We start from the raw sequence: 57671 nt of genomic DNA on the forward strand, positions 1-57671 counted from the left end.
CTGCATCCTGCACCCGATAGTGGGGGTCGCCGGCACGCCGGTATTGGTCGAGCATGTCGATGGCAGCCGAGAAAACACGCATTTTCCCGATCTCATCGAACCCTGGCAGCCCTTCAAGGATATGCGGGCGATTACGCATGGCGTGATGGCGAACGTAACAGCCGAATGCCGCATGGAAGGCGACACCTTCGAGATGGAAGACCAGCGCAACTGGTCCGATGCCTCCTACAAGACCTATGTTCGCCCGCTTGCCCTGCCCTGGCCCTATCGCATACCGGCCGGCGAGCCGATGCGACAACGCATCGTTCTCACGATCGGGGATAAGCGCCGTTCGCCACCCTCTTTTTCCCATACTTCGGATGCAACGATCACCCTATGTCCGGGAACAAAATCCGGTGCCATGCCGTCCATCGGTCTTGTCGTTACACCCGAGGAAGTGGACGCAACTCTGGCTGCGCGCGACCGGCTGGCTGAAATCAGACCGCAAGAACTGTTGTTTCACTTCGATCCGAATGCCGGCCATGGCGCTGATGCCTTCAAACGCTTCGCGGCCGTCACCGCACTCCATGCCGGCAAGTCGACGCTGGAAATCGCATTGCCCTGCCACCAGCCACCTCTTGTCGAAGCACAGCAAATAGCGGGCTGGATGCGAGCGGCCGGCTTCAAGCCCGATGCAATCGTGATCTCGCCTTCCGTGGACCGGCAATCGACGCCGCCGGGCAGCAAATGGCCCGAATGCCCGCCTCTTGAGGAAGTCTATGCCGCCGCGCACGCCGCCTTTCCCGATGTGCGTATCGGCGGCGGCATGCTGAGCTATTTCACCGAACTCAATCGTAAACGAGTGCCTGCCGGCACTCTCGATTTCATTACACATTGCAGCAATCCCATCGTGCATGCAGCCGACGATCTCAGCGTCATGCAGACACTGGAAGCACTGCCCTTCATCACGCGTTCCGTACGCGCCATCTATGGCGACAAGCCTTACCGTATCGGCCCATCGACCATACCGATGCGGCAGAACCCCTATGGCAGCCGGACAATGGACAATCCTCACGGCGGCCGCATCGCAATGGCCAACACCGATCCGCGGCACAATGCCCGTTTTGGGGAAGCCTTTGCGCTGGGCTACGCTACCCGCGTCCTCGATGCCGGATTGGAGTGCCTGACGCTTTCGGCACTCACAGGATCTTTCGGCCTGATCGTTGGAGAGAATGAGCCTTCGGCGGCAGGCACCAAACGACCGCTGTTCAATACGGTCGCGACGCTGTCCCGCCTCGCCGGCCAGCCATGGCACGAGTGCCTGTCGTCCGATCCGAGCGCGGTACTCAGCTTCATCACTGTACAATCCGACGGATCACGGTCGCTCCATCTGGTCAATATCACACCCATTCCGCAACGGGTGGAGCTGGAGACATTCCAGCTGAAGGAACAGACTGAAAGCAAGAGGCTCTTGCTTGATGCCTATGGCACTGTTTCGACAGCCTTGGTGGATTGACCTTCAATTGCAGACGCGCATGTTAGTCCCAACGATCGCAATGATTTGGAGGACTGCGTGAAGACGAAGAAGCTGATCAACGAAGGCGCGGCCGCCGTGGATGAAATGCTGGCCGGGATACTGGCAGCCCATCCGCGCCATCTCCGCGCCGTTGAAGGATCGCCGCGCTCGATCGTGGCAAACCATGGGCCACGAGCCGGCAAGGTCGGTCTGGTCATCGGCGGCGGATCCGGACACGAGCCGACATTTCTCGGCTTCGTCGGCAAAGGGCTGGCTGATGCCGCCGCCATCGGGAATGTCTTTGCCTCACCGCCGCCCGACCCGATCATCGAATGCGCCAAGGCCGTCGACGGCGGTGCTGGCGTGCTGTTCATGTATGGCAATTACGCAGGCGATGTCATGAATTTCGACATGGCGGCGGAAATGCTCGCCATGGACGATATCGAGGTGCGTACCGTGCTGACAACCGATGATATCGCGTCTGCGCCGGTGGATCAGAAGGAGCGCCGTCGCGGGGTTGCGGGCAACGTTTTCATCTTCAAGGCCGCTGGTGCCGCATGCGACCTGATGTACGGTTTCAACGATGTGGAACGGGTGGCGCGCTGGGCGAATGAGCGCACCTATACGATGGGTGTGGCGCTTTCGCCCTGTTCGCTACCGCAGACACGCAAGCCGAATTTCGAGATCGGCGCCGACGAGATGGAAATCGGCATGGGCATCCATGGCGAGCCCGGCGTTGCTCGCGGACCGATGCGATCAGCGGACGAGGTGACGAGCGAACTCGTCGGCAAAATTCTCGATGAGATGAAACCCGCGCCAGGTGATCGGGTCGCCGTGCTCGTCAATTCACTAGGCTCGACGCCGTTGATGGAGCTCTACATCATGATGCGCAAGCTGAAGGCGATGCTCGACGACGCAGGCGTCGTCATTCACCTGTCGCTCGTCGGCAATTACTGCACGTCGCTGGAAATGGCCGGCGCTTCCATCACCCTCATGCATCTCGATGAAGAATTGCAGCGGCTTATCGATCACCCCTGTGATTGCGCCATGTTCCGCTCCGGCGAGGTTTTGTAATGACGACGGTTACAACAGAGGACCTGAAGGCGCTTTTCGTGCGGATCGCAGACGCAATGGCACGCGAGAAGGACCGCCTCTGCGAGCTGGATGGCGTGATAGGCGATGCTGACCATGGCATCGCCATGGAGCTTGGCTTTGCTGCGGCAGCCAAAGCGGTGTCGGAGCTGGATTCATCGACATCCGAGCCAACGCTGGTCTTCAACACGGCGGCAAAGTCCTTCCTCAACGCCGTGGGTGCCTCGTCCGGACCGCTCTATGCGACCGCCCTGATGCGCGCAGGAGGGGTAGCCAAGGGAAAGGCGTCATTGAGCGACGACGATATGATCGAGATATTTTCTGCTTTGGCCAAGGGCATTCAGGATCGAGGCAAGGCGGAGGTCGGCGAAAAGACCATGGTCGACGTCTGGGTACCCGCTGCCGCGGCCTGCCGCGCGGCCAGGGATCGAGGGCTTCCGCTTGCCGCCTGCTTGGCCGCCGCCCTTGAAGCCGGCGAAGCGGGCGCGGAAGCAACCAAGAATATGATCGCGGCAAAGGGCCGCTCGTCGCGCCTCGGCGATCGGGCCTTGGGACACATGGACCCCGGCGCCGCATCGGCTGCGGTCGTCATAGCCTGCTTTCACGATCACTTCACACGATACTGCTGATAAGCTCATCATACCAGTTGACATGTTGACAACGATTTGTCAAAACCGCCCTCAGCTTGTTCAGAGGAGGACGGGAAATGGCTGGCAACTTCAAATATGCGCGTTGGTTCGGCGCTGCTGCGATGGCGGCGGCGGCTTTCTCGGCAACCAATGTCGCCGCAGAAGACTTGACGCTGTGGACATTGAACTTCGACAACGGCGCGGCGAACAGCGCGCTGAAGAAAGTGGCGAAGGATTTCGAAGCCGCCAACCCCGGCACCCATATCGAAATCGTCCAGCGCGGCGTCGATGAGCACAAAACCGCGCTTCGCGTGGCCGCGGGTTCGAGCAAGGGACCGGATATCTATTTCAGCTGGGCCGGACTTGGCCTCGGCGGCGAATATGTAAAGGCGGGCCTCTCGCTGCCGCTCGACAAATACTACACCCAGTACAAGTGGAACGACGAACTGCTTCCGTCGGCCGCCGCTTTTGCCGATCTCTATCCAGGCGGCAAGCACGGTGTTCCCTTCACCTTCAAAGGCGAAGCGATCTACTACAACAAGAAGCTCTTCCAGAAGGCGGGCATTACCGGCGAGCCGAAAACCTATGAAGAGTTACTTGCCGCAGCCGACAAGCTCAAGGCAGCAGGCATTCCGGCCTTCACCTTCGGCGGCTCGGTCAACTGGCACGTCATGCGCCTGATGGACGTATTGCTCGAAACCAAGTGCGGCGCCGACAAGCATGACGCCCTGATGGCCATGAAGGCCGACTGGACCAAGGAGCCGTGCGCGACCGACGCCTTCACCGAATTCGCCAAATGGACGAAGGATTATACGTTGAAGCCTTTCATGGGCATCAGCAACCAGCAGTCCTATACGCTGTTCGTCGCCGGCCGCGCTGCAATGATGCTCGAAGGCGACTGGCTGGTCAGCCAGCTTAGCGGCAGCAAGGTCAATCTCGACGATTACGGCATCGTGCCGTTCCCGACGAACACCAATCGCCTCTATGGCTTTGCCGAGTACAATTACGTCAGCACCAAGAGCAAGAGCCCGGATCTCGCGGCAAAGTTCCTAGACTACTTCCTGTCCACCAAGGTGCAGCAGGATCTCGTCGGCCAGATCAGCTCGATCTCAGTCAACAAGAATGTCCAGTACACCGACCAGAAGCCGTTGGAAGCGAAGTGGCTGGATATCTTCAAGACCTATAGCAAGGTCTACATGAACGGCGACCAGGCCTTCCCGCTCGACGTGACCACCGAATACTTCCGCGTGATCAACGATGTCGCCTCCGGCAACATCCAGCCGGCCGATGCCGCCAAGCAGCTACAGACCTTCATCGCAGGTCGCACCTGATCGATCGAGAGAGGCCGCCACGCCGACCGTCATCGCGGCGGACGGCCTCCCTCACCCTCATGCCCATGCGTCAGCTGCCGCCGGGAGCAATTAGAAATGTCATTCCGCAATCGTACTCATGATCCCCGCGCCCAGGCAGCGATCCTGCTTGCTCCGGCCATGCTGATCTATGCGATTTTCGCGCTCTATCCGATGCTGAACGTGGTGGTGCTGAGCTTTCAGAAATGGAACGGCCTCGACCCGCAGCGCCCCTTCGTCGGCCTTGCGAACTATCAATATATCTTCACGCAGGATCCCGTCTTTTGGGTTGCCTTCCGCAACACGGTGATCTGGACGATCATGTGCGTGATCTTTCCGCCCATGATCGGCCTCTTGCTCGCGCTGAGCCTCAATCAGAAACTCTTCGCCCGCAATACCTTCCGGGCCATCTTCTACCTCCCTGTCATTATCGCCCCGATCGCGGTCGCGACGATGTGGAAGTGGATGTACGATCCCTTCTTCGGTCTCTTCACCGAAATCCTGACTTCCATGGGGCTGCAGGACTGGATTCAGGACTGGCTCGGCGACAAGGATATCGCGCTCTATTCGGTCTTCGCCGCCTATCTCTGGCAATCCGTCGGCTTTTCCATGGTCCTGTTCCTCGCCGGCCTACAAAATGTCTCGCAGACGCTTGTCGAAGCCGCCCGCATCGACGGCGCCGGGCGTTGGAACATCTTCCGTTACGTCACCCTGCCCGCGCTGCGCACGACGCTGACTATTGTTCTGGTATTATCTATTATTTCCTCCTTGAAGGCCTTCGACATTGTCTACGGCCTGACCGGGGGCGGGCCGGCGCAATCGACGCAGATGCTGGCTCTATGGGCCTTCACGCAGGCCATGCAGATATTCGATTTCGGCCGTGGTGCCGCGATCTCGGTCGTCCTGCTGCTCATCACCATCGCCATCGTCATTCCTTACCTGCGCTGGACGCAAAAGCATGAGGAGGCCGAACAATGACGGCAGCATCGGCAACATCCATGTCGGACGACTTCGAAACGATTGCACCGGCAAAGCGCAAGCGCGATCCCGTCCTGATCGGCCTATGGATAGCATTGCTGGTGGTCGCCGCGATCTGGCTCGCGCCTTTCGTCTTCATCGTCTTCACCTCGCTGAAAACGCAGGCTGATGTGACGTCGACCGGCGCCTTCATGCCGCCGCTCGATCCGGCTTTCGAGAATTATTCGAACGCCTGGGGTCGCGGCAATTTCGCCAATGCCTTCCTGAACAGCACCATCATTACCGTCATCAAAGTGCCGCTCGGGCTTATCCTCTCGGCAATGGCCGCCTATGCGCTTGCCAAGATCCGCCTGCGGTTCGGCAAGTTGCTGCTGCTCCTCGTCGTTTTCGGCACCATGATCCCCTTCCAGGTCATGCTGGCGCCGCTGTTCACGCTGGTCAATTCGCTGGGTTTGATCGACACCTATCCGGGCGTGATCCTGCCCTATATCGCCTTCGGCGTGCCCTATCAGGTGTTCATTCTCCACGGCTTCTTCAAAGGCATTCCGAAGGAACTGTCGGAAGCTGCCCTGATCGACGGTGCAAGCCATTTCACCATCTTCAGGCGAATTTTCCTGCCCGTCTGCCTGCCGGTGCTCGCCGCGCTGCTGATCCTGGATTTCGTTTCGACATGGAACGAGTTCGCAATGGCGCTCGTGCTGCTGCAGGATCAGCACATGTGGACGCTGCCGCTCGGGCTCATGTCCTTCCAGGGCCAGTTTTCCAATGATTATGGGCAGTTGAACGCGGCGATCGTCATGACCGTGCTGCCGGCCACCATCGTTTATCTGATCTTCCAGCGCTACTTCGTCTCCGGCCTCACCTCCGGCGCGGTCAAGGGCTGAGCGGTCGGACCATCCATACATCTTCCGAGGAGAACATCATGTCCAACGCGTCCGTCGAAAAATGGGGAGTCTTCGAAGCGGCCTTCAACGGCCCTTCCGGTGGCAATCCCTATCTCGATGTGGCATTCGATGCCGTCTTCAGCCAGAACAGCCGCGAGGTACGCGTGCCCGGCTTCTATGATGGCGACGGTGTCTATCGCGTTCGCTTCATGCCCGATAATGAGGGTGAGTGGTCGTTCCGCACACGCTCGAAGACATCGGAACTGGAGGGCAAGACCGGCTCTTTCGTTGCCACCAAGCCGTCGGAAGGCAACCACGGCCCCGTGCACGTCCGCAACAAGTTCCACTTCGCCTATGCCGACGGCAAGCCTTTCCTCCCCTTCGGCACGACCTGCTACGCGTGGACGCACCAGTCGCTGGAGATGCAGGCCCAGACGCTCGAAACGCTGAAGAAATCGCGCTTCAACAAGATTCGCATGGGCGTCTTCCCCAAGGACTATCCCTATAACGTCAACGAGCCTCTCTACGCCTGCTTTGAAAAGGGCGCGGACGGCAAGGAAGACTTCGATCGGCCGAATCCCGTCCTCTTCCGCCATTTCGAGACCCAGGTCGCAGCCCTCTGCGATCTTGGCATCGAAGCCGATATCATCATGTTCCACCCTTACGATCGCTGGGGCTATGCCGATATGTCGGCAGAGCAGGATTTCCGCTACGTCGCCTATCTCGCGGCGCGCCTTGCCGCCTATCGCAATGTCTGGTGGGCGCTTGCCAACGAGTACGACTTCCTTCTCGACACCAAGCCGCTGCAACAGTGGGACCGCTATTTTCACATTCTCGAAGAGAACGATCCCTATGGCCATCTGAAGTCGATCCACAACGGCGAGCCGACGATGAACTTCGATCATCGCAAGCCGTGGGTCACGCATACTTGCATCCAGAACTGGGACGTGAAGCGCACCCAGGAATGGCGCGATGCCTACGGCAAGCCCGTGGTCAACGACGAGCCGGAATATGAAGGCAATATCATTCAGTCCTGGGGTAACCTGACGGCGCAGGAGCTGGTGCATCGCTTCTGGCTTACTGTGACGCGCGGCGGCTATGCCGGCCACGGTGAAACCTATTCGCATCCGGAGGATCTCATCTGGTGGGCCAAGGGCGGCGAGCTGCGTGGCGAAGCCTGGAAGCGCATCGGCTTCCTGCGCGATCTCCTGGAGCAGGATGTGGTCAACGGCCTCGAACCCATGTCCTCTTACGGCGAATGGCCCTGGACCCGCGTTTCCGGCGCACGCGACGGTGATGTCAGTTACATCTATCTCGGCGAGCACCAACCTGTCATCTGGTCCACCGGGCTACCCAAGGATGGGACCGATTATGATGTCGACATTATCGACACATGGGAAATGACGGTCACGCCGGCGAAAAAGGTGGAAGCGCCGATCCCGCATCCGACGCGCCACGGCGCGATCGTGCGCGGCGGCAAGGCGGACGCCGCTTTCGGTGTGGAGCTACCGGGCAAGCCTTACCAGGCGCTCCGCATCCGCAAGAAGCATTGATCGATTTCAGGGAAAGAATGTCATGTCCGGATTGACCATCAAGAACGTCAGGAAGTCCTACGGCGCGGTAAACATCATCCATGGCGTCGATGTGGAGATCTCGGACGGCGAATTCGTCATACTCGTCGGGCCTTCGGGCTGCGGCAAATCCACGCTGCTACGGATGATTGCAGGGCTTGAGGATATTACCGGCGGCGATATCTCGATCGGCGGGCGGGTCGTCAACGACCTGCCACCGAAGGATCGCGATATCGCCATGGTCTTCCAGAACTACGCCCTCTATCCGCAGATGACGGTGGCGCAGAATATGGGCTTTGCGCTGCAGCTTGCCGGCGCGAAGCGCACCGAAATCGATCAGAAGGTCGGCGAAGCCGCCAAGATCTTGGGCCTGCAGCCATTATTGGATCGCAAGCCCGCTCAGCTTTCCGGCGGCCAGCGCCAGCGCGTCGCCATGGGTCGCGCCATCGTGCGCGATCCGAAGGTCTTCCTCTTCGATGAACCGCTTTCCAATCTCGATGCCAAGCTGCGCGTCAAGATGCGGGCCGAAATCAAGGCACTGCATCAGCGCCTGAAGACGACGATCGTTTACGTGACGCATGATCAGATCGAGGCCATGACCATGGCCGACAAGATCGTCGTGCTGCAGGGTGGGAAGGTCGAGCAGATCGGCTCACCGCTCGAGCTTTACGACCGGCCGAGAAATGTCTTCGTCGCCGGCTTCCTCGGTTCTCCGGCCATGAATTTTCTCGAAGGCAAGCTTACCGGCGGTGCCTCGCCGGAGTTGATATTGCCAACAGGCACGCGTATCCAACTGGCCAGCGCTCCGGCTCAATCGGAGGGTCGGGAGGTTGTTCTCGGCATACGTCCGGAGGATATCTCGTTTGCCAAGGAGGCCGGCGTCAGTGCAACGGTGACCGTCGTCGAACCCACCGGCTCCGAAACGCATGTCGCGCTCGATCTGGAGGGCAAGGAATTGACCTGGGTGATGCGCGAACGAGCCGAACTCGTGCCGGGCCAGACAATTCAGATCTCGCTCAAGACGCCGAACCTGCACTTCTTCGACAAGGCCAGCCAGCAGCGACTATAGGAGAAGGCAATCGGCTGACCTAAATCACTCGGCTGCGCGCCTTTGAGTACCGTTCATGACCGAAAAAACGCGCCTTACAAAAGCGTCACCGTCGAACTGCCGCGCGGCTCCCTCGGTTACATGATCAGGGCGATCGAATATGAATGTCTCGATATTGACGACCGGCAAATTCAGCCGCGTCCGCACGTCTCCGATCATCGCGGTATGCGTCACCACAAGGTGACAACCGGTTGGATCGAACCATTCCTGAAGGCCGGCCGTCGGTATGGCTGCGACCGTCAATCCCTGTTGCGACAGAAGCGAACTGATGCGCGAGGCAATTTGCTGATTATCCAGACAGATCAGCACATCGGTCCGCGAAGGGGACGGCGCACGGTTAGCCAGCATCAAACACCTCTCGTTCACACATAAGCCGAATATAATGATTCGGCGCGTAACATGGTGTTATAACTTGTTACATTTTGTTTCAAAATTAAGGCGGTTTCCACAGCCATAGCGCGGCGGCGGAACATCACTTATCACTCGAGGCATTCATGATATCGCGTTGATATAATGAATTTATTGCGAAACTTCGCAAATGTCTGATGTGGCAACCCGGCTAAAGTCGGCAATCCCCGCCGTCTCATAGAAGCGAGCAATAGCGCAGCGCATCGTAAATCGCCGCATGAATATTGCGGCTTGCGATTGCATCACCGATGCGGATCAGATCGAAGGAACCGGCTTCGCTTTTGACGGGTAGCGGTGGTCGGCGGGCGATCAATGCGGGATAATCGACGGCGCCGAGATTGCGCGATAACGGCTTCAGCTCAAGGTAAAGCTCATCATTCGCCACGGTGCCGTGCTCGACGACGACCTGGGACACCCTGCGTTCCCATTGCGTGCTCTCTGAGAAATCGGACCCGAGAACCGCGATCAATGCATTGCCGTCGCGCCGCACAGATTTCAGCCGCGTATTGATCGTCACACGGACATTCTTCTCTGCAAAGGTCTTGGCATAGGGCACATGGTTCATGCCGCCCATCTCCGGCGCGAAGAAGCGCTCCGGCGAAACGAGTTCCAGTTCGGCACCGCCATTGGCGATGACTTCGGCCGCCGACATGCCCGGATGTCCACCATTGTCGTCATAGAGCAGGACCTGCCCCTCGGCCTTCACTGCGCCGGCCAGAATATCCCAGGAGGAGGTGACGAGGCTGTCGCCGCTCTCCAGCTCGGGAGATTGCGCGATACCGCCCGTCGCCACAACGACGAGATCGGGTTCGAACGCAAGGACGTCGTCAGCTCCCGCATAGACGTCGTAGTGGATCGTGACGCCCAACCGCTCCAGCTCCGCCAGCCGCCAATCGATGATGCCGATCATCTCCTTGCGGCGCGGGTTGCGCGTGAGCAGATTCACCTGTCCGCCGGCCTTGCTGCCCGCCTCCAGCACGTCGATCTTATGGCCGCGCTCGGCCAGCACACGCGCCGCTTCCAGGCCCGCAGGCCCGGCGCCAATGACGACAGCCTTGCGCGATACCGCTGCGCGCTCGATCCGATGCGGCATCTCGGCCTCGCGGCCGGTAGCCGCATTATGAATACAGAGCGCCTCGCCACCCTCATAGATCCGGTCGAGACAGTAGGTCGCGCCGACGCAGGGGCGAATATTGGCCTCCTGCCCGGACATTACCTTGTTGACGATGTGAGGGTCGGCGATATGGGCGCGCGTCATGCCAACCATATCGAGCTTGCCTTCCGCGATTGCATGACGCGCGGTGGCGACATCGCCGATGCGGGCGGCGTGGAAGACTGGGAATTTCGTCGCCGCCCTCACCTCGCCGGCAAAATCGAGATGCGGTGCCGACGCCATCCCTTGGATCGGAATGACATTGTCGAGCGCCGCGTCGCTATCGATATGGCCGCGAATGATATTGAGGAAATCAATATTGCCGGAGGCCACCAGCCGCCTGGCAATCTCGACGCCTTCTTCACGAGAAAGCCCCTTTTCCCAGTCCTCGTCAGCTACCATGCGCATGCCAACGATGAAATCCGGGCCAACCGCCTTGCGGATGGCCTGTGTCACCATCATCGAGAACCGCGTGCGGTTTTCTAGGGAACCGCCGAATTCATCGTCTCGCCTGTTGGTTGCCGGTGACCAGAAACCGTCGGTCAAATGGCCATAGGCCTCGATCTCGATACCATCCAGGCCAGCCGCCTGCATGCGTTGTGCCGCCGCGGCAAAGTCCTCAATGATGCGCTCGATATCCCAATCTTCCGCCGCCTTCGGAAAGGCACGATGCGCCGGCTCCCGGATCGGCGATGGTGCCAGTACCGGCAGCCAGTCGCCCTTGTTCCAGCCGGTGCGGCGGCCCAGATGGGTCAGCTGGATCATGACAGCAGCCCCGAACTCATGGCAGTCGTCGGCAAGCGTCTTCAGCCAGGGCACGATCTCATCGCGATAGGCATGGAGATTGCCGAAGGCCGGCGGCGAATCGGCCGAGACGATCGCCGAGCCCGCCGTCATCGTCAGCGCGATGCCGCCCTTTGCCTTCTCGCGATGATAGAGCCTGTAACGATCCGTCGGCATGCCGCCTTCCGAATAGGCCGGCTCGTGCGCCGTCGACATGATGCGATTCTTCAGCGTCAGGTGCTTGAGCTGATAGGGCTGGAGCAAGGGATCGTTGGAGGTCATGTCACTTTCATCGCTTTATGAAGTCGAGGCTCAAGCCGCTATCTTTGCTGAGAAGAGAGGTTATGGCTATAGCCCACTGACGAGTGCGCGACGGCGGCGGCTATGCCGCAGATCGATCGCGGTATGCCAGACGATCGTCGCGAAGATGATCGCCCCGCCGACAAAAGTGGCAACCGGCGGCATCTCGGAGAAGAAGAGCCACACCCAGAAAGGCGTCAGCACGATTTCCATCGAGCTGATAAGCGCAGCGTCGGCGGCAGGCATCTTTCTTGATCCGAACAGGAAAAGGACGAAAGCGAGCGCAAAATTCGTCGCCCCGAAAGCGGCGAGCAGAAGCCAGTTGTGAACGTCCACCGAGCTTGTCGAGGCAAACGGCACGAAGACCACGAAGGTCAAAAGCCCGCTGACGACGCTCGACGGCAGGATCGGAATGCTGGGGTCCATGCGTGGGATGACGATGATGAGGGCGAAGGTAACAGTCATGCCGAGCGCCAGCAGATCGCCAACGCCTGTACCGCCGCCAATCGAAGATGCGACAATGACTGCAACGCCAATGAGGCAGATACCGCCGGCCACCAATGTGCGCTTCGCGACCCGCTCCTTCAGCATGGTCCAGCTGAGGAAGGCGGCGATGAATGGCGCCGTCGCATAGATCATGGTCACATTTGCGACCGTGGTCATGTAAAGAGCACCGATGAAGCATGCCTGGCTGATTGTCTGGCAGACCAGCATCGCCAGCCCGGCGGGATGAAAGATCGATGCCCATTGCCTGCGCGAAAACCCGCCTTCGAGGAAAAAGCTGGGAATCAGCAGAAACAAGCCGCCGAACAGCGACCGCCAGGCGATCGCCGTCCATATGTCCGTCGTCAGCAAGCGCGCATAGATGCCACTGCAGCTCCACGCGAGCATTGCCGTAGCCACGAGTACGACGCCCCGCTCATAATCGCTGGCAAGAGCGGAGCGGGTTGGAAGCTGGAATGTCATTTATAGACTCGAGGAACGAAGCAGAAGGAACGCTCCTGTGTGCGCCGATATTTGACATCAGGCAAACGAATAGTAGAGATAGTAGCTATCAGAAATATTTGTGACCGCAATGCGTGAACCCATTGAGAGCGACCTTCTGCGGACGTTCCTCGTCATTAGCGAGACGTCCAATTTTTCCACGGCCGCTCAAAGGATCGGCCGCACGCAATCGGCCGTCAGCGCTCAGATCAAGCGGCTCGAAGATACGATCGGCGAAACGCTCTTCGAAAGGAGTGCCCGGGGCGCCGTCCTCACCCGAGCCGGTACCCAATTGCTGCCCTACGCACAGCGCGTGATCGAACTCCTCAACGAGGCGGCGGCGAATATTCGCACCAAGCCACTCGACGGGCCGGTGCGGATCGGGATTCCAGAGGAATATAGCCAGACTGTGTTGCCGGCGGCCCTGGCGGCCTTTGCCATCAGGCATCCGGCGGTCGAAGTCACTGTCTCCTGCGATTACACGGCGCATAATCTGGCCGCGCTGGAAAAAGATGAGCTGGACCTAGCCGTTGTTTTCGATTGGAGCAACCAGAACAAGGGCGAAGTTCTCTGCATCGACCCCACGGTCTGGGTGACATCCATGGTGCATCGCCTGCATGATGCCATGCCGCTGCCTGTCGCCACCTATCGCAATTCGACATGGGCGCGCGATTTCGCCTTGCGCTCGCTGGAGCAGCAAGGCCGCGCCTATCGGATCGCCTTCATCGCCGACACGAGTTCGGGCCTGAAGAATGCCGTCTCCGCCGGGCTTGCCGTGACCACGCTGTCGCGCAGCAACATTCCGCATGGCTGCCGCGAACTCACGAGTGACGACGGGTTCCCGCCTGTGGATTCATCACGTGTCGTGCTTCGACGCAATCCGTATCATTCGAGCGAAGCGATCCGGGAATTGGCTGAAATGGTGCGCGACGCCTTTCGCCCTATGTCGGCTCTGCTGCAGCCGTAATGCGCCGGCGCAGCCTGCGGCGCGTGCCGGACGGACTTTCTGAAAAGCTTGCGCGATAGCTGCGGGAAAAGGCCGATGCCGAATTGAAGCCTGTCATGGCTGCAATCTCGGCAAAGGAGGCTTTCGTCTCGATGACCTTGCGCCGCGCCGCATTGAGCCTCAACGCCAGATAATGCACATGCGGCGGCGCGCCGATGCTCTCCTGGAAAAGAGCCTGCAGATGGCGGGCGCTGACGCCAACACGGCGGGCGAGACGCGTGAGCACCAGCGGCTGCTCGATATGGTCCTCCATCAGGCGGATCGCCTGAGCAACTCGCGGATCGCGCATGCGCAAACCGGCCGTCGATGGCGAAAGTTCCGCCACACCCTGCGTGCTCGCCGGCTCGTAGATGAACAGACGACTCACCTCGAGCGCCAGTGAATAGCCTTGCCGGCGCCGGATGATCTCCAGCATCAGATCGACCGTCGGCAGGGACCCAGCCGTGGTGATCCGCTTGCTGTCGATTACGTAGCGATCCCTCACGGCGCGCACCTGCGGATAGGCGAGCGCGAAATCGTCGTAATCCTCCCAGTGAACGGCAGCAGAGACATTGTCGAGCAGGCTCGCCTCGGCAAGCAGCCACGTCCCGGACTCAATGCCGGCAACCATCGAACGATGGCGTGCGGCTTGCGACAATTGCATTTTCAGCGCCTGCGTGGCGCTGCGCCGCCAATTATAGCTGGCGAGCACGAAAAGCGGTGCGGTATCCGAGCCGGAACGAAAGCCAGAACATGCGGGCACCGGAATAAGGCTCGTCGTCTCCGCGGGAGAGCCGTCCGGCGTGAAAAGGCGCCAGCGATAAAGCTCGGCTCCGGAAATGCGATTGGCCCCGCGCAAAGGTTCGATCACCGACGCGATCAGAAGCAAGTTCGTCTCCGGAAGGATCAGGAGGTCGATGTCGAGTGTCTCATTGGCCGATGTCAGCATCCCGCATTCCTTCAAGCGTTCCGAAACTGTATCGAATGCTTCCGATAATGCAAAGCATGAAGGCGCGCCATGGCTCGTAATGTCCTCAATACGAGGGAGAACAAAAATGCCTCTTGCGATGAATCGTGATGTCTTCATCACCTGTGCCGTAACCGGCGCCGGCGATACGGTTTCCAAATCCAGCCATGTTCCGGTCACTCCCAAGCAGATCGCGGAATCCGCGATCGACGCTGCCAAGGCTGGGGCGGCAGTGGTTCACTGCCATGTCCGCGATCCGGAAACGGGCGCAGCCAGCCGCCGCAACGAACTCTATAGGGAAGTCACGGATCGTATTCGTTCGGCAGACATCGATGTCGTGCTGAACCTGACGGCCGGCATGGGCGGCGATCTGATTTTCGGCGATGTCGAAAGCCCCCTGCCCCTCAATGCCAAGGGCACCGATATGGCCGGCGCCACCGAGCGCGTAAGCCACGTTGCCGAATGCCTGCCCGAAATCTGCACGCTCGATTGCGGCACGATGAACTTCAATCTTGGCGACTATGTCATGACCAATACGCCTTCGATGTTGCGGGCCATGGCAAAGAAGATGACCGATCTCGGCGTGCGGCCGGAGATCGAGGCCTTCGATACCGGTCATCTCTGGTTCGCCAAGCAGCTTGCCGAGGAGGGCTTGATCGAGGATCCGGTCCTCATCCAGCTCTGCATGGGCATCCCCTGGGGGGCGCCCGATGACCTCAACACCTTTATGGCGATGGTCAATAACGTTCCCAAAAGCTGGACCTTCTCGGCCTTTTCCATCGGTCGCAACGCCATGGCCTACCCGGCGGCGGCGATCCTCGCCGGCGGCAATGTCCGTGTCGGGTTGGAGGACAATCTCTACGCCGGCAAGGGCATGCTCGCGACCAACGCGCAGCTCGTCGAAAAGGCGGTGCAGGTGGTCGAAGGCATGGGCGCGCGCATCATCGGCCCCGAAGATGTCCGCAAGAAATTGAAACTGACGAAGCGCTGAGGCCCCGATGACCAAGATCAACAAGGCGGCCTGTATCGGCGGCGGCGTTATAGGCGGCGGATGGATCGCCCGTTTCCTGCTGGCAGGCATCGATGTCGATGTCTACGACCCGCATCCGGAAGCAACCCGCATCGTCGGCGAGGTTCTCGCCAATGCCGAAAAGGCCTATGCGATGCTAACCGGCGCACCGCTGCCGCCGCGCGGAAAGCTGACCTTCAGGGACACGCTGGAAGCGGCTGTCGCCGGCGCTGACTGGATCCAGGAAAGCGTGCCCGAGCGGCTGGACCTCAAGCGTAGCGTGCTGACGCAGATCGACGCAGCCGCAAAGCCGGATGCGCTGATCGGCTCCTCGACGTCGGGTCTTCTGCCGACCGATTTGCAGCGCGACATGCGCCATCCGGAGCGTCTGTTCGTCGCCCATCCCTATAATCCCGTCTATCTCCTGCCGCTCGTCGAAATCGTCGGCGGCGAGAAGACCAGCGCCGCGACCATCCAGGCGGCGATGGAACGACTGCCGCCGATCGGCATGAAGGGTGTACATATCGCCAAAGAGATCGAGGCTTTCGTCGGCGACCGCCTGCTGGAAGCCCTTTGGCGCGAGGCCTTGTGGCTGATCAAGGACGATATCTGCACCGTCGAGACGCTCGATGATGTCATCCGCTACTCTTTCGGCCTACGCTGGGCGCAGATGGGCCTGTTCCAGACCTATCGCATCGCCGGCGGTGAAGCGGGCATGCGTCACTTCCTCGCGCAGTTCGGCCCCGCCCTGCAGTGGAACTGGACCAAGCTGATGGATGTCGTCGATCTCGACGATGCCCTTGTCGAAAAGATCGGCCAGCAGTCGGACGATCAGGCAGATGGCCTGTCGATCCGCGAACTCGAGCGCATCCGCGACGAAAACCTCGTCGGCATCCTCCAGAGCCTGAAGGGAAGCCATGGCGGCAAGGGCTGGGGCGCCGGCAAACTGCTGAAGGATTTCGAGCAGCATCTTTGGGCCGCTGGCGGGGACAAGAAAGATGCGCCGGACATTACAAAGCCGCTGCGCCTGATCGATACCAAGGTGAGCCCGGCTTGGGTCGACTATAACGGCCATATGACCGAGCATCGCTATCTGCAGGTGTTCGGCGATACGTCGGATGCACTTTTGCGCCTGATCGGCGTCAATCTCGCCTATGTCGAACGCGGCCACAGCTATTACACGGTAGAGACCCATATCCGCCATCTCGGCGAGGCCAAGCTTGGGCAGGCCATCCATTCGACGGCGCAGATCCTCGGATCGGATGAAAAGCGGCTGCATGTGTTCCATGCACTGCATAACGGCGCCAGCGGCGAAATAATCGCTACGGCGGAACAAATGCTGCTGCATGTCGACGCGAAAGCAGGCAAAGCCGTTGCCGCACCTGAAGAGGTGCTGGCGAAGCTGAGGCCGATTTCTGCCGCGCATGCAACCTTGGCCATGCCGGAGGGAGCCGGCCGTCATGTGGGACAAAAACGCTAGGAGGAAGCGATCGTGAATTTCGGGCTCAGCGAAGAACAGGAGATGATCGTCAAGACGGTCAGGGACTTCGTCGAGACGGAGATCTATCCGCACGAAAACGAGGTCGAGCGCACTGGCCTCGTGCCGCCCGATCTTGGGCTGGAAATCAAGCGCAAATGCATCGAGCTCGGCTTCTATGCCTGCAATTTCCCGGAGGAGGTCGGTGGCGCCGGGCTCGACCACGTCACCTTCACGCTCGTTGAACGTGAGCTCGGCCGCGGCTCGATGGGACTTACAGTCTTCTTCGGCCGCCCATCCGGCATCCTGATGGCCTGCGAGGGCGAGCAGCGCGAGCGCTACCTCTTGCCGGCGGTGCGCGGGGAAAGGGTCGATGCACTCGCGATCACCGAACCGGACGCCGGCTCCGACATGCGCGGCATGAAATGCGCAGCAAGGCAGGATGGTGACGATTTCGTGCTCAACGGCACGAAGCATTTCATCTCGCACGCCGATGTCGCCGATTTCGTCATCGTCTTTGCCGCCACCGGCGAGGAGGATACCCATCGAGGCGTCAAGAAGAAGATCACAGCCTTCCTGGTCGATCGCGACAGGCCGGGCTTCGAGATCGTCAAAGGCTACGACTCGGTCTCCCATCGCGGCTATCACAACTGCATCCTGAACTTCACCGATTGCCGCCTGTCGAAGTCACAGGTGCTCGGCGAGGTGCATCGCGGCTTCGATCTTGCCAATCAGTGGCTCTACGGCACCCGCCTGACGGTTGCCGCCACCTGCGTCGGCCGGGCACGCCGCACCTTTGATCTAGCCCTGCCCTATGCGGCCGAGCGCAAGCAATTCGGCAAGCCGATCGGCGCCAATCAAGGCGTGTCGTTCAAGCTCGCCGACATGATTACCGAGATCGACGCAGCCGATCTGCTCACGCTGTCGGCCGCCTGGAAGCTCGATGCCGGCATCCCGGCCAATCGCGAAATCGCCTCGGCCAAGCTCTATGCGTCGGAAATGCTTGCCCGCGTCACCGACGAGGCAATCCAGATCTTTGGCGGCATGGGCCTGATGGACGACCTGCCGCTCGCCCGCTTCTGGCGCGACGCCCGCGTCGAACGCATCTGGGACGGCACCTCGGAAATCCAACGGCACATCATCAGCCGCGACCTGCTTCGGCCGTTCGGAGCATGAGCCCATGACTCAGCGCTCGCTCGACCGCCTACTCCGACCCAAAACGATCGCCGTCTTCGGCGGCAGAGAGGCACGGCGCGTCATCGAGCAATGCGACCGCATGGGATTTGCCGGCGAAATCTGGCCGGTGCATCCCACACAGGAAAGCGTGCTTGGCCGTCGTTGCTATCGCTCGGTCGCCGACCTGCCGGATGCGCCGGACGCCGCTTTCATTGGCGTCAACAGGGCGCTTACCGTCGACATCGTGAAGGAGCTCTCCGCCAGAGGCGCCGGCGGTGCCGTCTGCTATGCCTCCGGCTTTAGCGAGGCAGTGGCGGAACTGGCTGATGGCGCGGACCTGCAGCACGCGCTCGTCGAAGCAGCCGGCGCGATGCCAATCGTCGGGCCGAATTGCTACGGCATGATCAATGGGCTGGATGGTGCCCTGCTCTGGCCGGATCAGCATGGCATTGTCAGGACCGAGCGCGGTGTTGCGATCCTTACGCAGTCCTCCAATATCGCCATCAATCTAAGCATGCAGAGGCGCGGCCTGCCCATCAGCTATCTGATGACGGCGGGCAACCAGGCGCAGATAGGCCTGTCGGACCTTGCCAGGGCCGTCCTTGAAGACCCGCGTGTCACGGCCGTCGGCCTGCATATCGAAGGCTTCGGCGATATAAGGGCGCTGGAAGGGCTCGCCATGCGCGCTAGAGAGCTGAGGAAGCCCGTCGTCGCACTGAAAGTCGGCAAATCCGAACAGGCTCAACGCGCCACGGTCTCGCATACGGCCTCACTTGCTGGCAGCGATGCAGTGGCCGACGCCGTTCTCGACCGCCTCGGCATCGGCCGCGTTTCGACGCTGCCGGAGCTCATCGAGACGCTGAAACTCCTGCATGTCGCCGGCCCGCTCGAGAGCAACGCGATCTCGTCGATGAGCTGTTCGGGAGGCGAGGCGTCGCTGATGGCTGATGCCGCCGTCGGCAGGAATGTCGAATTCCGAGCGTTGAAAGCCGAACAACTTCCTGCCCTGCGCGCGACCCTCGGCCCGATGGTGACGCTCTCCAATCCTCTTGACTATCATACTTTCGTCTGGGGCGATCTGGGCCGGCAGACGGAGGCTTTCAGCGCCATGTTCGCCGGCGGCTATGCCCTCAATCTGCTCGTTCTCGACTTCCCGCGCGAGGATCGTTGTGATGGCGCCGACTGGATGATTACTGTTGCGGCGGTTGCCGCGGCAGCGAAGCTGACGGGCGCCCGCGCCGGCATTCTGGCGACCTTGCCCGAAAACATGCCGGAGGCGATCGCACAACGGCTGATCGAAAGCGGCATCGTGCCGCTCTGCGGCATCAGTGAGGCGTTAGTGGCGGCGGATATCGCCGGCGGCATTGCCAAGGCCTGGAATAGGCCACGGCCATTGCCGCTGCTTAGTGCATTCATTGCCGAAGGTGAGGTTGAGACCCTGAGTGAAGCTGCCGCCAAGGCAGAGCTTGCCGCTGCGGGCCTCGCCGTCCCACTAGGCAGGATCGCCGCCACGGCGGGCGAAGCGGCCGATTGCGCGGAACAACTCGGTTTTCCGGTCGCGCTCAAGGCGCTCGGTGTCGAGCACAAGTCCGATGTCGGCGCCGTCAAACTCAACCTATGGGATAGAAACGCAGTCAGAGACGCGGCCGAAGGCATGGCCGGTGTTGCACACGGATTCCTTGTCGAGCGGATGATCGACCGGCCCATCGCCGAGCTGATCGTTGGCGCGGTCCGCGATCCGGTCATCGGCCTAACACTGACGGTCGGCGCGGGCGGAATTCTCGTGGAATTGCTTGAGGATTCCATCGTTTTGCCGCTCCCCGTGACGAAAGCCGAGGTTCTCGAGCGGATTTCGCGGCTGAAGGTTCGAAAATTGATAGAAGGCTATCGAGGCAGTGCGGGAAGCAGCGTCGAGATCGTAGCCGATGCCGTCCTATCAGCGGCAGAATATGTCGTAAAGAATGCTGCACATCTTGAAGAACTAGACATTAATCCATTGATGGTCCTAGCAGAATCCCGAGGCGCTGTTGCCGCGGATGCCCTCATCCGGCGAAGGAGATAGCGGAAGTTGCAAGACCCCATTCGGACGCGATGCGTAGATGGCATTCTTGAGGTTATTATCGACCGGCCGAAGGCGAATGCCATCGACCTGGCGACCAGCCGTAAGATGGGGCTGATCTTTCGCGACTTCCGCGACAACCCGGATCTGCGCGTCGCTATCGTGACCGGCGCCGGCGAGAAATTCTTTTCTGCCGGCTGGGATTTGAAGGCCGCGGCTGATGGTGACTCCGTAGACGGCGATTATGGCGTTGGCGGTTTCGGGGGCATGCAGGAACTGCGCGACCTCAACAAGCCGATCATCTGCGCCGTCAACGGCATCTGTTGCGGCGGCGGGCTGGAGATTGCTCTGTCAACCGATCTCATCATCGCCGCGCCGCATGCGACCTTCGCCTTGCCCGAGATTCGTTCCGGCACCGTCGCAGATGCGGCGTCGATCAAGCTTCCGAAGCGCATCCCCTATCATATCGCCATGGACATGCTGCTGACAGGCCGGTGGCTCAATGTCGAAGAGGCGCATCGCTGGGGCTTCGTCAACGAGATCGTCATGGCCGACAAGCTGATGGACAGGGCCTGGGAACTCGCCCGCCTGCTCGCAAGCGGTCCGCCGCTCGTCTACGCAGCGATCAAGGAAATCGTTCGCGAAGCGGAGGGTTCTACGTTTCAAACTGCCATGAACAAGATCACCAAACGGCAGTTTGCAACCGTCGACGTCCTCTATTCGAGCGAAGATCAATTGGAAGGCGCACGGGCTTTCGCAGAGAAGCGAGCCCCAATCTGGAAAGGAAAATAAAGGCGGCAACAACCGCAGAATTTCCCGCATGCTGGCGGGCAACAGGCTTCAGGCGGAAGAGGAACCGTGACCTGAAGTGGCTTGCTCGATAGCTTTGTCAACACGGCAAGAAGAAGGAACAGGGGAATGAACGATTATACGAAATATTTGACCAGCCGCGTCACCGCGGGCGGGCTTAGCCGCCGCGAATTCATGGGGCGCGCAATGGCCGCGGGCGTGACTTTGACGCTCGCCGACAAACTCTTCACCGAAAGTGCGATGGCAGCCGAACCGAAGCGCGGCGGCCATTTGAAGCTTGGTCTTGAAGGCGGCGCTGCAACCGATTCCAAGGATCCGGCGAAATTCCTATCGCAGGTGATGTTCTGCATCGGCCGCTGCTGGGGCGACATGCTGGTGGAATCCCATCCGCTGACGGGTGCAGCCGTACCCTCGCTCGCCGAATCCTGGGAGCCATCGAAGGATGCCGCCACATGGACCTTCAAGATCCGCAAGGGCGTCAAGTTCCACAATGGCAAGGATCTGACCATCGACGACGTCGTCGCCACGCTCAAGCGTCATACGGATGCGAAATCGGAATCCGGCGCGCTCGGTGTCGTGAAGTCGATCAAGGAGATCAAGGCCGACGGCGACAACCTCGTTTTGACCTTGACGGAAGGCAACGCCGACCTGCCGTTGCTGTTGACCGACTATCACCTCGTCATCCAACCGAATGGCGGCTATGACGATCCCTTGGCCTCGATCGGCACCGGCCCCTACAAGCAAGTCAGCTTCGAGCCCGGCGTGCGTGCCACGTTCGAGCGCAACAAGGACGACTGGCGCACGGACCGCGGTTTCGTCGATAGTGTCGAAATCATCTGCATGAACGATGCAACGGCGCGTATTGCGGCGCTTTCATCCGGTCAGGTCCATTACATCAACCGTGTCGATCCGAAGACTGTGGATCTTCTCAAGCGCGCTCCGAACGTAGAGATCCTGGCCACCGCCGGCCGTGGTCATTATGTCTTCATCATGCATTGCGACAAGGCGCCCTTCGACAACAATGACCTGCGCCTTGCGCTGAAATACGCCATGGACCGCGAAACCATGGTCAAGAAGATCCTTGGCGGCTACGGCAAGGTCGGCAATGACTTCCCGATCAACAGCACCTATGCTCTCTTTCCCGAAGGGATCGAGCAGCGCAAATACGATCCCGACAAGGCTGCCTTCCACTACAAGAAGTCCGGCCACAGTGGCTCGGTCTTGCTACGCACCTCCGAAGTCGCGTTTCCCGGCGCGGTCGATGCGGCCGTTCTTTATCAGGAAAGCTGCAAGAAGGCGGGGATCAATATCGAGGTCAAGCGCGAGCCGGGCGATGGCTACTGGACGAACGTCTGGAACGTCCAGCCCTTCTCCACCTCCTACTGGGGCGGGCGGCCGACGCAGGACCAGATGTATTCCACCGCCTATCTCTCGACAGCGGACTGGAACGACACACGCTTCAAGCGACCCGACTTCGACAAGCTCCTGCTTCAGGCCCGCTCCGAATTGGACGAAGCTAAACGCAAGGACCTCTACCGCGCCATGGCAATGATGGTGCGCGACGAAGGCGGCGTCATCCTGCCGATGTTCAACGATTTCGTGAACGCCTCCACCAAGCAGGTGAAGGGCTACGTCCACGATATCGGCAACGACATGTCGAACGGCTATGTCGCGACCCGCGTCTGGCTGGACGCCTGATGCCAGAAGCCGGGCGAAAACGCCCTCATCTCTAACACAGCCGGGACCGCGAAAACCCTTCGCGGTCCTCCCGACGTTTCAGGCAATTTCAGCGAAATGCGCAGCTGTTTTCCGTCCGAAATTGCGTAAAACAACAAGATTGAGCGGCTTGGCGATTCCCATGAAACATGGAGCCGCTCTCAGTGCGAGGCATCGGCCATGTCCAATTCACCTCCCGGAACCGTTCTACCCGGGTTGAGGTTCAAGCAGCGCTTTCCGCTGCTATCCCTTATTATCGAGCGTTGCGTGCTTAGTATCATTCTGCTCTTTGCGGTCTCCGTGCTGATCTTCGGAGGTCTCGAAGCCCTGCCCGGCGATTTCGCCACCACCTATCTCGGCCAGTCGGCAACGCCGCAGGCGGTCGCCAATATCCGCGAAGAGCTGGGCCTCAACCGGCCTGTCGTCACCCGCTACGTCGAATGGCTCGGCAATGCCGTCAAGGGCGATTTCGGCACCTCCTGGGCCAGCAAGAATTCCGTCGGCGAGCAGATCGGCAAGCGGCTCGGCAATTCGCTGTTTCTGGCCGGCTTTGCGGCGTTGATCTCCGTACCTCTCGCCGTCTGCCTGGGCATGCTGGCCGTCCATTTCAGGAACCGAATGCCTGATAAGATCATCAACGTCATTTCGCTGGCGGCGATTTCTCTGCCGGAATTTTTCATCGGCTATCTCCTCATCATGTTCTTCTCCGTGAAATTCGGTGTTGCGACCTTTCCGGCGACGGTTTTCGACGGCATGGGCTTCATCGAGCGGCTGAAGGCCATCGCGCTTCCGACTGCGACCCTGGTTCTGGTCGTGCTTGCGCATATGATGCGCATGACCCGTGCGGCCATTCTGTCCGTGATGTCCTCGGCCTATATGGAGACGGCCGAGCTGAAGGGGCTCTCCGCCTTCCGCGCCATCGTCAAGCACGCCGCTCCCAACGCGCTGGCGCCGATCATCAACGTGATCGCGCTGAACCTTGCCTATCTCATCGTCGGGGTCGTCGTTGTCGAGGTGGTCTTCGTCTATCCCGGCATGGGCCAGTATATGGTTGATGCGGTAACGGTGCGCGACATGCCCGTCGTCCAAGCCTGCGGCCTGATCTTCGCCGCCGTCTACATCTTCCTCAACATGACGGCGGACATTCTCGCCATCATCGCCAACCCGCGTTTGAGGCATCCGCGATGAGATTGAGAGATATCCCCATCACCGCCTGGATCGGCATCATCGGTATCCTGATCGCCTTCATCTGCGCGATCTTCGCCCCCTGGATCGCCCCTTATGGCGAGACGGAAGTCGTCGGCAATGTCTGGCAGCCCGCCGACGCGCAATATTTCTTCGGGCTCGACAATCTCGGCCGCGATATCCTGTCGCGTCTGATCTACGGTACGCGCACGACCCTCTTCGTCGCGCTGGCGGCAACGATCATCTCCTTCTCACTCGGCATCATCCTGAGCTTTACCGCCGCGGTCTCGCGCGGATGGATCGACACGGTCTTTTCGCGCTTCAACGACCTGATGATGTCGATCCCGACGCTGATCTTCGCGCTTGTGGTGCTCGCCGTCCTGCCGCAAAACCTGATCGTGCTGATTCTCGTCATGGCCATCCTCGATTCCACCCGCGTCTATCGTCTCGGCCGCGCCGTGGCGCTCGATGTGGCGGTCATGGAATTCGTGGAAGCCGCGAAGCTGCGCGGTGAGGGCAAGATCTGGATCATCTTCCGCGAGATCCTGCCGAATACGCTATCGCCGCTGCTGGCCGAATTTGGGCTGCGCTTTGCCTTCTCGATCCTGTTTCTCTCCACCCTCTCCTTCCTCGGCCTCGGCATCCAGCCGCCGGCAGCCGACTGGGGCGGCATGGTCAAGGACAACAAGGACGGCATCATCTTCGGCATCTCCGCCGCGCTCGTGCCGGGTGCTGCCATTGCGGCACTCGCAATCTGTGTCAATCTGGTGGTCGACTGGCTCCTAAGGCGCACCTCCAGCCTCAAGGGAGGGCGTGGCGATGCCTGAGCTTCTTTCCGTTCGCGATCTCAAGATCGAGGCAACCAGCTATCCGCCGGGCGAGCCACCGAAACGCGTCACTATCGTCGATGGCGTCTCCTTCGATCTGCAGAAAGGCAAAGTCCTTGGCCTGATCGGGGAGTCCGGCGCCGGCAAATCCACCATCGGCCTTTCGGCGCTTGCCTATGGCCGCGGCGGTGCCGAGATTACCGGCGGCCAGGTGCTGCTAGACGGCACCGACATCCTGCCGCTCGGCAAATCCGGCATCCGCCGGATCCGTGGCGCCCGGGTCTGTTACGTCGCGCAATCGGCAGCGGCCGCTTTCAATCCGGCGCATCGGCTGGGTGATCAGGTCATCGAAGCAACGGTGAAACACGGCCTGATGACGAAGGAGGAGGCAAGGAAGCGGGCGCTCTATCTGTTCCGCGTGCTTGGCCTTCCCAATCCGGAAACCTTCGGAGACCGCTATCCGCATCAGGTTTCCGGGGGCCAGCTGCAGCGCGCGATGACCGCCATGGCACTCTGCTCCAATCCGGAACTGATCGTCTTCGACGAACCGACGACGGCGCTTGATGTCACCACGCAGATCGATGTGCTAGCAGCCATCAAGCACGCCATCGAAGAGACGCATACGGCCGCCCTGTATATCACCCATGACCTTGCCGTCGTCGCGCAGATTTCCGACGACATCATGGTGTTAAGGCATGGGAAGACAGTGGAATATGGCAGCGTCCAGCAGATTATCGAGGAGCCGCGACAGGACTATACCCGCGCGCTCGTCAACGTCCGCCAGGAGATACGTGCAGAAGCCGCTGATCAGTCGGGCGCGCTGTTGAAAGTCGAGAATATCAGCGCACAATACTCGAATGGTTTCAAAGTATTGCACGATGTTTCTCTACATGTTCCTAAAGGCCAAACGTTGGCGGTGGTCGGAGAATCCGGCTCCGGCAAATCGACACTTGCCCGCGTCATCACCGGCTTGCTGCCGCCGAGCGATGGACGGATCTCCTTCGACGACAAGCCGTTGACGCCTGCCTTGAAAGACCGCTCGCGGCAAGAGTTGCGGCGCATCCAGCTGATCTACCAGATGGCGGATACGGCGATGAACCCACGCCAGACCGTGCGCGATATCATCGGCCGCCCGCTGACATTCTATGACGGCCTGCGTGGCGCTGCAAAGACTGCGCGCGTGAAAGAGTTGCTGGATCAGATCGAGATGGGCAACGGCTTCATCGACCGCTATCCGGCAGAGCTTTCGGGCGGCCAGAAACAGCGCGTCGCAATCGCCAGGGCGCTTGCGGCCAAGCCGGAACTCATCCTTTGCGATGAGCCGACCTCGGCGCTCGACCCACTGGTTGCTGAAGGCATTCTGAAACTGCTCCTGAAACTGCAGGAAGAGGCGCATCTCTCCTACGTCTTCATCACGCACGATATCGCCATCGTGCGCGCCATCGCCGACAGTGTCGCGGTGATGCATCGCGGCAAGCTCGTTCGCTTCGGTCCGAAATCACAGGCGCTGTCGCCGCCCTTTGACGATTACACCGACTTGCTGCTGAAATCCGTGCCCGAAATGGAAATCGGCTGGCTGGAGCGCGTCCTGACGACAAGGAAGATGGAGAGCGCCGGAAATTGAAAGCTCAGCGCGTCATGCGCTCGCTGAGTTCGCGGGCGAGCGCACCGGCATTGCGGCCGACAATCATGCTCTGGTGGTTGCCGGCAACATCGACCCAGTTTGCGTGCGCAAGAAAGCGTGCCCATATGGTCTTGGGATCGCAATCGACCGGTGAGCCTTGCAGGCTACGGTAGAAATTCAACTCGCCCTCGTAACGGCTTGGCTTGTAAAGACCTTTCATGCGCAGAAGTTGTCTGGCAGCAGCATCATAAAGCGGCGGATAATCCCCCATCCATTGCGGCGCCAGCTCCGGATAATAGGCCGAACGCGGATCGGCGTAGCGAAAGGAAAGCGGCTTTAGTTTCTTCGCGAGGAATTCCCGTCGGTTGATCGTCGGCCTATTGGCCTGAGTTAATGTTCGATGGTGTGGTTGAGGATCGGCTTTCCTTAGGTTCTTCTTTCTGGTTCGGGCTCGTCTCCAGCGTTGCCACATGAATTCGCCCCAGGTCATCAGGGGCCATTCTTGCTCGCCTAAGGGGGTATCGAGCATTCCGAGGAACGCGATCTTTTGCCCTTGTGCCCTCAACGCACGCGCAAGCTCCAAGGCAAAAACACCGCCGAAAGAATAGCCGAGCAATCTATACGGTCCTACAATCCCGGCTGCCTGCAACGCTTTCAGCGTGCTTTGAACCTCGTCTTCCACCGTTGCCGGATGGCGACGATCGCGGTTGAACGCCGTCAATGCCACGCCCAGAATTGGCCCCGGAAAGCGGATTTCGTTGATCAATTGCTGCATTTCCAGGAAGCAGCTTGCTCCGCCGGCAAATAGCAGCAAGGGTGCACTATCTTCGCCACCACGGAGCTCTATGATTTTCGGCGAGACTGAGAGATCTTCGTGATTGGAAATCGCAAGGCTGAGGGCGTCAAGGGTGCGATGGCGATAGAAGACATTGACATCCAGTTCCTCGCCGGTTTCGCTCCACAAGCGCTTGATGAAATTCAACACTCGATTGACTGAGACAACATCGGGAATGTCTGCGTCGTGACTCAGATCAACCTTTGCCTCTTGGCAAAACAGGTCATTGACGTAGGTGCGAGGGCTGGGATCTGCATCCGTTCTCGCAGAGAAAAGCATCTAACCGCCCCCGAATATCAAAGCATGTGTCACCAGCCTCAAGATAGACTGCAATCGTATAAAGCGACCCTTAATATATTCTGTAAAAGCACAACTTTCTATTGTATTTGAGAGTTTTCGCCCTTGACCGACCGAAGAATAACCAAACCGGGCAATCGGCTCCTCAATATTCTGCCGGCACCGCATATACCTCTGCGGATGGATCGGCGAGGAATGAGCGGACCGTCGGCGGCAGCCGGCGTGACGATAGTGGCAGCGGTCCGCAGCGCGAGAGAAGTTCACGAAGGTCCGGCTCGGTGCCGACATGGCGCCAGATCATCCGCGACGCATAAGGGAGGTTTTCCTTTCGCCAGGAAACTCCCATCGTCGTCCCGCGCAAATAGACGCGCTGATACTCGTCGAAGGGCAGAAGGATCGTCTGTGACAGTATGGGATTCGGGCCGACCACACGCTCGGTAATGAAGATCCGATTTCGATAGAAGGCGGCCAAACCCACATATTTCGAAAACTGCTGGATGCCGTTTCCGGGGTCTCGCAGGCGCTCCATCGATTTGACATGCACCAGCCCGCCCTGCTCGATAATGCGACTGCAGGAACAGACAACCATTCCAGGCCAGGACGGTGAGCGATGGTAGGTCTGGAAATAGCCGACATGACGCCGGAGCGCGGTTAGATCTCCGGGGAACGCCTTTAACAATTCGGAACTTTGATTGAGGTCCAGCGCCGGTTTGCGAAGCCGCTCGCGAAAGAGCCTAGGAGCGAGACCAAAGTCGGCTGCATCCAGATCGAAATATTTGGCTATGCGCGCGAGATTATGGGCAGACGGCCGCGTCTGACCATTGATATATCGGTTGAATTGTTGCCGGTTGATATCGATTGCACGGCACAGATGCGAAATGGAACGCTGCGTTGCGCAGGCAATTTTAAGGTTCTCGACAAGGTGAGGCATCCATAACTCCGTCTTGGAATGAACTAGCGTAAACTCGCTTAAAGATGCGTCAAGTCGCGAAATTGTGTGAAGTAGCCTGACCTCTACGTTCCCCCTCAACAAAGTTGAAAAAGGGAACTGCAATGACACGTGAAAAGGATCAATCTTCTCTGAGCATCGGCCGCCGCCACTTCCTGGGCAGTGCCGTCGCGCTGGGCGCTTTGCCTGCCCTCACCTCCGGCCTCCTGATGCCGCGCGATGCCCGCGCGCAGGAAGCGAAGCGCGGTGGTCATCTGAAACTCGGCCTCAAAGGCGGCGCCACCAGTGATGCGCTCGACCCTGCGACCTATAGCGCCACCGTGTTGTTTGTCATTGGCCGCCTTTGGGGCGACACGCTCGTCGAATCCGATCCGAAGACTGGCGCTCCCCTGCCCTCGCTGGCGACTTCCTGGACGCCGTCGGCTGATGCCTCCGTCTGGACCTTCAAGATCAGGAACGACGTGCAGTTTCACGACGGCAGCAAGATGACCGTCGCAGACATCATCGCGACACTGAAGCGACATGCAGACAAGAATTCCCAATCGGGCGCGCTTGGGCTCATGGCCTCGATCACCGGTATCGAGGAAAAGGCGGGCGATCTTGTCCTGACGCTTTCCGAAGGCAACGCGGACCTGCCGCTCCTTCTCACCGATTACCACCTGATCATCCAGCCGAAGGGCGGCGTCGACAAGCCGGCGGCGGCCATCGGTACGGGTCCTTACATTCTGAAGAGCTTTGAACCGGGCGTTCGCGCTACCTTCGAGAAGAACTCGAAAGATTGGCGCTCTGACCGAGGCTTTGTCGACAGCGTCGAAATCCTCGTCATCAACGACAACACCGCCCGCATTGCAGCGCTCGCGTCCGGTCAGGTCCATTTCGTCAACAATGTCGACCCGAAGACCGTCCCGATGCTGAAGCGGGCGCCGACCGTCGACATCCTCCGGAATGCCGGCAAGGGCTTCTATTGCTTCCTGATGCATTGCGACACGGCGCCCTTCGACAACGCGGATCTGCGGCTTGCGCTGAAATATGCGATCGATCGCCAGTCGATCCTGGACAAGGTTCTGGGCGGCTACGGAACGATCGGCAACGACTATCCAGTCAATTCCAACTACGCGCTTGCGCCGACCGATATCGAGCAACGGCCATATGATCCGGACAAGGCCGCCTTCCACTTCAAAAAATCGGGCCTCGACCGCCCCGTTCAGTTGCTCACATCGGACGCAGCCTTTCCGGGTGCCGTGGATGCGGCGATCCTGTTCCAGCAAAGCGCCCGCAAGGCCGGCATCACGATCGACGTCAAGCGCGAACCGGAAGACGGCTACTGGACCAATGTCTGGAACAAGCAGCCCTTCTGCGCGTCGTTCTGGGGCGGCCGTCCGACGCAGGATTCGCGCTATTCTACCTCCTATCTCTCGACCGCCGAGTGGAACGACACGCGCTTCAAGCGCCCGGACTTCGACAAGTTGGTGCTGCAGGCACGGTCTGAACTCGATGAAGGCAAGCGCAAGGTGCTTTATCGGCAATTGGCGCTGATGGTGCGAGACGACGGCGGTCTGATTCTGCCCGTCTTCAACGACTACATCATGGCCTCTTCGAAAACGCTGAAGGGATATGTCGACGATATCGGCAACGATATGTCCAACGGCTACATCGGCAGCCGTGTATGGTTTAATGCCTAAACCTCTTCGGGATATATGACCATGTCAGACCGCAGCTTCACCACCATCGAAAATCAATGGATCACCCTGAAGGACGGAACGCGGCTCGCCGCACGCATCTGGATGCCTGAAGGCGCGGAGAGCGATCCCGTGCCCGCCGTTTTCGAGTTCCTGCCCTATCGAAAGCGCGACGGGACGAGCCCCCGCGATGAATCCACCTATCCCGTCTTTGCCGCAGCCGGGATTGCCGGCGTGCGTGTCGACATCAGAGGCTCCGGAGAGTCCAGCGGCGTCATCGATGGCGAATATACCGAGCTGGAGCTCGCCAATGCTTGCGAGCTGATCGCCTGGATCGCAGAACAGCCCTGGTCGAACGGCTCGGTCGGCATGATGGGCATTTCCTGGGGCGGTTTCAACTGCCTGCAGGTCGCGGCCTTGAAGCCGCCGGCGCTGAAAGCGGTGATTTCGATCGCCTCCACGGTCGACCGCTATAACGACGACATCCACTACAAGAATGGCTGCCATCTCTCCGCCCAGCTCTCTTGGGCGGCGACCATGCTCGGCTATCAATCGCGTTCGCCCGATCCGGCCATCGTCGGCGACGACTGGCGCGATATGTGGCTGGAGCGCCTTGAGCAGGAACCTTTCTTCATGGAGGAATGGCTCCAGCATCAGCGTCGCGACGACTTTTGGCGTCATGGCTCCATCTGCGGGGATTTCGCAAGCTTCGATATCCCCGCCATCGTCATCGCCGGCTGGGCTGACGGTTATCGCAACACGCCGCTGCTGGCGGTCGAAGGGCTCGGGGATAAGGCGAAGGCGCTGATCGGCCCATGGGTCCATAAATATCCGCATTTCGCCTGGCCGAAACCGCGCGTCGATTTCCATGGAGAGGCCATCGCCTGGTGGAACCATTGGCTGCGTGGCGAGCGCAACGGCGCCGAGGCCATACCATCGGTGCGTGCCTATATTCTTGACGCCATAAAGCCCGCCAAACGCCGCGATTTCGATCCAGGCTTCTGGATCGCGAAGCAAGAATGGCAGCAGCCGGAGATGCAGTGCTTCTATGTCGAGCAATTCGGCACGCTGATGGAGGGCATGCCGATCCCGCATGCGCCGGAACATCCCGTCTACCTGCGCTCACCGCTCGACACGGGCACGGCCTCGGGCGAATGGTTTACCCTGAAGCCGGACGCGGAAATGGCGATCGATCAACGCGTCGACGATGCCGGGTCGCTGACCTTCCAGACAGCGCCACTGGTCGAGGATCACGACTATCTCGGCCGCCCGGTTGTAACCTTGACGCTGCGGTGCGATGCCGAAACCGCCAATCTCTGCGCAAGACTCGTCGATATCCATCCCGACGGCACAGCAACGCGTGTTTCCTTCGGCGTGCTCAATCTCGCCCATCGCAATGGCAATGCCGCGCCGGAGCCGCTGATTAAGAGTCAGCAGGTCCAGGTGACTCTGACGCTCGATGCCTGCGGCTATCGTTTCCGCAAAGGACATCGTATTCGCCTGTCGCTATCGACGGCCTATTGGCCGATGGTGCTGCCGCCACCGGAAGATCCCGGCCTAACGATCGACATCGCATCCATCGGCCTTGCTTTGCCCAAGATCGGCGCGCATGAGGTCATCGACATCAAGCAGCCCGACAACCCCGATCCGCTGCCGAAATATATCGAACATGCACCGGCCTCCACAAAGCGGCAGGTAGTACGTGATCTCTCAGCTGGCGTCACCCGCTATGAAATTCATGAGGACACCGGCCTTTCCGAACATCCCGGTACCGGACTTTCGACACGGCAGTTGCGCGAAGAGGTCTGGTCGATCGCGCCGGACGACCCGCTATCAATGACGGGCGTATCGACATGGACCTGTGACATGAGCCGCCCCGGTTGGTTCGTTCGCACGGTGGCGACATCGTCCATATCCTGCACGGCAAAGGACTGGGTGATCAGCGCCTCGGTCGTTGCCTATGAAGGCGAGACGCAAATCTTCCAGAAGACACTCGAAGAAAAGCGCATCGCCCGTGACCTGATGTAGGTCAGCGGGAGCCCGCAAACCGGCTTGCCGCCGCGCAGATGGCGGCAAAGCCGGTGCGCGCACCTTCGCTCATATGCCGTGCCCGCAGCCAGGCATGCACCATTTGCGGCTCCTCGCGGAACCAGACTTCGACGCCCGCCTGTGCGAGACGCGCCGCATAGTTGCGGCCGTCGTCGCGTAGAGGATCGTAATGCGCCGCGGTGATGAAGGTGGGCGGAAGGCCAGCGACGGAGGATAACGCTAGCGGCTCGGAGACCGGATCACCTGATGGCGCCTGTAGGATGCTGCGATAATAGGCGACATCCGCGGTCGTCAGCCCCGGCGCATCGGCCATTTCCTCATAGGAGCCGGAGACAAGATCGCCGCCGAGTGCGGGATAGATCAGGATCTGGCCGACAATGCCGGAAAGCCCCTCGGCTTGCGCCCGCACCGCCAGCCCTGCCGCCAGATTGCCGCCGGCACTGTCACCGAGCAGGACGACTGACTTCTTTTCGGCGAGAAGCTGCTTGAGGACGCTGAAACAATCATCCGTCTGGGCCGGCCAGCGATATTCCGGCGCCAGACGGTAATCGACGGAGATCAGCTCGGCGCCGGCATGGTCGGCAATCTCGGCGCAGATGGCGTGATGGCTCTCGAGCGAACCGACGACGAAACCGCCGCCATGGAGATAGAGGAGCTTCGTTGTCGTACGGATATTGGCGGACTTGTAACGCCTGACGGGAATCGTTCCGGATACGAGATCGTCCGTGGTCTGCATGCCGTCGGGCAAGGGGCGATCGAAGCGCGCGCATAAGGCGTCATACCATTGCCGCTGCTGCGCGATGGAGGCCGTTACCGCATCCGGCGGATAGAAGGAATCGCAGATCTCCATGAACTGGAGGATGCCGGCTTCGCTCGGCATGGGACGCTCAACAGAGGTCATGGGATATCCTCGACTCGTGCCACTGGATCGACACTACGCGGTGATGCACCCGAACGCTTATCTGCCTACGGCCAGCAACGCTGCGATGGCGACATCTACCCGACTGTGCCGCGTTCAATCAGCCGCAAATACGCTGCTCGACACTAGGGAAAAACCTGTCGGCATCTGCATGCATTGCGCATTGGACCAGGTGAGTACCGCAAGCGCAAGAGCCGCGCCAATCACAAGCCGAAGCATGATATTTCCCCATCCGTGTTGCTGCCATCGCGAGGCCAGTTGCGTCGCGGGGCATTCGATCGTTAGGATCGTGCCGTGGAAGCGGCAAGGTTCCATCTATATTGACCCCGTGAGGCTGACTTATGGCAAGAGTTGATTGCCTGCGAGCGATCCGCTCGGTGCTGCCGCGACCGCGGAATTGGACCTTCACCTTGCCTGATATTGCTCGTCCGTCACATGCTCCAGCCAATCCACCACCTTACCGTCAAGATGTTCCTGGATGGCGATATGGGTCATGGCGGTCGTCGGAGAAGCGCCGTGCCAATGTTTCTCGTTCGGTTCGAACCAAACTATATCCCCGGGCCGAATCTCCTCGATCGGGCCGCCTTCACGCTGAACGAGACCTAGGCCGGCGGTGACGATCAAGGTCTGGCCGCGCGGGTGAGTATGCCACGCCGTCCTCGCGCCTGGCTCAAACGTGACACTGGCGGCTGCGGCGCGCCGTGCGTCATTAGGTGCAAAGACCGGGTCGATACGCACTGTACCGGTGAACCAGTCCGAAGGGCCTTTGCCGGAGGGCTGCGCACCGTTCCTCGTGATATCCATGATGATGTCCTTTCCTGCGATGAGCCGTGACGGCTTCGCTGCATGAGGACAATCTAGCCTGCAATTGACAAAGCGGTAGAGGGCCATCGTCGTATAGACCTATGAATTGGAGCAACAAACGCCGCTTCTCGCCGGGCCTACGACGCCATTAAGGCGCGGATGCTGCGATCTGCCGATTGCAGCAGCTCGAAGGCTTCGTAACGCCGTTCATGCAACGCCTTGATCGCACCACCCGCCGGCTCGAACCGCCTCGCAAGCCGTGACATGGTCGCCATGGCTTCTACGAGCGAGCCGCAACGGCCGCCGGCCGTGGCTCCGAGCATGGCCGCACCAAGAAGAACGGGCTCCTCCGTATCCGCGACGGCGACAGGTCTGCCGGTCGTATCCGCCAAAAGCTGCCGTACCAATCCACTCTGGGCAGCCCCGCCGCTGGCGATGATGAGATCGCAGGCGATGCCGGCCTTCGCCAGCTTTTCAAGCAACTGCTTGAGGCCATAGCCGATACCGCAGAGGCCGGCGATGTACAGAGCGATCAGATCGTCGGTGCCGGTTTCCAGCCCGAGGCCGGAGATGACGGCGCGTGCATCGGGATCAGCATAAGGTGAGCGGTTGCCGAGAAATTCGGGCACGACCTGGATGGATTGCGCGAGCCTCACGGCGTCGGAAGCGTTGCCGCTCGCCTGCATAGCCTGTCGATCAAGCCAGGCGACCAGCGATAAACCCTCCGCCTCGGCCTTCTGACGCGCCTCGCCGGCCGCCGGATGCATGGTAACGAGATGATCGATCGCGGCACCGGCAGCGGATTGGCCGCCTTCGGTCAGCCAGAAGCCGGGCACCATGGCCGAATAGTAGGGGCCCCAGACACCATCGACGAAGATGGCCTTTTCGCTCGACGCCATCGAGCAGGCGGAGGTGCCGAAGATATAGGCGAGCCTGTTCCTGACATCGGCTTTGCCGTCCGGTCCCTGGCCGCCAAGCGTGCCGACGCCACCGGCATGGGCATCGATCAACGACGCGCCGACCGGCGTACCAACGGCGATGCCAAGATCGCGGGCTGCGGCCTCGTTCAGGCCCTCGCCCAGCGCTGTGCCCGGCTCGACGATCTCGGTACCGATCCGCACGAAACCTTCGTCGGCCAACTCACCAAGGCCGATATCCTTGAAATATTGCGCATCCCAGCGCTGTTCGTGGGCAAGATAGGTCCATTTGCAGGTGACCGTGCACACCGATCTCTGCAGCGAGCCAGTCGCGCGCCAGGTCAGATAATCGGCAAGATCGAAGAAATGATCCGTTGCCGCGAAGGATTGCGGCAGATTTCTCTTCAGCCATAAGAGCTTCGGCGTCTCCATCTCCGGCGAGATGCGGCCGCCGACATAGCGCAGCACGGCGTGATTGGCGGCATTGATCTCCGCCGCCTCGCCGGCCGCGCGATGATCCATCCAGACGATGATGTTGCGATCGGCGTCACCCGAGGGGCCGACTGCCACGGGCCGACCATCCGCCTTGACGGCGACTAACGAACAGGTTGCATCGAAGCCGATGCCAGCAACATCATCCGCGATAATCTTCGCCGTTGCGACAGCCTCCTTGACGCTGTCGCAAACAGCCTTCCATATCTGTTCGCTCGACTGCTCGACGATGCTGCCGGCCTCGTGCCAGATGGTGATCGGCCGCTTGGCGGCGGCGAGCAGATTACCATGCGCGTCGAAAACCCCGGCTCGGGCGCTGCCGGTGCCGACATCGATGCCGATGAAATAAGGTGCTGTCATCAGAGATCCGTACTCAAGGGCAGGATCACCAGATCCCGGATTACGATGTTCCGCGGTCTGGATAGCATGAAGACTACCGCTTCCGCCACTTCGGTCGCCTCCATAAGGCCGCCCGCGGCAATCGCCTCGTCAAGTTTTGCCTGCGGCCAGTCGCTGATCAGCGCCGTTACCACCGGTCCCGGCGCCACGGCGCCGACGCGGATGCCATGCTTGGCGACCTGGCGCCGAACCGTATGCGTAAAGGCCTGAACGGCATGTTTGGACGCCGTATAGATCGGCTCCCAGACCACCGGCACAAGACCGGCGATCGAGCTGGTCATGATGATATCGCCGGTCTTGCGGTCAATCATGTGCGGCAGCACCATACGGACCGAGCGGAAGGCCGCGTTGATATTCAGATCCAGCATCCGGTCCCAGGCATCCGGATCACCTTCCGCGACCTCGCCGCCGATATAGGCGCCGGCATTGGCATGGAAGATATCAAGCTTGCCGAACTTGCCGAGGATCTGCGGCATCATCGTCGCTACGCTCTCGGGGTTCAGGAGATCGACGACGACGGGAAAGGCATTCGGCCCCAGCTCGGCGCAAAGGCTTTTCAGGCTATCCTCGGCCCGATCGACGAGGGCGACGCTGGCGCCCTCGTTCAATAGCGACTTGGCGCATTCCAGGCCAATTCCAGACGCAGCACCGGTGATGGCTGCGACTTTGCCAGCAAAATCCTGTCTCATAACAATCCTTACCTTCTTGAAAAAATCAGCCGCGCCCATGCGAGGCGCGCGAACGGCGGGCGAGCGAGTCGACGATGACAGCAATGGCGAGAACTGCGCCTGTGATCATGTAGCGAAGCGCCGACGACAGATCGAGCATGGTGAGGCCGCTCGCGATCGACTGGATGACGATGATGCCGAGCAGAGCGGAATAGGCGCTGCCGCGACCACCAAAGAGGCTGGTGCCGCCGATGACGGCCGCCGCAATCGCATTCAGATTGACGTCGCCGGTGCCTGCCTGCTGGCTGGCCGAGGCGAGACGCGCAGCCGCCAGCACGCCTCCAAGGGCTGCGAACATGGCGCAAAGCACGAAGGCACTGGTATAGATCCTGCGTACATTAATACCGGCGCGGCGCGCGGCCTCGCGATTGCCGCCGACGGCCGCCATCGACCGGCCCCATTGCGTGCGCGTCAGCGCATAATTCATGACGATGGCGAGCACCACGAACAGGGCGAACATCCAGGGAATGCCGCGATCCTGATTGAGATAGAAGGCGACGAATTCTAGCGCCACCGTGATGACGGCCGCCTTCGCCAGCAGGCCGCCCACAGACGGTGCGGAGAGATTTGCCTGCTTGCGCCGCCGCACGGTGCCCAAGCCGGTCACCAGCAGGACCGCACCGGGAATGAGCGCGAAGACATGGGCGAGCGGGCGCGGGATGACCAGCAACTGGCCGAAATTCACGATCGCCGAGCCATAGGGCAGATTGATTGAACCGGTCGCGCCGAGCAGATAGAGCTGCATGCCAAGCACGGCGAGAAGGCCTGCCAATGTGGCAACGAAGCTCGGCATACCCAGCCGGTTGAACAGCACGGCATAGATGGCGCCGATCACGCCGCCGACGAGAAGCGCTGCCAGGATCGCCAGGAAGACCGGCCAGCCCTCATTCACCCACAGCATGCCGACCATGGCGGAGGCGAAACCGCTGATCGAGCCGACGGAAAGGTCGATCTCCCCGACCATCAGTACGCAGACGATGCCGAGCGAGATGATGCCGACGGTCGAGGCGTCAAACAGCAGATTGGCGAGGTTGTTGCTGGAAAGGAAGGTCGGGTTCAGCGTGCCGAACACCGTCCAGATGATGACGAGACCAACGACGACGGGCAGCGAGCCGAGATCGCCGGAACGAACCTTATCGATGGAGGAGCGAATGGTCGCGCCAAGCCCGGTGTCATGGTTGACCCGGACGTCGCTGCGGTCAAGCAGCATGGTCGATTGCTTGCTGTCCTGGCTCATGGCTGGCCCCCTTCCCTCAATTCCTGCTGGGCCTGACGCCGCCCTGCCCGTCGCGACACGGCGTTTTCCGTCGCTCCAGTAATGGCGCTGACGAGTTCCTGATTTGACGTGTCAGGATAGAAAATCCCGTTGTTGCGGCCGAGGCGCAGCACGACGATACGGTCGGCAACGGCACGCACGTCCTCCATATTGTGGCTGATCATGATGACGCCGAGTCCCTTGTCGCGGACGCGCTCGATGAGGTTCAGCACTTCGGCCGTTTGCGCGACGCCAAGCGCTGCGGTCGGCTCGTCGAGCATGATGAGTTTCGGCTCGAGCAGCAGCGACCGGGCGATCGCCACCGTCTGCCGCTGACCGCCGGAAAGCGAGGCGATCGGGATACGCACGCTCGGGATACGCGCCGCAAGCTCATTGAGCAATGTCCAGGCGCGAACCTCCATCGCCGTTTCATCGAGCTTCATCGGGCTCAGTTCCCGTCCGAGAAAGATGTTTGCAACAACATCGAGGTTCTCGCAGAGCGCCAGATCCTGGAAAACCGTGGCAATGCCGAGATCAAGCGCGGTTGCGGGATCGCTGAGCGTGACCGGCTTGCCGCGGAATGTGATCGTGCCGGCGCTTGGCTGATGGACGCCGGCCAGAACCTTGACGAGCGTCGATTTGCCCGCGCCATTGTCGCCGACGAGCGCCACGACTTCGCCGGCATGCACATCGAGGTTGATATCCGTCAGTGCCGAGACGGCGCCGAAGTGTTTGGAGATCCCTTTGAGGCTGAGCACAAGCTCGCCGTCCGGGGCTCTATGATCGGGAGCGTCACTCATGACTCGCCACCTTCTCGGGTTGAAATGCCATCGGATGCGTGTTGCCTCCGGCCGCCGAAGCGACCGGAGACTGGGAGGAGCAGCTCTCAGCTGCCAATGCCGAGCTTCTTGCAGCCATCGGCGTAACGGTCGCCGCAGAGCTGTGCCGGTGTCTGGATCGGCTTGCCGTTGACGCTCTTGTCGATGATCTCTGCCTTCAGATTTTCGGACGTGACCAGGGCCGGCGTGAAGAGCTTGGTCGGCGTGTCGAAGAGCTTCGTGTCCGCCTTCGGCGTCTCGCCAGAGAGCAGCTCGATCGCAACATTGGCGGCGGCGGCAGCCACGATCTCGCTCGGCTTGGAGATCGTATTGTACTGATCGCCAGAAATGATGAGCTGCAGGCCGGCGATGGTCGCGTCATTGCCTGTGACCGGCGGCACCGGATCGTAGCCGGCTGCCTTGAAGGCGGCGACAGCGGCACCACCGGTGCCGTCATTGGCAGCAACAACGCCGAGGATCTTCTTGCCGAAGCGGGTGATCTGGCCGCTTGCCCACTGCTGTGCCTTCGGCGGTGCCCATTCCGGCGTGTCGAATTCGGCAAGCACCGGATAGCCGCCGTCTGCGAGACCGGCATGGATGCCCTTCTTGATCAGGCCGGCGGCAGCATCCGTCGGTGAGCCGTTGATCTCGAGAAGGCCGCCGTCACCCGCTTTCACGCCCTTGGCCTTGAGGTGATCGACCAGTGACTTGGCGATCATCTTGCCGATCTCTTCATTGTTGAAGGACACATAGTAGTCGGCGGCAGCCGACGGGATCGGTCGATCATAGGCGATGACTTTCACGCCCTGGCTCTGCGCCAGCCTGACGAGCGAGGCGGCGGCCGTCGAGTCCACCGGATCGAGCACGATGGCCTTCGCACCCTGCGAGATCGCCGAATTGAATTGCTGCTGCTGACGCGAGGCATCGCCGTTGGCGTTCTGGTAGATGACCTTGCAGCCCGCGCAGAGCTTCTTCATCTCGGCCTGGAAACCGGGAAAATCGTGCTCCTCATAGCGCGTCGAGCTCTGGTCGGGCATCAGGAAGGCGACGGTTGCGTCCGTCACCTTGGCGGATTGCGCGAAGGCGGAAGTGCCGGCCAGAAGACCGACCGCAAGCGCGGTTATGCCGGCGATTTTCAGTGCGAAATGGTTCATTGGAATTTCTCCGTTCCAAATGGTAATGGTTTCCCTCGATCATCGCGGCTGTCCGCACGCGATGCCCTTGTTGAGGCGTTGCCGACGGCGATCTCGGACCGACGCGGCGGTAATTTCGGACAAGCCTTCTCCTTCGGACGGCAAAGGTGCCTGCCCGTTCGCTTGCCCTGAATTTTGTCTCTCCTCCCTGTCCTCCCTTGTGTTAGGCGGCCTCCACCGCGCGTGCATGCTGTGCCAAGAGCGATCTGAAGCGGGAGGGCGCCATGCCCTTCTGATCCAGAAAACGCCGATTGAAGTTCGAGATATTGTTGAAGCCTGCCGCAAAGCAGATGTCGGTGATCGTCATCTCGGCCTTGCTCATGAGCAGATGGCAGGCGAAGTTGATGCGCAACCGATTGACGTACTGAACCAGCGCCATGCCGGTATGGCGGCGAAAGCTGCGCGAAAAGGCGCTCGGGCTCTGGCCGGTCAATTCGGCCAGATCGCACTCGCTGAACGGTTCTGTGAGGTGCGCATTAATGTAAGCCAGTGCCTGATTGACGCCCGCCGACATAAAGCCAGAGGGATCCGGCTGATAACCGGCACTGGCAAGCGTGCGCGTGCCTTCAGCACGGCTCATCGTATCAAGAATGTTCATGAAGAGCTCGATCCGCCGGATACCGGTCGCTTCCACCAGTTCGCCGAGGATCGGACCGACGATGACAGCCGTTTCAGGCGTAAAGAGCGCACCGCGGCGGCTCGTCTCAAGAATACCGGCGCAAGCCGACAGTTCGGGAAAAACCTTACTGGCATCGGCGAAGAAGGATTCGGAAAATTGCAGCACGCGGCAGCGCAGCGGCAAGGTGACGCCAGCGGGCACATCGCTCACCCAATTATGCGGGAGGTTCGGCCCCGTCAGCACCAGATTGCCCGGCTCGAACTCGCCGATGAAGTCACCGATGAAATATTGGCCTGTTGTCGCGACAACATGGTGGATTTCATATTCGGGGTGAAAATGCCAGCGAACCGTGCGGTAGGGATAGCCGTGCTCCCATGCCTTGAAGGATTCTCCGCTGCCGATCGCGACGACTTCCAAATCCGGGTTCATCGGCAAGCCTCCTTTCCGTCCGCATTGCTACGGTTGCGGCGCCTCCTCCCAGAGGCCATCACGTCTTCTATGTGGTAAACCTACCCCTCATAAGCGACTGCCGCTACTACGCCTTGTACGCTCGACTGATACTTTTTTGACTTGAAGGGCGCCCTCTTTGGCGAAATGTGCAGTGCGGCATAGGCACTGCGATGCCAAACGTTGATATACGGAGAACGCGGAGAGTTCTGCCTGGCCGACAAAAACCTACGACCGGTGCGCCGCTGGTCGGCCGTCAATATCGGTCCGCTGATTTCGTTATTTCTTCTTCTCTTGATCGTGATGCCACTTGATGGCGAAGAACATGCCCGTGCCCAACACGAGAACCTTGAACAGGATGAAGACTAAAGGGAACCAATCCCACATTTCGGATATTTCCAGGCTAATTGACACTAATTATCATGAGGAGCACCACGTCAAAACTGCTGCTCCAGCAGCTTTATTTTTTGTTCAAACCATCGTTGAATCCAACTTCGATCATAATATTCCCGTCCACATGACATAGCAGTGCTATCGCCCAACTCGCCGCGACGGTCATCCATTCAAGATGAAGCCCACGGACCTTAGCTCGCTGAGTGCGGCGTCTCGGTTACCGGCAGGCGGGCGAGCTTACCTTCCTCGGCCTTATAGAAGTACTGACTGGCGACAAGCCAACCCTTAAGGGGGCGTAGAGGTGGGATGCAGGTCGCCAGCATGAAGGGGCCAGTCAACAGAAACTGCACCCAGACCGGAGCGGAGAAGGCCACCTCAAGCCAGACGCCGAGAAGAACGCTCGGGATACAGGCGAAACAGATGACGAAAAATGCCGGGCCATCGGCGGGATCGGCAAAGGAATAGTCGAGCCCGCACGCCTCACATCGTTTGCGCAGGGTCAGAAATCCGTCGAACATGCGCCCCTGGCCGCAGCGCGGGCAGCGGCACCGGAGACCAGTCTGCAATGGGCTCAGCGGGGGATAGTCAATATCCATGACATTACTCCTGTTTCAGTCTCCCAAGTGAACGCAATCAATTAGTAAATTGCATGCATACAATACATGTATAATGAATGGAATGATCGAGTCCAGTTGTCAGAATGACGCAGCTGCTTCCGGGCAAAGCGAGATAAACCGAAGCCACACGGCGACGGAGCGCAGATATGGACGGTTTGGTTTGCATCATAGTGGCGGCGAGACTTGACGAATCCCGCCATTATCGATGTGCTGAACAATCGTATGTTCGCCGTGCTCGTCACAAGTTTAACCGGACAGATGCCAGTGACGCCAAGAACGGCTGCGGCCAGAGCGTTTTGGGAGAATGTGATGTATGACAATATTATTTGCGCTATTGGGCTCGGCTCACGCGAACGGGCCGAGCGCCTGTTGCGCACATCCCACGCACTTCTCTCTCTAAACGGCGAATTGACGGTCGCGCACGTTATCGAGCGCTTCCCCTCGGGGCGCGAGAGCCCGGACGATTGGGCTGTCTCAGTGATCACAGAAGCCGAGGAAAAGCTCGATGCCTTGTGCCGGCGTCTTGGCATTACCGCCAGCGTCGATGTGCGCATGGGCTCGGCATCGACGACATTGCTGACCATCGCCAAGGAGAAGAAGGCTGATCTCATTGTCCTCGCGACGCATACGTCAGATATTATCGATCGCATATTCGGTTCGACCGTCGAATATGTCATCCGCCACGCAGAATGTTCCGTCCTTATCGAACGAGCCGACAAATCGCATGGCGATACGGCGAAGAAGGCATGACGCTCCCTTAAATCGGCCTGTCATGCCGAATTCTGTCGGAACATAGCGCGGATACGGTTTGCGCAACGCCGCGGCGATGCTACATACCCGCTCCGACCTTAAATCGAGTTGCCAAGACGAGCTGAATGACCGAATCCGCCATCACCTGGAGTATCGCTGGCCTGACCGCCCTCGGTGTCGTTGCACGTCCGTTCCGGTGGCCGGAAGCGGTCTGGGCGGTTCTCGGCGCAGCACTTCTCGTTGCGCTGCAGCTCATCGGCCTAGCCGATGTATGGACGGGCATATCCAAAGGGTTCGATGTCTATCTCTTCCTCATCGGCATGATGCTTTTGTCGGAACTCGCGCGGCGCGAAGGGCTCTTCGACTGGGTGGCGGCAATCGCCACCTCGCATGCCAAGGGCTCTCCTCGCCGGCTGTTCGTGCTCGTCTATATCGTCGGCGTGGTCGTGACAGTATTTCTGTCGAATGACGCAACCGCCGTCGTGCTCACGCCAGCCGTCTACGCAGCCTGCCGCGCGGCGCGGGTGAAAGACCCCATGCCATATCTTCTGGTCTGCGCCTTCATCGCCAATGCCGCGAGCTTTGTGCTACCGATCTCCAATCCGGCCAATCTGGTCATCTTCGCCGGCGGCGAGATGCCACCCCTGTCGCGCTGGATGCAGACTTTCCTGCTGCCATCAATCGTCTCGATCATCGTCACCTTCGCCTGCCTCTATTGGACGCAGCGACATGCATTGGCGGAAGACACGATCGCTCGCGATGTCGGACAACCAGCCCTTTCCCGCAGCGCCAAGCTGGCAGGATGGGGTCTCGTGGTGACCGCCCTCATTCTGATCGTGGCGTCGGCGATGAATGTCGATCTCGGCATCCCGACATTTGTCGCGGGCCTGCTTACGACCGTCATCGTTCTCACGCTTACCCGGCAAAATCCGCTGGAGACGCTTCGCGGCATCAGCTGGAGCGTAATACCTCTGGTTGCGGGCCTCTTCGTGATCGTCGAGGCAGTCAATCATACCGGCCTCACCGCTCTCCTGTCTGAAAATTTGGCATCGCTGGCGGCTCAGTCGCAGACACAGGCGGTCGGCGCGGCCGGGCTTTTCGTTGCTATCGTCTCCAACCTCGTCAACAATTTGCCGGCCGGTCTTTTCGCGGGCAGCGCGGTGCAGGCCGCCCATGTTTCTGATTCCATTGCCGGCGCGGTGCTGATCGGCGTCGATCTTGGACCCAACCTCTCCGTTACCGGCTCGCTTGCTACCATCCTCTGGCTTGCTGCTCTTCGCCGCGAAGGGCTGCACATGGGAGCATTGGCTTTCTTGAGGATCGGCGCTCTCGTGATGTTTCCCGCTTTGATCCTCTCGTTGGCGGCCCTCGCACTGATCTGACGGCAAACAACATCGAGTTTATAGACGACCGGTCGATTATTTGTTACGGACCGCTCATGATGACGAAGAAGAAATCGGAGCTGACTCGCAGCCATATTCTCGCAATCGGGCGGGAACTGGTGCTGCGCAAGGGGTTCGGAGGCGTGGGCCTGAAGGAACTGCTTGAGCAGAGCGCCGTGCCGAAAGGCTCATTCTATTACTATTTCGCATCCAAAGAGGCTTTCGGCTGTGCCCTGCTGAAGCAATATTGCTCCGACTATGCGGAGCGGCTCGACGCGCTCTTCGGCTGGAAGGGCAATGGCCGCCAACGGCTGATGCACTACTGGAATGCATGGCTTTCCGATGGCAATACGGCCAGCCTCGCAGACCGGTGCTTGGTCGTAAAGCTCGCCGCCGAGATATCCGATCTCTCCGACAATATGCGCGTGATCCTGCTCGGCGGCGTCGAGGACCTCATCCGCCGCATTACCAAAACGATCACCGAGGGACGCGAGGACGGTTCGATTTCGCCATCCTGCATCCCGGAAAAGACGGCTCGTTCGCTCTATAGCCTGTGGCTTGGGGCGGCAATCCTGGCAAAGCTTGGAAAAGACAAGACACCGCTCGACCAGGCCATGCTTGCCACCGAGCAAGCCCTTTCGGCACCCGGCGGCCTTTGATCCAAAGCAGGACCAGCATGTCAACACACAAGGAAAATACAATGCGCAGTGCCATCCACGATGTCTTCGGCGATCCGGCGGCGGTCCTTTATCTGGCCGACATGCCGCTGCCGGAGCCCGCCGCAGGAGATGTGCGCATTCGCACCATTCTCTCCCCCATCCACAATCATGACCTTTGGACCGTGCGCGGCGCCTATGGCTATAAGCCGGTTTTGCCTGCCATAGGCGGCAGCGAAGCAGTCGGCTTGGTCGATGCCGTCGGGCCTGACGTCGATAAGGCACTGATCGGCAAGCGCGTCGTTGCAGCCGGCGTCCATGGCACTTGGGCCGAACAATTCACGGCGCCGGCAGCAAGCCTTGTTCCGGTACCTGACGTGATCTCCGACGAAGCCGCAGCGCAACTGATCGCCATGCCGTTCAGCGCTATCTCGCTTTTGGAATTCCTCAATGTCGAGCGCGGCGATTGGATCATCCAGAACGCAGCGAATGGTGCTGTCGGCAAGACGCTTGCCATGCTGGCACATAGCCGCGGCATACATATGATCAATCTCGTTCGGCGAGACGGCGGCATCGACGAACTATCCGCATTCGGCATCGGCAATGCCGTCTCGACCGCGGCGCCGGATTGGAAGGCGAAGGTGCGCGCCATGATCGGCGACGCGCCGATCCGCGCCGCAGTCGATTCCGTCGGCGGTGTTGCAAGCAACGACCTAGCAGATCTGCTGGGCGAAAACGGTCTGCTGGTTTCCTTCGGCACCGCAGCCGGCAAGCCAATGCAGATCGCCTCGAGGGCCGTCATCTTCAAGCAGCTGACGATCAAGGGCTTCTGGGGCATCAAGGTCAGCGCCGCCATGCCGGCGGAGGAACGGCGGCGGCTGATCAGCGAGCTCATCACCCGCGTCGCCTCAGGCGAAGTCAAGCTGCCCGTGGAGGCGGCTTACGACATTGCGGAGATTGCGGAAGCTGTGAAATCCTCGCTGGCGCCCGGCAAGACCGGCAAGGTTCTCTTGAAACTGCTATAGGTCTCCTAACACCTTGTTGTAGCTGCCTCAGAGGGGCGACTTCATGGTATATGGCTAGACTGATTGCAGCGCCCGCGAATGATTACGCAAAAAATTCTCAGAATTGCTCTTGTCCCTCTAGTTGCTAGAGGATGTAGCGATGGTTCCAGATAAAAATCTGGAACCGAAACATGACGTCGACAACACAACACAGCCGCTATCGCGTAGAGGGCATGGATTGCGCTTCATGCGCTGCGAAAATCGACACGGCCGTTCGCCGGCTGCAGGGCGTCGAGGATGTTTCCGTCTCGGTCACCGCAGGCACCATGACGGTCAAGCATCAGAGCGATCCGGAGCTGCTGCCCAACATCGCCAAGCGGGTCACGGGACTGGGGTATAAGGTAGTCCCGCTGCCACAAAGCAATGCCACCGTGCCAAAGATCGAAGACAGCGATCATGCTTGCGGCTGCGGACATGATCATCATACGCACAAGTCCGATGGCCACGACCATGCGGGGCACGATCACGAGCATGATCACGGCGATCACGATCATGATGCCGGCCATCGACATGATCATGCCGGTCACAGCCACGCCTCCGAAGAACGCAATACTGCAGTTGTCGGCCTTCACGGTCACGATCATGGATCGACCACCGGGCCATGGTGGAAATCCGCCAAGGGTCGCCTGACGATCGCAAGCGGCGTGGCACTCGCCGCCGCCTGGATTGTCGGCAAGCTGATACCAGCCTGGGATATGTGGATCTTCACTGCCGCCATGCTTGTCGGCCTGGTGCCGATCGCCCGACGTGCCTTCATGGCCGCAAGGATGGGAACACCGTTCTCGATCGAGATGCTGATGACGATCGCGGCCATCGGCGCCGTCATCATCGGCGCCAGCGAGGAAGCCGCTGCAGTCGTCTTTCTGTTCCTGATCGGCGAGCTGCTGGAGGGTGTCGCCGCCGGTAAGGCGCGAGCCAGCATTCAATCCCTGACCGATCTGGTGCCCAAGACCGCTCTCCTCGAAGAGAATGGCAAGACCCGCGAAGTGCAAGCCGAAAGCCTTGTTGTCGGTGCCATCATCTTGGTTCGCCCGGGCGACCGCATTCCGGCCGACGGCGTGGTTCTTTCCGGCGAAAGCGCTATCGACGAGGCGCCGGTGACGGGCGAAAGCACGCCGGTGCGCAAGGGCGTGGATGCAACCGTCTTTGCCGGCACGGTCAACGGCGATGCAGCGCTGCGTGTTCGGGTAACGGCGGCGGCATCGGACAATACCATCGCCCGCGTCGTCAAGCTGGTCGAGGAGGCGCAGGAATCGAAGGCTCCGACGGAGCGTTTCATCGATCGTTTCTCCCGCTATTACACGCCTGGCGTCGTCGTTGTCGGTGCACTCGTTGCCGTCGTCCCGCCTCTGGTCCTGGGCGGCAACTGGGGCGAATGGGTCTATAAGGGCCTTGCGATCCTGCTGATCGGCTGCCCCTGCGCCCTCGTCATTTCAACGCCGGCGGCAATTGCCGCTTCGCTCTCCTCCGGTGCCCGCCGCGGCCTGCTTCTGAAGGGCGGTGCCGTGCTCGAAAACATCGGCAAGGTCACCGCCGTCGCTTTCGACAAGACTGGCACCCTGACCGAAGGCAAGCCCAAGGTCACCGATATCGTCGGCATCGGCATGAATGAAACGGACGTGCTGCGCCTGGCAGCCGCGCTCGAAACCGGATCGAGCCATCCCCTTGCTCACGCCATCCTTGACCACGCGGCTGAAGTTGGAACGGATGTTCCTCAGGTCATCGACGCGAAAGCCATCGGCGGCAAGGGCGTCAGCGGCAAGGTCGACGGCATCGATGTGTTCCTCGGGTCGCCGCAGGCAGCCACCGACCGCGTATCATTGACCTCGGAGCAATCGGCCCGGATCGCCGCGTTCAACGATGAAGGAAAGACCGTCTCCGTTGTCGTTGCCAAGGGCAGTGCCGCCGGGCTGCTCGCCATGCGCGACGAACCGCGCGCCGATACGGCAGCCGGCCTCAAGGCTCTCGCCGATGCGGGTATCAAGACCATCATGCTCACGGGCGACAATCAGCGCACGGCTGAAGCGATCGGCAAGACGCTCGGCATAGAGGTTCGTGCGCAATTGCTGCCCGAAGACAAGCAACGGATCGTCGGCGACCTGAAGCGGCAAGGCTTTCACGTCGCCAAGGTCGGCGACGGCATCAATGATGCGCCGGCACTCGCAGCCGCCGATGTCGGGATTGCCATGGGGGGCGGCACCGACGTTGCGCTGGAGACAGCCGATGCCGCCGTGCTGCATGGCCGCGTCGGAGATGTCATCGAGATGATAGATCTATCCAAGCGGACGATGAGCAATATCGGCCAGAACATCACCATCGCCCTCGGCCTCAAGGGCGTGTTCCTGGTGACCACGATCGTTGGTATCACCGGGCTCTGGCCGGCAATCCTCGCCGATACCGGCGCAACCGTACTGGTGACCATGAATGCGCTGCGCCTACTCGCCATCCGGCCCCGCCGGGTCGCCGCCTAAGCATCTTTGGGCGCCGATCGAAAAGTCGGCGCCCTGCTGCTACGAGCGCAACCCTCCGCAATATTTCGTCTTAGGCCTTCCGAACAGAGAGATATCGGCGCGGCGATAGGCCGAAAGCCTTTCTGAACATGGCGATAAAGCTGCTGGCACTGGCATATCCCAGACTGTCCGCCACTTCGACGATCGGCTTGCCCGCGCTCAGATATTCAAGCGCAAGCAGCAAGCGCGCCTGCTGCCGCCAACTAGCAAACGACATGCCCGTTTCGGCGTTGAAGAGCCGCCGGGCCGATCGTTCGGACACTGCCGCCCGCAACGCAAGCTCATGAAGGGTCTCCTCGCTAGCCGGATCCTGCAGTACGGCTTCTGCGATGCGCAAAGCACGTCGATCCGCAGGCATAGGCAAATGCAGGCCTTCGCGCGGTGCGGCTCGAACTTCGTCCAGTAAAACGGCTGCCAGACGACGTTGCTGCGGTGAAAGTTTTTCTTCCCAATGCCATGTCGTCGCGCGGCGCACCAATGCGCGCAAAACCTCGCTCACACTGAGAACACAGGGTGTCGCCGGCAGTCCGGCGCTGGCGGCCGGCGTCAGCAAGATACCCCAGCCGCTCAGCACGCCATTAATCCCCGCTTTATGCATGACACCGGGCGGAATCCAGCCCGCACGCTGCGGCGGCAAGAGCCAGGAACCATCGGGCGTATCGACACGGACGAGGCCGCTCTCGATGCAGAAGAGTTGCCCGCGGCCATGCGCGTGCCAATCATACTCCTGAGTGCCGAGGCGGAAGGCGCTACCCGGTTCATCCGATCCCCAGAAGGCGATGAGCGGTGGCCCGTCGAGACGCTCGCCGATATCTTCGATGCCCATGTTCCCTTTGGCCGTTTTGCAACATTTATAGTCCGAATGTCGTTACCACGTCCCGGTCGTTGCACGCTATTCTTGCCTGACAAAATCTAAGTCGAATAGTGAATGGAATAGAAGGCCCATGCAGGACTTTCATGTCGTTATCATCGGCGCAGGCCTTGGAGGCCTGTGCCTCGCCCAGGGATTGAAGCGCGCCAACATCGGTTTCGATGTCTATGAGCGCGATCCTGCGGCCGATAGCCGCTTACAAGGTTATCGCATCCGTATCGATCCGAGCGGGCAGCGGGCGCTGGAAGCTTGCTTGCCACCCGAGCTGTTCGCGCTCTTTCGAGCCACGACCTCCATCAGCCCGAAAGCGGGACGCTTCCTGACGCCGCAGCTTCTGCCGATCGCAGGGCGCGTACCGGCAAGCTGGGATACCGGCGAGGACGAAGACGACGGAGATCTGAGCGTCAATCGCCTCACTCTTCGCGAAATTCTGCTATCGGGGATCGAGGATCATGTTCATTTCGGGCACGCGTTCACGCAGTATCGCTGCTTGGAGGATGCGCGCGTGGAGGTGCAGTTCGAAAGTGCCTCCCCGGTCTCCTGCAATCTGCTCATCGGTGCCGATGGCGTGAGCTCGCGGGTACGCCGCCAGCTGGCGCCCTATGCCGGGCCAGCGGATACCGGCTCGATATGCGTCTATGGCAAAAGCGAGCTCCCATTGACCGGCGGCGGCCTGCCTGAGGACGGGACGACGGTGATCTTTGCCGACGGCTGCACAGCAATCTTCGACCTCATGCGGTTCGGCGACGATTTTCAAAGTCTTGCCGCCGATCTCGCACCCGATTGCAAGCTGACGCCGGTGGCCGATTATCTCTATTGGGCGTTGATCGGGCCACGTAAAAGGCTTGGCCTGGAGACATATGACCACACGCGGGACCTGCCCGTATTGCTCAGAGCCGCCATGCGCGGCTGGCATCCTGAACTGAGGCAAATCATCGGCCGGAGCAAGGCCGAAGCGGTGGCAGCGCTTCCCGTCAGAAGCGGGCGTCCCGACGCCCTTTGGCCGTTCGGTGCCATCACGCTCCTGGGCGATGCCATCCACGCGATGAGCCCTGCCGGCGGCCTCGGCGCCAATACGGCCCTCGAAGACGCACGCATGCTTTCACAAATCATGGAGAAAGCCGGCAAGGAAACAAAGACAATCTGCACGGCCTTGCTGGATTACGAAGCCGACATGCGTGAACGGGCAATCCGTGCCATCGACGCGTCGGAACGCGGGGCCGCAATGCTGTTCGCAGCAATGACCGACAAAATCGCTTGAGGACAATAGCATGACTATCGACGACGCCACGTTCACCTTTCACGATGTCTCCCTATGGCCGATCGTGCGCCAATCGGCCGAGTCCGTACGGCCGGGCTATGCCGCACAATGGGAGCGGGAGATGGACGCCATGCTCGCCATCTCCATGCCCTTCGTCGTCATCATGGATGGCGACCAGGCAGCCGAAGATCACGAGGACCGCAAAGTTCGCGGCATATGGCTGAAGAAGAATAAGACGGCGCTTGCGGCCATTTGCAGGGCGGTGATCGGGATCGAGGCCAACCCCATCAAGCGCGCCGCCATCCAAGTGCAGATGGCTCTTGCCACAAAGGCGTTCGGCACGAGAATGGAGCTCGTCGCGTCGCAAGAGGCAGCACTGCGGCTTGCGAAGCAAATCCTCGAAGGCAGCGAAACCACGATATCGCCTATGGGCTAGCAGATCTCCTAGCGCATCACGGACGCGAAGCCATGCAGACCGGGCGGCCTTTATCCCGCTGGGCTGGTCGTGCCGTCATGCAACCCTCAGGATGCGGTCCGCCGCAGGAGCGTGGTCTCCTTCCAGCCGAGCTCCGGAGCGATCAGCGTCACGAAATCATGGATGATCTGCCGGTATTCCTCATCGTGGAACTCATAGGGCAGCTCCAGCCGGAATTCGCTCACATGGGGCAGGATCGGGTCCTTGCGCAGGCGCTCCAATATCTCATCCGATGAGCCGACGACATCGCGGGCGAAGAGGGTTCGCCGCTCGCCCTGCGGCGAAAGCGTGCGCTCATGACGACCGGCGGCATAGTCGGTGTAGCGTTTGCGGGTGATCGCATCCGCGCTGTCGAAAGGCACGATGACCCGGCCGAGCGCCACCCGCCTCGCATCGCCGCCGGACGCGCGATAGGTTTCCAGCTGACGCGATTGTGCAACGAAGAAATCGTCGGTCTGCTCGCCCGTGGTGACGTTGCCGATCAGCAGATTAAAACCGTTGCGGCCGGCCCACTCGGCGGACCGCAACGAGCCGCCGCCATACCAGATGCGATCGATCAGCCCCTTCGCATAGGGCTGAAGCCGCGGGCGCTGCGGGCCGAACGGCGTCTTGATGACCGTATCCTGCTTGCCGAGATAAGTGCCCCTGAGATTGTCGGCAAAGCGCAACACCCTCTGATGGGAGAAATCGTGGCTCTCCCAATCGCCATCGAAGGCAAGCGGCCCGATCAGATCCGCATGCAGCGGCCGCCCGGCGCTCAAGCCGATATTCAGTCGTCCACGCGACAGCACATCCACGGTCGCCAGATCCTCGGCAAGCCGATACGGGCTTTCGTAGCCGATGGGAATGACGGCGGTGCCAAGCTCGATGTGGCGCGTGCGCTGCGTCGCCGCAGCGAGGAAGGCGCTGGCCGAGGAAATGCCGGGCTCCAGATGGCGCTGGCGAACCCAGGCGCTATTGAAACCCCTCTGCTCTCCGTATTCGAGCAATTGCAGGGTCTGCTCCAGGCCGGCTAGCGGATCCTCATCCGGATAATTGCCAGGCGTGAGAAAGCCGATATGGCTGATCGATGGGGCTTGGCGGCTCATGCGGCTGTCTCCTCAAAATTTCGGCAGGCCTGGCGGATTGGTTTCCGACTTCGGCAAGGCTTCTTCGGCAAGATGCCAATGGTCAAGGATCTTGGCGTAGGTGCCATCCTTAATAAGTCCATTCGTTGCGATGGTGAGCGCGGCCGCAAGACCGCTGCCCTTGCGCGTGGTGATCGCGACATCGGAACGATCCGGCCAGCCGGCGCTCAGCGTGCCGACACGCTTGATGTTCTTGTCGCGCGCGGCGATGTAGACGAGCTGGGCGTGCGGCTGCACGATGACATCGGCGCGGCCCGACCGGAGGGCCAGAAGGCTCGCCGCCTCATCGTCGTAATATTGCAGCTCGATCGGCTTCAGGCCCGCTTTGACATCCTCGTCGCTCCATTTCAGCAGGATGCGCTCCTGATTGGTGCCGGCGCCGACGATGATGCGCAGGCCGGCAGCATCCTTCGGTTCCTTGATCGACTCGATCTTGCTGTCGTTCTTGACGAAGAAGCCGTGCAGGCCCTGCCGATAGGTGGAGAAATCGAACTTCTCCTTGCGCTGCTCAGTGACGCCAACATTGGAGATCACGGCATCATATTTGCCTGAGGTCAGCCCCAGCGGCCAGTCGATCCAGGCGACCGGGACAAGCTCGAGCTTCAGGCCAAGCGCATCGGCAACGGCATAAGCATAATCTGGATCGGCGCCGACGACCGTCTTGGCGTCCGTCGCATAGGTCGCAAGCGGCGGACCGCCTGGTGCGACTGCCACGGTGAATGTGCCTGGTGTAACGAACTTGAAATCCTTTGGGATAGCCGCAATCGCCGCTTCGTTTTTCGCCGCGTGAAGACGTCCCGGCTGTTCCGGGCTTAGATCGAAATCGTCGGCCGCCATCGCCGGAGCAAAACCGGTCAAGGTAAGCGCCATGGCGGCTGCCATCATAGTTTTGAAAGTCATGCGGATGGTCACGAAACTTATATCTCCATTTGAGATGGATGGGAGCGGACCGGCGTGAGCCCCACTGACGCCGGTCCGCCCGACCAACATTACGAACCGCTCTTCGGCAGGCCCGCAGGGTTGGTCTTGGATTGATCGACCGCTTCGGCAGTCAGGCTCCAGCGCTTCAGCACTTCGCCATACTTGCCGTTCTTGATCAGATCGTTGAGTGCGAGGGTGACGGCGTCGGCAAGGCCAGCACCTTTTTTCGTCGTCACGGCGATTTCGGCCGTCAGCGGCCAACCGCCGGAGACGGTGCCGACAAGCTTCCTCGTGCCGTTGATGGCGGCCTTATAGGCTTGTGTCGCATTCGGATTGAATTCGACATCGGCGCGACCGGACTGCAAGGCAAGATCGGCGGCGGCGCGGTCATCGTAATACTGCACCTCGATAGGCTTCAGGCCGGCTGCCACATTCTGCCGGTCCCATTCCAGAATGATCTTCTCCTGATTGGTGCCGGCGCCTGTGATCACCTTGAGACCCGCGACATCCTTTGGCTCCTTGATCGAGGTGATCTTGCTGTCGGTCTTCACATAGAAGCCGAGTACGTCCCTGCGATAGGTCGAGAAATCGAATTTCAGCTTGCGCTCTTCCGTGACCGTCACGTTGGAAATGACGGCATCATATTTCCCGGAGGAGACGCCGAGCGGCCAGTCCTCCCAGGCGACCGGCACCAACTCAAGCTGCAAGCCGAGGGAGTCCGCAAGCAGTTGCGCGATATCCGGATCAGCGCCTACGACAGTCTTTGCATCGGTCGCGTAGGTGGCGATCGGCGGGTCCCATGGGTTGATCGCGACCGTGAACTTGCCAGGATTGACGAACTTGAAGCCCGGCGCAATCGCCTTGATTGCTGCCTCGTCCTTCTCGGCGCGAACACGATTGGAAGTATCTGGGCTCAGGTTGAACTTTTCGGCCGCAATCGTCGGCGTCCCACTCATCGCTACCACCGTCAGAACGCCGGCAACGATATATTTTGCTCTCTCAATGAATGTCATTTCCCTTCTCCTTTTTCAATTATAAGTTGCTTATCTTGTTGCAACGATCGGGACGCCTGCTAACGTCAGAGCGTTGAATCCTTGCCTGCGACTGCTAGAGAACCTTGGCGAGGAAAGCGCGCGTACGCGGATGTCTCGCATCGTTGAGGATCTGCGTTGGTGAGCCGGCTTCGATAACGTGGCCGCCCTCCATAAAGACGATGCTATCGGCGACCTCGCGCGCAAAGCCGATCTCGTGGGTGACGATGACGAGCGTCGTACCGGTGCGCGCGAGCTCCTTGATGACATCGAGCACTTCGCCGACCAGCTCTGGATCAAGTGCGGAGGTCGGCTCGTCGAAGAGAAGAACCTTCGGCCGCAGTGCCAGCGCGCGGGCTATGGCGACGCGCTGCTGCTGGCCGCCGGAAAGCTGGCGGGGATAGGCATCGATCTTATCGCTGAGGCCGACGCGCGCGAGAAGCTCTTGCGCGAAGGCCGTCGCTTCGTCGCGGCTCACCCCACGCACCTGAATCGGTGCCTCGATAATGTTTTCTAAAACAGTGAGATGCGGGAACAAGTTGAAGTTCTGAAAGACCATACCGATGTCGGTCCGGCGCTTCAGAATGTCCTTCTCCTTCAGCTCATAGAGCACCTCGCCCTTCTGCGTATAGCCGACAAGCTCGCCGTCCACTGAGATGAAGCCGCTGTCGACGCGTTCCAGATGATTGATGGCGCGCAGCAGCGTCGATTTTCCCGAACCCGACGGGCCGATGATAGCCGTGACGCTGCCGGCCGGCAGGTTGAGCTCGACATCATCGAGAACCTTCAGCGCACCGAAGCTCTTCGAAATGCCATGGATGCGCACAGCACCACCCTTGGCACGAAGATCCGTTACGCTCCGGAAAGCTGCGACTGTCGCGGTGGCCGATCTGGTGTCTGCCGCGGCGGCAGGCAGTGGCCGCTGGAAGCGGCGGAAGAATGCCTGGAATGGCAAAGGCGTCGGATTGCGCACCGCACCCTTGGAGAAATAGCGCTCGATATAATACTGGGCGATCGACAGCACCGTCATGATGACGAGATACCAGACGGTCGCCACCATCAGGAGCGGAATGACTTCCAGATTGCGGCGATAGATGACCTGTACCGTGTAGAAGAGCTCCGGCAGAGCGAGAACGTAGACCATGGAGGTGCTCTTGGCGAGGCCGATGATCTCGTTGAACCCCGTGGGCAGGATGGAGCGCATCGCCTGCGGCAGGACGATGCGGAACGCCTGGCGGCGACGGGACAGGCCAAGGGATGCGGCCGCTTCCAGCTGACCTTGATCGACCGACAGAATGCCGCCACGCACGATTTCAGCAAAGAAAGCGGACTGGTTCAGCGTCAGGCCGAGAAAGGCCGCGGCAAACGGCGTTAGGAGCTGCGTGGTCGGATAATCGAACAGAACCTTGTCGCTGAACGGGACTCCAATGCTAATGGTTTCATAGAGATAGCCGAGGTTGTTAAGAACCAGCAGCAGCACGATCATCGGGATCGAACGCAACAGCCAGATATAGCCCCAGGAGAGGCTTGCAAGCAGCGGTGATTTCGATACGCGCGCCAGAGCTAGCGCCGTTCCGAGAACGGAGCCGGAAACCGCCGCAAGCGCTGTCAGAAGCAACGTCCTGCCAAGGCCAACCAGCACCGGCTCCGCAAAGAACCACTCGGCGAAGACACCCCAGCCCCATCGCGGATTGGTGAAGGTGGAGTAGAGGACGACCGCTATGACAAGCGCGGCAAAGATCGTGCCCGCCGTTCGCCCAGGATGCCTCGCCGGCACGATGCGGTAACGCGAATAGTCAGTCTTCGTCTCGGCGGCTCCAGTACCTCGATCGACACCCGCAAAATCCGTCGTCAGCGCCATGATGCTTACCCCTTATGATTGTCGTTGATCCGCCATGTGTTACCGGCCGGCGGCTGCCAAGCGCTGCTGCGAGCCCGAAGCTTCGGCGATATAAGCCAGAGCCAAATGGCTGATATCCTTCTCGAAAGGCAGGCTCTTGTAGATTTCTGGATCGACAGAGGTATCGAACAGGGCTGTGTAGCCGTTGTTGAGATAAAGGCCGACCGCCTCGGGCTGGCGAAAGCCTGTGGTCAGGTAGATGCGGCGATAGCCCTGCCGCGCCGCCTGGGCTTCCAGTTCGATCAGCAGCCTACGCGCCAATCCCTGACGACGGAGATCGTGCCGCGTCCAAATCCGTTTGAATTCGGCGGTTTGGTCGTCATAGTGCTTGAAAGCGCCGCCACCAATCGTCTCCCCGTTTCGGAGCAAGAGCAGAAAATTGCCATGCGGCGGTGCAAAGGCTTCCGGCGGGTAGCGATTGAGTTCGGCAGCCGCCCCTTCAGCATTGAAATAGTTGCCGTACCGGCTGTCGTACTCATGGATCAGCTCCTCGATCAGCGGCTTGGCGCGCGGGTCCAATGTGGTCGTATAAAGAAACGTGTCGCTCATGTCCTTCGTCACCCGTTGTCATTCGCGAGGAAAGCTTCGGCGAGCCGCACCCAGTAGCGGGCTGCCGGCGCGATGATGGCATCATTGAAATCGTAGCGGGCGCTATGCAGCGGTGCACTGTCGCCATTGCCGACGAAGAGGTAGCTTCCGGGCTTGGCCTGCAGCAGGAAGGCAAAGTCTTCGCTCGCCGTCCGCGGCCGGAAATCCGCCTCGACTGCGGCACTTCCAAGCGCCTGCAAGGCGACATTGCGGGCGAATTCTGTCTCTTCGGCATGATTGACGAGCGCAGGAAAACCGAGACGGTAATCGACCTCAGCCACAGCGCCGAAGCTCTCCGCCTGCGCGCGCGCCAGTGCGGGAATTCGCTCCTGCAATCTGGCCCGGACGGTCTCATTGTAGGCGCGCATGGTCAGCTTCATCTCCACGCTTTCCGGGATGACGTTCGAAGCCGAACCGGCATGAATGGAGCCGACCGTCGCGACCGCCATTTCCTGAGGATCGATATTGCGCGAGACGACGCTTTGCAGGGCAGTAATGAATGAGGCTGAAGCCAGCACCGGATCGACTGCACGATGCGGCTCGGCACCATGTCCGCCCTTTCCGACGATGTTGATGACCGCCTTGTCGACGGAGGCCATCGCCGGCCCGGTCACGAAGCCGAACTGACCTGTCGGGACGCCGGGCCAATTGTGCAGCCCGAAGACCGCATCGACCGGAAACCGATCGAAAAGTCCTTCCGATAGCATCTTGCGCGCGCCGGCACCGATTTCCTCGGCCGGCTGGAATATCAGCCGTAGCGTGCCGCTGAAACTGCCGCTTTCTGCGAGGTAACGAGCAGCAGCGAGCAGGATCGAAGTATGTCCGTCGTGACCGCAAGCGTGCATGACGCCGGGGTTTGCGCTCTCATAATCAAGTCCGGTCGCTTCCTCGATCGGCAAGGCATCCATGTCGGCGCGAATGCCGATACTGCGGTTGCCATTGCCCCGTCTCAGGGTCGCGACCACGCCTGTCCCGGCTATGCCGGTCGCGACTTCATAGCCCCAATCGGCAAGCAGCGAGGCCACTTTCTTGGCGGTGCGATGCTCCTGAAATGCGAGTTCGGGATATTGATGCAGGTCATGCCTGAGTGCGACGATCTCATCCAGATAGGCGGCAATCCCTGTCTCTATTGGATCGGTAATCGAAGCGGTCTTGA

At 60.3% G+C, this 57671-nt stretch carries 49 protein-coding genes (2 of these 49 cut by a window edge); 27 read left to right on the forward strand and 22 right to left on the reverse strand.

Going from position 1 to position 57671, the window contains the following annotated elements:
- The 8 genes from apnL to ACYJRZ_RS18545 all read left to right on the forward strand — a co-directional run.
- Positions 1 to 1495, forward strand: the 3' portion of a protein-coding gene (gene apnL / locus ACYJRZ_RS18510; protein ID WP_459461361.1) for a D-apionate lactonase. 383 nt of this gene lie to the left of the window's left edge; 1495 of the gene's 1878 nt are visible here — the last part of the coding sequence; its start codon lies beyond the left edge, outside the window; the stop codon is at positions 1493 to 1495.
- Between the two features lie 57 nt (positions 1496 to 1552).
- Entirely contained in the window at positions 1553 to 2569 is a 1017-nt protein-coding gene (locus ACYJRZ_RS18515) for a dihydroxyacetone kinase subunit DhaK (protein ID WP_459461363.1), read from the forward strand.
- Positions 2569 to 3216 carry a dihydroxyacetone kinase subunit DhaL gene (dhaL, locus tag ACYJRZ_RS18520; protein WP_459461365.1) on the forward strand — a complete coding sequence of 216 codons (648 nt, stop codon included), beginning with the start codon at positions 2569 to 2571 and terminating at the stop codon, positions 3214 to 3216. The genes ACYJRZ_RS18515 and dhaL overlap by 1 nt, the downstream gene beginning before the upstream one ends.
- A 77-nt stretch (positions 3217 to 3293) precedes the next feature.
- Positions 3294 to 4547 carry an extracellular solute-binding protein gene (locus tag ACYJRZ_RS18525; protein WP_459461367.1) on the forward strand — a complete coding sequence of 418 codons (1254 nt, stop codon included), beginning with the start codon at positions 3294 to 3296 and terminating at the stop codon, positions 4545 to 4547.
- Positions 4548 to 4643: 96 nt separating this feature from the next.
- Positions 4644 to 5543, forward strand: coding sequence for a carbohydrate ABC transporter permease (locus tag ACYJRZ_RS18530; RefSeq protein ID WP_459461369.1), 900 nt, complete (start codon positions 4644 to 4646; stop codon positions 5541 to 5543).
- Positions 5540 to 6427, forward strand: a complete 888-nt coding sequence (locus ACYJRZ_RS18535) for a carbohydrate ABC transporter permease (RefSeq protein WP_459461371.1) — start codon at positions 5540 to 5542, stop codon at positions 6425 to 6427. Before ACYJRZ_RS18530 ends, ACYJRZ_RS18535 begins: the two co-directional genes overlap by 4 nt.
- A 38-nt stretch (positions 6428 to 6465) precedes the next feature.
- Positions 6466 to 7980 (forward strand): DUF5060 domain-containing protein, encoded by a 1515-nt coding sequence (locus ACYJRZ_RS18540; RefSeq protein WP_459461373.1) that lies wholly within the window; start codon positions 6466 to 6468, stop codon positions 7978 to 7980.
- 22 nt (positions 7981 to 8002) lie between these two features.
- Positions 8003 to 9067: an ABC transporter ATP-binding protein gene (locus ACYJRZ_RS18545; protein WP_459461374.1), complete on the forward strand. Its 1065-nt coding sequence runs from the start codon at positions 8003 to 8005 to the stop codon at positions 9065 to 9067.
- A gap of 24 nt (positions 9068 to 9091) precedes the next feature.
- Here the strand turns inward: ACYJRZ_RS18545 and ACYJRZ_RS18550 are convergent, their stop codons facing one another.
- The 3 genes from ACYJRZ_RS18550 to ACYJRZ_RS18560 form a co-directional block, all read right to left on the reverse strand.
- A complete protein-coding gene (locus ACYJRZ_RS18550; RefSeq protein WP_459461376.1) occupies positions 9092 to 9454 on the reverse strand; it encodes a hypothetical protein in 363 nt (120 codons plus the stop codon).
- A 235-nt stretch (positions 9455 to 9689) separates the two neighbouring features.
- Complete coding sequence (locus ACYJRZ_RS18555; protein ID WP_459461378.1) at positions 9690 to 11732, reverse strand: oxidoreductase; 2043 nt, start codon at positions 11730 to 11732, stop codon at positions 9690 to 9692.
- A gap of 66 nt (positions 11733 to 11798) precedes the next feature.
- Complete coding sequence (locus ACYJRZ_RS18560; protein ID WP_459461380.1) at positions 11799 to 12716, reverse strand: DMT family transporter; 918 nt, start codon at positions 12714 to 12716, stop codon at positions 11799 to 11801.
- A gap of 109 nt (positions 12717 to 12825) precedes the next feature.
- On the opposite strand from ACYJRZ_RS18560, the gene ACYJRZ_RS18565 reads away from it, so the two are divergent.
- Complete coding sequence (locus ACYJRZ_RS18565; protein ID WP_459461382.1) at positions 12826 to 13701, forward strand: LysR substrate-binding domain-containing protein; 876 nt, start codon at positions 12826 to 12828, stop codon at positions 13699 to 13701.
- Here the strand turns inward: ACYJRZ_RS18565 and ACYJRZ_RS18570 are convergent.
- Positions 13676 to 14668 carry a GlxA family transcriptional regulator gene (locus tag ACYJRZ_RS18570; protein ID WP_459461385.1) on the reverse strand — a complete coding sequence of 331 codons (993 nt, stop codon included), beginning with the start codon at positions 14666 to 14668 and terminating at the stop codon, positions 13676 to 13678. The genes ACYJRZ_RS18565 and ACYJRZ_RS18570 overlap by 26 nt on opposite strands.
- Before the next feature lie 106 nt (positions 14669 to 14774).
- Between ACYJRZ_RS18570 and ACYJRZ_RS18575 the strand changes: the two genes are divergently transcribed.
- The 9 genes from ACYJRZ_RS18575 (at position 14775) to ACYJRZ_RS18615 (ending at position 26569) form a co-directional block, all read left to right on the forward strand.
- Positions 14775 to 15677, forward strand: coding sequence for a beta-keto acid cleavage family enzyme (locus ACYJRZ_RS18575; RefSeq protein ID WP_459461387.1), 903 nt, complete (start codon positions 14775 to 14777; stop codon positions 15675 to 15677).
- 7 nt (positions 15678 to 15684) lie between these two features.
- Positions 15685 to 17175 carry a carnitine 3-dehydrogenase gene (locus ACYJRZ_RS18580; protein ID WP_459461389.1) on the forward strand — a complete coding sequence of 497 codons (1491 nt, stop codon included), beginning with the start codon at positions 15685 to 15687 and terminating at the stop codon, positions 17173 to 17175.
- A 12-nt stretch (positions 17176 to 17187) separates the two neighbouring features.
- Positions 17188 to 18348 carry an acyl-CoA dehydrogenase family protein gene (locus ACYJRZ_RS18585; protein ID WP_459461391.1) on the forward strand — a complete coding sequence of 387 codons (1161 nt, stop codon included), beginning with the start codon at positions 17188 to 17190 and terminating at the stop codon, positions 18346 to 18348.
- 4 nt (positions 18349 to 18352) lie between these two features.
- Entirely contained in the window at positions 18353 to 20410 is a 2058-nt protein-coding gene (locus ACYJRZ_RS18590) for an acetate--CoA ligase family protein (protein ID WP_459461393.1), read from the forward strand.
- A 6-nt stretch (positions 20411 to 20416) separates the two neighbouring features.
- Entirely contained in the window at positions 20417 to 21199 is a 783-nt protein-coding gene (locus tag ACYJRZ_RS18595; protein WP_459461395.1) for a carnitinyl-CoA dehydratase, read from the forward strand.
- A gap of 126 nt (positions 21200 to 21325) precedes the next feature.
- A complete protein-coding gene (locus tag ACYJRZ_RS18600) occupies positions 21326 to 22915 on the forward strand; it encodes an ABC transporter substrate-binding protein (RefSeq protein WP_459461397.1) in 1590 nt (529 codons plus the stop codon).
- Positions 22916 to 23113: 198 nt separating this feature from the next.
- Positions 23114 to 24121: an ABC transporter permease gene (locus tag ACYJRZ_RS18605; protein WP_459461399.1), complete on the forward strand. Its 1008-nt coding sequence runs from the start codon at positions 23114 to 23116 to the stop codon at positions 24119 to 24121.
- Positions 24118 to 24945: an ABC transporter permease gene (locus ACYJRZ_RS18610; RefSeq protein WP_459461401.1), complete on the forward strand. Its 828-nt coding sequence runs from the start codon at positions 24118 to 24120 to the stop codon at positions 24943 to 24945. The genes ACYJRZ_RS18605 and ACYJRZ_RS18610 overlap by 4 nt, the downstream gene beginning before the upstream one ends.
- A complete protein-coding gene (locus ACYJRZ_RS18615) occupies positions 24938 to 26569 on the forward strand; it encodes an ABC transporter ATP-binding protein (protein ID WP_459461403.1) in 1632 nt (543 codons plus the stop codon). Before ACYJRZ_RS18610 ends, ACYJRZ_RS18615 begins: the two co-directional genes overlap by 8 nt.
- Positions 26570 to 26573: 4 nt before the next feature.
- Here the strand turns inward: ACYJRZ_RS18615 and ACYJRZ_RS18620 are convergent, their stop codons facing one another.
- On the reverse strand, positions 26574 to 27683 hold the full coding sequence (locus tag ACYJRZ_RS18620) for a thioesterase domain-containing protein (protein ID WP_459461405.1): 1110 nt from the start codon (positions 27681 to 27683) through the stop codon (positions 26574 to 26576).
- 163 nt (positions 27684 to 27846) lie between these two features.
- Positions 27847 to 28632 (reverse strand): helix-turn-helix domain-containing protein, encoded by a 786-nt coding sequence (locus tag ACYJRZ_RS18625; protein WP_459461407.1) that lies wholly within the window; start codon positions 28630 to 28632, stop codon positions 27847 to 27849.
- Positions 28633 to 28754: 122 nt separating this feature from the next.
- On the opposite strand from ACYJRZ_RS18625, the gene ACYJRZ_RS18630 reads away from it, so the two are divergent.
- Both ACYJRZ_RS18630 and ACYJRZ_RS18635 read left to right on the forward strand, forming a co-directional pair.
- A complete protein-coding gene (locus ACYJRZ_RS18630; protein WP_459461409.1) occupies positions 28755 to 30332 on the forward strand; it encodes an ABC transporter substrate-binding protein in 1578 nt (525 codons plus the stop codon).
- Between the two features lie 21 nt (positions 30333 to 30353).
- Positions 30354 to 32357 (forward strand): CocE/NonD family hydrolase, encoded by a 2004-nt coding sequence (locus tag ACYJRZ_RS18635; RefSeq protein ID WP_459461411.1) that lies wholly within the window; start codon positions 30354 to 30356, stop codon positions 32355 to 32357.
- A gap of 1 nt (position 32358) precedes the next feature.
- Here the strand turns inward: ACYJRZ_RS18635 and ACYJRZ_RS18640 are convergent, their stop codons facing one another.
- The 9 genes from ACYJRZ_RS18640 to ACYJRZ_RS18680 all read right to left on the reverse strand — a co-directional run bounded on the left by ACYJRZ_RS18640 (position 32359) and on the right by ACYJRZ_RS18680 (position 41958).
- On the reverse strand, positions 32359 to 33279 hold the full coding sequence (locus tag ACYJRZ_RS18640) for an alpha/beta hydrolase (RefSeq protein ID WP_459461413.1): 921 nt from the start codon (positions 33277 to 33279) through the stop codon (positions 32359 to 32361).
- A 423-nt stretch (positions 33280 to 33702) separates the two neighbouring features.
- Positions 33703 to 34101: a (R)-mandelonitrile lyase gene (locus ACYJRZ_RS18645; protein ID WP_459461415.1), complete on the reverse strand. Its 399-nt coding sequence runs from the start codon at positions 34099 to 34101 to the stop codon at positions 33703 to 33705.
- 137 nt (positions 34102 to 34238) lie between these two features.
- Complete coding sequence (locus ACYJRZ_RS18650) at positions 34239 to 35870, reverse strand: FGGY-family carbohydrate kinase (protein ID WP_459461417.1); 1632 nt, start codon at positions 35868 to 35870, stop codon at positions 34239 to 34241.
- The gene (locus tag ACYJRZ_RS18655) at positions 35870 to 36598 is read right to left on the reverse strand and encodes an SDR family oxidoreductase (protein ID WP_459461419.1); all 729 of its coding nucleotides are present in this window, start codon (positions 36596 to 36598) and stop codon (positions 35870 to 35872) included. The genes ACYJRZ_RS18650 and ACYJRZ_RS18655 overlap by 1 nt, the downstream gene beginning before the upstream one ends.
- A 25-nt stretch (positions 36599 to 36623) precedes the next feature.
- Positions 36624 to 37874: a sugar ABC transporter permease gene (locus ACYJRZ_RS18660; RefSeq protein ID WP_459461421.1), complete on the reverse strand. Its 1251-nt coding sequence runs from the start codon at positions 37872 to 37874 to the stop codon at positions 36624 to 36626.
- Positions 37871 to 38692, reverse strand: coding sequence for an ATP-binding cassette domain-containing protein (locus tag ACYJRZ_RS18665; RefSeq protein WP_459461423.1), 822 nt, complete (start codon positions 38690 to 38692; stop codon positions 37871 to 37873). The genes ACYJRZ_RS18660 and ACYJRZ_RS18665 overlap by 4 nt, the downstream gene beginning before the upstream one ends.
- A gap of 86 nt (positions 38693 to 38778) precedes the next feature.
- Positions 38779 to 39864 (reverse strand): ABC transporter substrate-binding protein, encoded by a 1086-nt coding sequence (locus tag ACYJRZ_RS18670; RefSeq protein ID WP_459461425.1) that lies wholly within the window; start codon positions 39862 to 39864, stop codon positions 38779 to 38781.
- A 202-nt stretch (positions 39865 to 40066) separates the two neighbouring features.
- Positions 40067 to 40951: a cupin domain-containing protein gene (locus ACYJRZ_RS18675; RefSeq protein WP_459461427.1), complete on the reverse strand. Its 885-nt coding sequence runs from the start codon at positions 40949 to 40951 to the stop codon at positions 40067 to 40069.
- A 602-nt stretch (positions 40952 to 41553) separates the two neighbouring features.
- A complete protein-coding gene (locus ACYJRZ_RS18680; RefSeq protein WP_459461429.1) occupies positions 41554 to 41958 on the reverse strand; it encodes a DUF983 domain-containing protein in 405 nt (134 codons plus the stop codon).
- Between the two features lie 330 nt (positions 41959 to 42288).
- Here ACYJRZ_RS18680 and ACYJRZ_RS18685 point away from each other — a divergent pair, with 330 nt between their 5' ends.
- The 5 genes from ACYJRZ_RS18685 to ACYJRZ_RS18705 all read left to right on the forward strand — a co-directional run bounded on the left by ACYJRZ_RS18685 (position 42289) and on the right by ACYJRZ_RS18705 (position 48302).
- A complete protein-coding gene (locus tag ACYJRZ_RS18685; RefSeq protein WP_459461431.1) occupies positions 42289 to 42729 on the forward strand; it encodes a universal stress protein in 441 nt (146 codons plus the stop codon).
- Between the two features lie 125 nt (positions 42730 to 42854).
- Positions 42855 to 44111: an arsenic transporter gene (locus ACYJRZ_RS18690; RefSeq protein WP_459461433.1), complete on the forward strand. Its 1257-nt coding sequence runs from the start codon at positions 42855 to 42857 to the stop codon at positions 44109 to 44111.
- A gap of 56 nt (positions 44112 to 44167) precedes the next feature.
- Positions 44168 to 44770, forward strand: coding sequence for a TetR/AcrR family transcriptional regulator (locus ACYJRZ_RS18695; RefSeq protein WP_440478739.1), 603 nt, complete (start codon positions 44168 to 44170; stop codon positions 44768 to 44770).
- A gap of 41 nt (positions 44771 to 44811) precedes the next feature.
- Positions 44812 to 45792, forward strand: a complete 981-nt coding sequence (locus tag ACYJRZ_RS18700) for a zinc-binding dehydrogenase (RefSeq protein WP_459461435.1) — start codon at positions 44812 to 44814, stop codon at positions 45790 to 45792.
- A 170-nt stretch (positions 45793 to 45962) separates the two neighbouring features.
- Positions 45963 to 48302 carry a heavy metal translocating P-type ATPase gene (locus tag ACYJRZ_RS18705; RefSeq protein WP_459461437.1) on the forward strand — a complete coding sequence of 780 codons (2340 nt, stop codon included), beginning with the start codon at positions 45963 to 45965 and terminating at the stop codon, positions 48300 to 48302.
- A 70-nt stretch (positions 48303 to 48372) separates the two neighbouring features.
- Here ACYJRZ_RS18705 and ACYJRZ_RS18710 read toward each other — a convergent pair whose 3' ends face one another.
- Positions 48373 to 49167 carry an AraC family transcriptional regulator gene (locus ACYJRZ_RS18710; protein WP_459461439.1) on the reverse strand — a complete coding sequence of 265 codons (795 nt, stop codon included), beginning with the start codon at positions 49165 to 49167 and terminating at the stop codon, positions 48373 to 48375.
- Positions 49168 to 49285: 118 nt separating this feature from the next.
- On the opposite strand from ACYJRZ_RS18710, the gene ACYJRZ_RS18715 reads away from it, so the two are divergent.
- Together ACYJRZ_RS18715 and ACYJRZ_RS18720 are read left to right on the forward strand one after the other, a co-directional pair.
- A complete protein-coding gene (locus ACYJRZ_RS18715; RefSeq protein ID WP_459461441.1) occupies positions 49286 to 50473 on the forward strand; it encodes an FAD-dependent oxidoreductase in 1188 nt (395 codons plus the stop codon).
- 10 nt (positions 50474 to 50483) lie between these two features.
- The gene (locus tag ACYJRZ_RS18720; RefSeq protein ID WP_459461443.1) at positions 50484 to 50909 is read left to right on the forward strand and encodes a hypothetical protein; all 426 of its coding nucleotides are present in this window, start codon (positions 50484 to 50486) and stop codon (positions 50907 to 50909) included.
- An 86-nt stretch (positions 50910 to 50995) separates the two neighbouring features.
- Here the strand turns inward: ACYJRZ_RS18720 and ACYJRZ_RS18725 are convergent, their stop codons facing one another.
- The 6 genes from ACYJRZ_RS18725 to ACYJRZ_RS18750 form a co-directional block, all read right to left on the reverse strand.
- Complete coding sequence (locus ACYJRZ_RS18725; protein WP_459461445.1) at positions 50996 to 52036, reverse strand: LLM class flavin-dependent oxidoreductase; 1041 nt, start codon at positions 52034 to 52036, stop codon at positions 50996 to 50998.
- A gap of 12 nt (positions 52037 to 52048) precedes the next feature.
- A complete protein-coding gene (locus ACYJRZ_RS18730; protein ID WP_459461447.1) occupies positions 52049 to 52975 on the reverse strand; it encodes an ABC transporter substrate-binding protein in 927 nt (308 codons plus the stop codon).
- A gap of 89 nt (positions 52976 to 53064) precedes the next feature.
- Complete coding sequence (locus ACYJRZ_RS18735; RefSeq protein ID WP_459461449.1) at positions 53065 to 54009, reverse strand: ABC transporter substrate-binding protein; 945 nt, start codon at positions 54007 to 54009, stop codon at positions 53065 to 53067.
- Between the two features lie 94 nt (positions 54010 to 54103).
- A complete protein-coding gene (locus ACYJRZ_RS18740; protein WP_459461451.1) occupies positions 54104 to 55888 on the reverse strand; it encodes an amino acid ABC transporter permease/ATP-binding protein in 1785 nt (594 codons plus the stop codon).
- 39 nt (positions 55889 to 55927) lie between these two features.
- Entirely contained in the window at positions 55928 to 56476 is a 549-nt protein-coding gene (locus ACYJRZ_RS18745; protein WP_459461453.1) for a GNAT family N-acetyltransferase, read from the reverse strand.
- A gap of 8 nt (positions 56477 to 56484) precedes the next feature.
- Positions 56485 to 57671: the 3' portion of a M20 aminoacylase family protein gene (locus ACYJRZ_RS18750; RefSeq protein ID WP_459461455.1), read on the reverse strand. It continues 13 nt past the right edge of the window; the window shows 1187 of its 1200 coding nt (coding positions 14-1200); its start codon lies off the right edge, out of view — the gene reads right to left on this strand; the stop codon is at positions 56485 to 56487.

Source organism: Rhizobium sp. No.120, from assembly GCF_054558365.1.

What these genes read in the sequence shown, in the direction of transcription:
- dhaL (WP_459461365.1), top strand. Translation starts at nt 2,569, where the DNA reads ATGACGACGGTTACAACAGAGGACCTGAAGGCGCTTTTCGTGCGGATC.
- ACYJRZ_RS18525 (WP_459461367.1), top strand. Translation starts at nt 3,294, where the DNA reads ATGGCTGGCAACTTCAAATATGCGCGTTGGTTCGGCGCTGCTGCGATG.
- ACYJRZ_RS18530 (WP_459461369.1), top strand. Translation starts at nt 4,644, where the DNA reads ATGTCATTCCGCAATCGTACTCATGATCCCCGCGCCCAGGCAGCGATC.
- ACYJRZ_RS18535 (WP_459461371.1), top strand. Translation starts at nt 5,540, where the DNA reads ATGACGGCAGCATCGGCAACATCCATGTCGGACGACTTCGAAACGATT.
- ACYJRZ_RS18540 (WP_459461373.1), top strand. Translation starts at nt 6,466, where the DNA reads ATGTCCAACGCGTCCGTCGAAAAATGGGGAGTCTTCGAAGCGGCCTTC.
- ACYJRZ_RS18545 (WP_459461374.1), top strand. Translation starts at nt 8,003, where the DNA reads ATGTCCGGATTGACCATCAAGAACGTCAGGAAGTCCTACGGCGCGGTA.
- ACYJRZ_RS18550 (WP_459461376.1), bottom strand. Translation starts at nt 9,454, where the DNA reads ATGCTGGCTAACCGTGCGCCGTCCCCTTCGCGGACCGATGTGCTGATC.
- ACYJRZ_RS18555 (WP_459461378.1), bottom strand. Translation starts at nt 11,732, where the DNA reads ATGACCTCCAACGATCCCTTGCTCCAGCCCTATCAGCTCAAGCACCTG.
- ACYJRZ_RS18560 (WP_459461380.1), bottom strand. Translation starts at nt 12,716, where the DNA reads ATGACATTCCAGCTTCCAACCCGCTCCGCTCTTGCCAGCGATTATGAG.
- ACYJRZ_RS18565 (WP_459461382.1), top strand. Translation starts at nt 12,826, where the DNA reads ATGCGTGAACCCATTGAGAGCGACCTTCTGCGGACGTTCCTCGTCATT.
- ACYJRZ_RS18570 (WP_459461385.1), bottom strand. Translation starts at nt 14,668, where the DNA reads ATGCTGACATCGGCCAATGAGACACTCGACATCGACCTCCTGATCCTT.
- ACYJRZ_RS18575 (WP_459461387.1), top strand. Translation starts at nt 14,775, where the DNA reads ATGCCTCTTGCGATGAATCGTGATGTCTTCATCACCTGTGCCGTAACC.
- ACYJRZ_RS18580 (WP_459461389.1), top strand. Translation starts at nt 15,685, where the DNA reads ATGACCAAGATCAACAAGGCGGCCTGTATCGGCGGCGGCGTTATAGGC.
- ACYJRZ_RS18590 (WP_459461393.1), top strand. Translation starts at nt 18,353, where the DNA reads ATGACTCAGCGCTCGCTCGACCGCCTACTCCGACCCAAAACGATCGCC.
- ACYJRZ_RS18600 (WP_459461397.1), top strand. Translation starts at nt 21,326, where the DNA reads ATGAACGATTATACGAAATATTTGACCAGCCGCGTCACCGCGGGCGGG.
- ACYJRZ_RS18605 (WP_459461399.1), top strand. Translation starts at nt 23,114, where the DNA reads ATGTCCAATTCACCTCCCGGAACCGTTCTACCCGGGTTGAGGTTCAAG.
- ACYJRZ_RS18610 (WP_459461401.1), top strand. Translation starts at nt 24,118, where the DNA reads ATGAGATTGAGAGATATCCCCATCACCGCCTGGATCGGCATCATCGGT.
- ACYJRZ_RS18615 (WP_459461403.1), top strand. Translation starts at nt 24,938, where the DNA reads ATGCCTGAGCTTCTTTCCGTTCGCGATCTCAAGATCGAGGCAACCAGC.
- ACYJRZ_RS18620 (WP_459461405.1), bottom strand. Translation starts at nt 27,683, where the DNA reads ATGCTTTTCTCTGCGAGAACGGATGCAGATCCCAGCCCTCGCACCTAC.
- ACYJRZ_RS18625 (WP_459461407.1), bottom strand. Translation starts at nt 28,632, where the DNA reads ATGCCTCACCTTGTCGAGAACCTTAAAATTGCCTGCGCAACGCAGCGT.
- ACYJRZ_RS18630 (WP_459461409.1), top strand. Translation starts at nt 28,755, where the DNA reads ATGACACGTGAAAAGGATCAATCTTCTCTGAGCATCGGCCGCCGCCAC.
- ACYJRZ_RS18635 (WP_459461411.1), top strand. Translation starts at nt 30,354, where the DNA reads ATGTCAGACCGCAGCTTCACCACCATCGAAAATCAATGGATCACCCTG.
- ACYJRZ_RS18640 (WP_459461413.1), bottom strand. Translation starts at nt 33,279, where the DNA reads ATGACCTCTGTTGAGCGTCCCATGCCGAGCGAAGCCGGCATCCTCCAG.
- ACYJRZ_RS18645 (WP_459461415.1), bottom strand. Translation starts at nt 34,101, where the DNA reads ATGGATATCACGAGGAACGGTGCGCAGCCCTCCGGCAAAGGCCCTTCG.
- ACYJRZ_RS18650 (WP_459461417.1), bottom strand. Translation starts at nt 35,870, where the DNA reads ATGACAGCACCTTATTTCATCGGCATCGATGTCGGCACCGGCAGCGCC.
- ACYJRZ_RS18655 (WP_459461419.1), bottom strand. Translation starts at nt 36,598, where the DNA reads ATGAGACAGGATTTTGCTGGCAAAGTCGCAGCCATCACCGGTGCTGCG.
- ACYJRZ_RS18660 (WP_459461421.1), bottom strand. Translation starts at nt 37,874, where the DNA reads ATGAGCCAGGACAGCAAGCAATCGACCATGCTGCTTGACCGCAGCGAC.
- ACYJRZ_RS18665 (WP_459461423.1), bottom strand. Translation starts at nt 38,692, where the DNA reads ATGAGTGACGCTCCCGATCATAGAGCCCCGGACGGCGAGCTTGTGCTC.
- ACYJRZ_RS18670 (WP_459461425.1), bottom strand. Translation starts at nt 39,864, where the DNA reads ATGAACCATTTCGCACTGAAAATCGCCGGCATAACCGCGCTTGCGGTC.
- ACYJRZ_RS18675 (WP_459461427.1), bottom strand. Translation starts at nt 40,951, where the DNA reads ATGAACCCGGATTTGGAAGTCGTCGCGATCGGCAGCGGAGAATCCTTC.
- ACYJRZ_RS18680 (WP_459461429.1), bottom strand. Translation starts at nt 41,958, where the DNA reads ATGGATATTGACTATCCCCCGCTGAGCCCATTGCAGACTGGTCTCCGG.
- ACYJRZ_RS18685 (WP_459461431.1), top strand. Translation starts at nt 42,289, where the DNA reads ATGTATGACAATATTATTTGCGCTATTGGGCTCGGCTCACGCGAACGG.
- ACYJRZ_RS18690 (WP_459461433.1), top strand. Translation starts at nt 42,855, where the DNA reads ATGACCGAATCCGCCATCACCTGGAGTATCGCTGGCCTGACCGCCCTC.
- ACYJRZ_RS18695 (WP_440478739.1), top strand. Translation starts at nt 44,168, where the DNA reads ATGATGACGAAGAAGAAATCGGAGCTGACTCGCAGCCATATTCTCGCA.
- ACYJRZ_RS18700 (WP_459461435.1), top strand. Translation starts at nt 44,812, where the DNA reads ATGCGCAGTGCCATCCACGATGTCTTCGGCGATCCGGCGGCGGTCCTT.
- ACYJRZ_RS18705 (WP_459461437.1), top strand. Translation starts at nt 45,963, where the DNA reads ATGACGTCGACAACACAACACAGCCGCTATCGCGTAGAGGGCATGGAT.
- ACYJRZ_RS18710 (WP_459461439.1), bottom strand. Translation starts at nt 49,167, where the DNA reads ATGGGCATCGAAGATATCGGCGAGCGTCTCGACGGGCCACCGCTCATC.
- ACYJRZ_RS18715 (WP_459461441.1), top strand. Translation starts at nt 49,286, where the DNA reads ATGCAGGACTTTCATGTCGTTATCATCGGCGCAGGCCTTGGAGGCCTG.
- ACYJRZ_RS18720 (WP_459461443.1), top strand. Translation starts at nt 50,484, where the DNA reads ATGACTATCGACGACGCCACGTTCACCTTTCACGATGTCTCCCTATGG.
- ACYJRZ_RS18725 (WP_459461445.1), bottom strand. Translation starts at nt 52,036, where the DNA reads ATGAGCCGCCAAGCCCCATCGATCAGCCATATCGGCTTTCTCACGCCT.
- ACYJRZ_RS18730 (WP_459461447.1), bottom strand. Translation starts at nt 52,975, where the DNA reads ATGACTTTCAAAACTATGATGGCAGCCGCCATGGCGCTTACCTTGACC.
- ACYJRZ_RS18735 (WP_459461449.1), bottom strand. Translation starts at nt 54,009, where the DNA reads ATGACATTCATTGAGAGAGCAAAATATATCGTTGCCGGCGTTCTGACG.
- ACYJRZ_RS18740 (WP_459461451.1), bottom strand. Translation starts at nt 55,888, where the DNA reads ATGGCGCTGACGACGGATTTTGCGGGTGTCGATCGAGGTACTGGAGCC.
- ACYJRZ_RS18745 (WP_459461453.1), bottom strand. Translation starts at nt 56,476, where the DNA reads ATGAGCGACACGTTTCTTTATACGACCACATTGGACCCGCGCGCCAAG.